Annotated in this window: 60 protein-coding genes and 6 pseudogenes (3 of these 66 only partly in view); 21 read left to right on the forward strand and 45 right to left on the reverse strand. The window is 34.3% G+C overall.

Features of this window, described 5'->3' with window-relative positions; genetic code table 11:
* Positions 1 to 10, reverse strand: partial view of a DinB family protein gene (locus JFL43_RS02980; RefSeq protein WP_234447579.1) — the beginning only. Its footprint begins 524 nt before the window's first position; only the first 10 of its 534 coding nucleotides appear in the window; the start codon lies at positions 8 to 10; its stop codon lies off the left edge, out of view.
* Positions 1 to 457, reverse strand: a pseudogene (locus tag JFL43_RS02985) (AraC family transcriptional regulator); its annotated part reaches 11 nt to the left of the window's first position; the annotation flags it as partial. The gene JFL43_RS02980 and the pseudogene JFL43_RS02985, both read right to left, overlap by 21 nt.
* A gap of 519 nt (positions 458 to 976) precedes the next feature.
* Complete coding sequence (locus JFL43_RS02990; protein ID WP_200747863.1) at positions 977 to 1,219, reverse strand: hypothetical protein; 243 nt, start codon at positions 1,217 to 1,219, stop codon at positions 977 to 979.
* A gap of 35 nt (positions 1,220 to 1,254) precedes the next feature.
* The gene (locus tag JFL43_RS02995; protein ID WP_200747864.1) at positions 1,255 to 1,587 is read right to left on the reverse strand and encodes an ABC-2 transporter permease; all 333 of its coding nucleotides are present in this window, start codon (positions 1,585 to 1,587) and stop codon (positions 1,255 to 1,257) included.
* A 20-nt stretch (positions 1,588 to 1,607) separates the two neighbouring features.
* Complete coding sequence (locus JFL43_RS03000; RefSeq protein ID WP_200747865.1) at positions 1,608 to 2,231, reverse strand: ABC-2 transporter permease; 624 nt, start codon at positions 2,229 to 2,231, stop codon at positions 1,608 to 1,610.
* A complete protein-coding gene (locus JFL43_RS03005; RefSeq protein WP_234447568.1) occupies positions 2,228 to 2,965 on the reverse strand; it encodes an ABC transporter ATP-binding protein in 738 nt (245 codons plus the stop codon). The genes JFL43_RS03000 and JFL43_RS03005 overlap by 4 nt, the downstream gene beginning before the upstream one ends.
* Positions 2,955 to 3,101, reverse strand: a complete 147-nt coding sequence (locus tag JFL43_RS03010; protein WP_200747866.1) for a hypothetical protein — start codon at positions 3,099 to 3,101, stop codon at positions 2,955 to 2,957. Before JFL43_RS03010 ends, JFL43_RS03005 begins: the two co-directional genes overlap by 11 nt.
* Positions 3,102 to 3,328: 227 nt before the next feature.
* Between JFL43_RS03010 and JFL43_RS03015 the strand changes: the two genes are divergently transcribed.
* Positions 3,329 to 4,375, forward strand: coding sequence for an Ig-like domain-containing protein (locus JFL43_RS03015; protein WP_234447569.1), 1,047 nt, complete (start codon positions 3,329 to 3,331; stop codon positions 4,373 to 4,375).
* 188 nt (positions 4,376 to 4,563) lie between these two features.
* On the opposite strand, the gene JFL43_RS03020 is transcribed toward JFL43_RS03015, so the two are convergent.
* From JFL43_RS03020 to JFL43_RS03040, 5 genes are all read right to left on the reverse strand, one after another.
* A complete protein-coding gene (locus JFL43_RS03020; protein ID WP_157813026.1) occupies positions 4,564 to 4,749 on the reverse strand; it encodes a hypothetical protein in 186 nt (61 codons plus the stop codon).
* 194 nt (positions 4,750 to 4,943) lie between these two features.
* Positions 4,944 to 5,138, reverse strand: coding sequence for a hypothetical protein (locus JFL43_RS03025; protein ID WP_200747867.1), 195 nt, complete (start codon positions 5,136 to 5,138; stop codon positions 4,944 to 4,946).
* Between the two features lie 173 nt (positions 5,139 to 5,311).
* Entirely contained in the window at positions 5,312 to 8,080 is a 2,769-nt protein-coding gene (locus tag JFL43_RS03030; protein WP_200747868.1) for a binary toxin-like calcium binding domain-containing protein, read from the reverse strand.
* A 200-nt stretch (positions 8,081 to 8,280) separates the two neighbouring features.
* Complete coding sequence (locus JFL43_RS03035; protein WP_200747869.1) at positions 8,281 to 8,799, reverse strand: N-acetylmuramoyl-L-alanine amidase; 519 nt, start codon at positions 8,797 to 8,799, stop codon at positions 8,281 to 8,283.
* A 169-nt stretch (positions 8,800 to 8,968) separates the two neighbouring features.
* Positions 8,969 to 9,628, reverse strand: a complete 660-nt coding sequence (locus JFL43_RS03040; RefSeq protein ID WP_200747870.1) for a hypothetical protein — start codon at positions 9,626 to 9,628, stop codon at positions 8,969 to 8,971.
* 99 nt (positions 9,629 to 9,727) lie between these two features.
* Here JFL43_RS03040 and JFL43_RS23365 point away from each other — a divergent pair, with 99 nt between their 5' ends.
* Together JFL43_RS23365 and JFL43_RS03050 are read left to right on the forward strand one after the other, a co-directional pair.
* Entirely contained in the window at positions 9,728 to 10,120 is a 393-nt protein-coding gene (locus JFL43_RS23365) for a transposase (protein ID WP_200747996.1), read from the forward strand.
* A 299-nt stretch (positions 10,121 to 10,419) separates the two neighbouring features.
* Positions 10,420 to 11,268 carry an MBL fold metallo-hydrolase gene (locus tag JFL43_RS03050; protein WP_200747871.1) on the forward strand — a complete coding sequence of 283 codons (849 nt, stop codon included), beginning with the start codon at positions 10,420 to 10,422 and terminating at the stop codon, positions 11,266 to 11,268.
* 563 nt (positions 11,269 to 11,831) lie between these two features.
* Here JFL43_RS03050 and JFL43_RS03055 read toward each other — a convergent pair.
* Positions 11,832 to 12,380: pseudogene (locus tag JFL43_RS03055) on the reverse strand (IS4 family transposase); the annotation flags it as partial.
* A gap of 6 nt (positions 12,381 to 12,386) precedes the next feature.
* Positions 12,387 to 12,518 (reverse strand): hypothetical protein, encoded by a 132-nt coding sequence (locus JFL43_RS22970; protein ID WP_267907744.1) that lies wholly within the window; start codon positions 12,516 to 12,518, stop codon positions 12,387 to 12,389.
* A gap of 178 nt (positions 12,519 to 12,696) precedes the next feature.
* Between JFL43_RS22970 and JFL43_RS03060 the strand changes: the two genes are divergently transcribed.
* Complete coding sequence (locus JFL43_RS03060) at positions 12,697 to 13,140, forward strand: carboxymuconolactone decarboxylase family protein (protein WP_200747872.1); 444 nt, start codon at positions 12,697 to 12,699, stop codon at positions 13,138 to 13,140.
* Between the two features lie 73 nt (positions 13,141 to 13,213).
* Here JFL43_RS03060 and ssb read toward each other — a convergent pair.
* The 6 genes and pseudogenes from ssb to JFL43_RS03090 form a co-directional block, all read right to left on the reverse strand.
* Positions 13,214 to 13,631 (reverse strand): annotated as a pseudogene (ssb, locus tag JFL43_RS03065) (single-stranded DNA-binding protein).
* A 6-nt stretch (positions 13,632 to 13,637) separates the two neighbouring features.
* Complete coding sequence (locus JFL43_RS03070; RefSeq protein ID WP_100797437.1) at positions 13,638 to 13,814, reverse strand: sporulation protein Cse60; 177 nt, start codon at positions 13,812 to 13,814, stop codon at positions 13,638 to 13,640.
* Between the two features lie 181 nt (positions 13,815 to 13,995).
* Positions 13,996 to 14,151, reverse strand: coding sequence for a hypothetical protein (locus JFL43_RS03075; RefSeq protein ID WP_157813028.1), 156 nt, complete (start codon positions 14,149 to 14,151; stop codon positions 13,996 to 13,998).
* Positions 14,152 to 14,511: 360 nt separating this feature from the next.
* A complete protein-coding gene (locus JFL43_RS03080) occupies positions 14,512 to 14,955 on the reverse strand; it encodes a GNAT family N-acetyltransferase (RefSeq protein WP_200747873.1) in 444 nt (147 codons plus the stop codon).
* Positions 14,956 to 15,060: 105 nt separating this feature from the next.
* Positions 15,061 to 15,270 carry a hypothetical protein gene (locus tag JFL43_RS03085; RefSeq protein WP_200747874.1) on the reverse strand — a complete coding sequence of 70 codons (210 nt, stop codon included), beginning with the start codon at positions 15,268 to 15,270 and terminating at the stop codon, positions 15,061 to 15,063.
* Positions 15,271 to 15,328: 58 nt separating this feature from the next.
* Positions 15,329 to 15,694 carry a helix-turn-helix transcriptional regulator gene (locus JFL43_RS03090; RefSeq protein WP_200747875.1) on the reverse strand — a complete coding sequence of 122 codons (366 nt, stop codon included), beginning with the start codon at positions 15,692 to 15,694 and terminating at the stop codon, positions 15,329 to 15,331.
* A gap of 41 nt (positions 15,695 to 15,735) precedes the next feature.
* Between JFL43_RS03090 and JFL43_RS03095 the strand changes: the two genes are divergently transcribed.
* From JFL43_RS03095 to JFL43_RS03110, 3 genes and pseudogenes are all read left to right on the forward strand, one after another.
* Positions 15,736 to 16,272 carry a hypothetical protein gene (locus JFL43_RS03095; protein WP_200747876.1) on the forward strand — a complete coding sequence of 179 codons (537 nt, stop codon included), beginning with the start codon at positions 15,736 to 15,738 and terminating at the stop codon, positions 16,270 to 16,272.
* A gap of 9 nt (positions 16,273 to 16,281) precedes the next feature.
* Positions 16,282 to 16,503: pseudogene (locus tag JFL43_RS03100) on the forward strand (transposase); the annotation flags it as partial.
* 525 nt (positions 16,504 to 17,028) lie between these two features.
* Positions 17,029 to 17,118: pseudogene (locus tag JFL43_RS03110) on the forward strand (IS3 family transposase); the annotation flags it as partial.
* Between the two features lie 264 nt (positions 17,119 to 17,382).
* Here JFL43_RS03110 and JFL43_RS03115 read toward each other — a convergent pair.
* The 5 genes from JFL43_RS03115 to JFL43_RS03135 all read right to left on the reverse strand — a co-directional run bounded on the left by JFL43_RS03115 (position 17,383) and on the right by JFL43_RS03135 (position 22,447).
* Positions 17,383 to 18,426, reverse strand: a complete 1,044-nt coding sequence (locus JFL43_RS03115) for a DUF418 domain-containing protein (RefSeq protein WP_200747878.1) — start codon at positions 18,424 to 18,426, stop codon at positions 17,383 to 17,385.
* 828 nt (positions 18,427 to 19,254) lie between these two features.
* Positions 19,255 to 19,431: a hypothetical protein gene (locus JFL43_RS03120; protein ID WP_200747879.1), complete on the reverse strand. Its 177-nt coding sequence runs from the start codon at positions 19,429 to 19,431 to the stop codon at positions 19,255 to 19,257.
* 83 nt (positions 19,432 to 19,514) lie between these two features.
* Complete coding sequence (locus tag JFL43_RS03125; protein WP_200747880.1) at positions 19,515 to 20,387, reverse strand: type II toxin-antitoxin system SpoIISA family toxin; 873 nt, start codon at positions 20,385 to 20,387, stop codon at positions 19,515 to 19,517.
* 595 nt (positions 20,388 to 20,982) lie between these two features.
* Positions 20,983 to 21,912, reverse strand: coding sequence for an aminoglycoside phosphotransferase family protein (locus JFL43_RS03130; protein WP_200747881.1), 930 nt, complete (start codon positions 21,910 to 21,912; stop codon positions 20,983 to 20,985).
* A 328-nt stretch (positions 21,913 to 22,240) separates the two neighbouring features.
* Positions 22,241 to 22,447: a hypothetical protein gene (locus JFL43_RS03135; protein ID WP_200747882.1), complete on the reverse strand. Its 207-nt coding sequence runs from the start codon at positions 22,445 to 22,447 to the stop codon at positions 22,241 to 22,243.
* Positions 22,448 to 23,701: 1,254 nt separating this feature from the next.
* Here JFL43_RS03135 and JFL43_RS03140 point away from each other — a divergent pair.
* Together JFL43_RS03140 and JFL43_RS03145 are read left to right on the forward strand one after the other, a co-directional pair.
* Entirely contained in the window at positions 23,702 to 24,907 is a 1,206-nt protein-coding gene (locus JFL43_RS03140) for a quaternary amine ABC transporter ATP-binding protein (RefSeq protein WP_200747883.1), read from the forward strand.
* A 3-nt stretch (positions 24,908 to 24,910) separates the two neighbouring features.
* Positions 24,911 to 26,638 carry a glycine betaine ABC transporter substrate-binding protein gene (locus JFL43_RS03145; RefSeq protein WP_200747884.1) on the forward strand — a complete coding sequence of 576 codons (1,728 nt, stop codon included), beginning with the start codon at positions 24,911 to 24,913 and terminating at the stop codon, positions 26,636 to 26,638.
* 1,071 nt (positions 26,639 to 27,709) lie between these two features.
* On the opposite strand, the gene JFL43_RS03150 is transcribed toward JFL43_RS03145, so the two are convergent.
* From JFL43_RS03150 to JFL43_RS03160, 3 genes are all read right to left on the reverse strand, one after another.
* Complete coding sequence (locus tag JFL43_RS03150; RefSeq protein ID WP_200747885.1) at positions 27,710 to 29,146, reverse strand: aldehyde dehydrogenase family protein; 1,437 nt, start codon at positions 29,144 to 29,146, stop codon at positions 27,710 to 27,712.
* Positions 29,147 to 29,483: 337 nt separating this feature from the next.
* A complete protein-coding gene (locus JFL43_RS03155) occupies positions 29,484 to 30,269 on the reverse strand; it encodes an enoyl-CoA hydratase/isomerase family protein (protein ID WP_200747886.1) in 786 nt (261 codons plus the stop codon).
* A gap of 3 nt (positions 30,270 to 30,272) precedes the next feature.
* Positions 30,273 to 30,422: a hypothetical protein gene (locus JFL43_RS03160; protein ID WP_200747887.1), complete on the reverse strand. Its 150-nt coding sequence runs from the start codon at positions 30,420 to 30,422 to the stop codon at positions 30,273 to 30,275.
* A 302-nt stretch (positions 30,423 to 30,724) separates the two neighbouring features.
* Between JFL43_RS03160 and JFL43_RS03165 the strand changes: the two genes are divergently transcribed.
* Positions 30,725 to 32,329 (forward strand): ABC-F family ATP-binding cassette domain-containing protein, encoded by a 1,605-nt coding sequence (locus JFL43_RS03165; RefSeq protein WP_100797453.1) that lies wholly within the window; start codon positions 30,725 to 30,727, stop codon positions 32,327 to 32,329.
* A gap of 333 nt (positions 32,330 to 32,662) precedes the next feature.
* On the opposite strand, the gene JFL43_RS03170 is transcribed toward JFL43_RS03165, so the two are convergent.
* The 6 genes from JFL43_RS03170 to JFL43_RS03195 form a co-directional block, all read right to left on the reverse strand.
* Positions 32,663 to 33,778 carry an RNA-guided endonuclease InsQ/TnpB family protein gene (locus tag JFL43_RS03170; RefSeq protein WP_200747888.1) on the reverse strand — a complete coding sequence of 372 codons (1,116 nt, stop codon included), beginning with the start codon at positions 33,776 to 33,778 and terminating at the stop codon, positions 32,663 to 32,665.
* The gene (locus tag JFL43_RS03175) at positions 33,762 to 34,379 is read right to left on the reverse strand and encodes an IS607 family transposase (RefSeq protein ID WP_200747889.1); all 618 of its coding nucleotides are present in this window, start codon (positions 34,377 to 34,379) and stop codon (positions 33,762 to 33,764) included. The genes JFL43_RS03170 and JFL43_RS03175 overlap by 17 nt, the downstream gene beginning before the upstream one ends.
* Positions 34,380 to 34,535: 156 nt before the next feature.
* Positions 34,536 to 34,712 carry a hypothetical protein gene (locus JFL43_RS03180; RefSeq protein ID WP_200747890.1) on the reverse strand — a complete coding sequence of 59 codons (177 nt, stop codon included), beginning with the start codon at positions 34,710 to 34,712 and terminating at the stop codon, positions 34,536 to 34,538.
* Between the two features lie 232 nt (positions 34,713 to 34,944).
* Positions 34,945 to 35,274, reverse strand: coding sequence for a hypothetical protein (locus JFL43_RS03185; protein ID WP_100797454.1), 330 nt, complete (start codon positions 35,272 to 35,274; stop codon positions 34,945 to 34,947).
* Between the two features lie 90 nt (positions 35,275 to 35,364).
* A complete protein-coding gene (locus tag JFL43_RS03190; RefSeq protein ID WP_200747891.1) occupies positions 35,365 to 36,135 on the reverse strand; it encodes a DUF4097 family beta strand repeat-containing protein in 771 nt (256 codons plus the stop codon).
* Between the two features lie 208 nt (positions 36,136 to 36,343).
* On the reverse strand, positions 36,344 to 36,757 hold the full coding sequence (locus tag JFL43_RS03195; protein ID WP_200747892.1) for a MarR family winged helix-turn-helix transcriptional regulator: 414 nt from the start codon (positions 36,755 to 36,757) through the stop codon (positions 36,344 to 36,346).
* A gap of 437 nt (positions 36,758 to 37,194) precedes the next feature.
* On the opposite strand from JFL43_RS03195, the gene JFL43_RS03200 reads away from it, so the two are divergent.
* Positions 37,195 to 37,563 carry a VOC family protein gene (locus JFL43_RS03200; protein WP_100797457.1) on the forward strand — a complete coding sequence of 123 codons (369 nt, stop codon included), beginning with the start codon at positions 37,195 to 37,197 and terminating at the stop codon, positions 37,561 to 37,563.
* 254 nt (positions 37,564 to 37,817) lie between these two features.
* On the forward strand, positions 37,818 to 38,309 hold the full coding sequence (locus tag JFL43_RS03205; protein WP_100797458.1) for a hypothetical protein: 492 nt from the start codon (positions 37,818 to 37,820) through the stop codon (positions 38,307 to 38,309).
* Between the two features lie 171 nt (positions 38,310 to 38,480).
* Here the strand turns inward: JFL43_RS03205 and JFL43_RS03210 are convergent, their stop codons facing one another.
* The 3 genes from JFL43_RS03210 to JFL43_RS03220 form a co-directional block, all read right to left on the reverse strand.
* Positions 38,481 to 38,657, reverse strand: coding sequence for a hypothetical protein (locus JFL43_RS03210; RefSeq protein WP_200747893.1), 177 nt, complete (start codon positions 38,655 to 38,657; stop codon positions 38,481 to 38,483).
* 431 nt (positions 38,658 to 39,088) lie between these two features.
* Entirely contained in the window at positions 39,089 to 39,550 is a 462-nt protein-coding gene (locus JFL43_RS03215; protein ID WP_200747997.1) for a GNAT family N-acetyltransferase, read from the reverse strand.
* A gap of 181 nt (positions 39,551 to 39,731) precedes the next feature.
* Entirely contained in the window at positions 39,732 to 40,346 is a 615-nt protein-coding gene (locus JFL43_RS03220; protein WP_200747894.1) for a TetR/AcrR family transcriptional regulator, read from the reverse strand.
* A gap of 182 nt (positions 40,347 to 40,528) precedes the next feature.
* Between JFL43_RS03220 and kynU the strand changes: the two genes are divergently transcribed.
* The 3 genes from kynU to kynB all read left to right on the forward strand — a co-directional run bounded on the left by kynU (position 40,529) and on the right by kynB (position 43,577).
* On the forward strand, positions 40,529 to 41,806 hold the full coding sequence (gene kynU, locus JFL43_RS03225; RefSeq protein ID WP_200747895.1) for a kynureninase: 1,278 nt from the start codon (positions 40,529 to 40,531) through the stop codon (positions 41,804 to 41,806).
* 214 nt (positions 41,807 to 42,020) lie between these two features.
* Positions 42,021 to 42,875, forward strand: coding sequence for a tryptophan 2,3-dioxygenase (gene kynA, locus JFL43_RS03230; protein WP_200747896.1), 855 nt, complete (start codon positions 42,021 to 42,023; stop codon positions 42,873 to 42,875).
* A 75-nt stretch (positions 42,876 to 42,950) separates the two neighbouring features.
* Complete coding sequence (gene kynB, locus JFL43_RS03235) at positions 42,951 to 43,577, forward strand: arylformamidase (protein ID WP_200747897.1); 627 nt, start codon at positions 42,951 to 42,953, stop codon at positions 43,575 to 43,577.
* Between the two features lie 360 nt (positions 43,578 to 43,937).
* Here the strand turns inward: kynB and JFL43_RS03240 are convergent, their stop codons facing one another.
* The 3 genes from JFL43_RS03240 to JFL43_RS03250 all read right to left on the reverse strand — a co-directional run bounded on the left by JFL43_RS03240 (position 43,938) and on the right by JFL43_RS03250 (position 45,266).
* A complete protein-coding gene (locus JFL43_RS03240; protein WP_100797464.1) occupies positions 43,938 to 44,315 on the reverse strand; it encodes a VOC family protein in 378 nt (125 codons plus the stop codon).
* A gap of 245 nt (positions 44,316 to 44,560) precedes the next feature.
* A complete protein-coding gene (locus tag JFL43_RS03245; RefSeq protein ID WP_100797465.1) occupies positions 44,561 to 44,761 on the reverse strand; it encodes a cold-shock protein in 201 nt (66 codons plus the stop codon).
* A gap of 229 nt (positions 44,762 to 44,990) precedes the next feature.
* Positions 44,991 to 45,266 (reverse strand): DUF1033 family protein, encoded by a 276-nt coding sequence (locus JFL43_RS03250; protein WP_200747898.1) that lies wholly within the window; start codon positions 45,264 to 45,266, stop codon positions 44,991 to 44,993.
* A gap of 116 nt (positions 45,267 to 45,382) precedes the next feature.
* Here JFL43_RS03250 and JFL43_RS03255 point away from each other — a divergent pair, with 116 nt between their 5' ends.
* The 5 genes and pseudogenes from JFL43_RS03255 to JFL43_RS22325 form a co-directional block, all read left to right on the forward strand.
* Positions 45,383 to 47,110: a methyl-accepting chemotaxis protein gene (locus tag JFL43_RS03255; protein ID WP_200747899.1), complete on the forward strand. Its 1,728-nt coding sequence runs from the start codon at positions 45,383 to 45,385 to the stop codon at positions 47,108 to 47,110.
* 71 nt (positions 47,111 to 47,181) lie between these two features.
* On the forward strand, positions 47,182 to 47,463 hold the full coding sequence (locus JFL43_RS03260) for an acylphosphatase (protein WP_100797468.1): 282 nt from the start codon (positions 47,182 to 47,184) through the stop codon (positions 47,461 to 47,463).
* Between the two features lie 85 nt (positions 47,464 to 47,548).
* The gene (locus JFL43_RS03265; protein WP_200747900.1) at positions 47,549 to 48,202 is read left to right on the forward strand and encodes a 5-bromo-4-chloroindolyl phosphate hydrolysis family protein; all 654 of its coding nucleotides are present in this window, start codon (positions 47,549 to 47,551) and stop codon (positions 48,200 to 48,202) included.
* Complete coding sequence (locus JFL43_RS03270; RefSeq protein ID WP_407701930.1) at positions 48,195 to 49,394, forward strand: toxic anion resistance protein; 1,200 nt, start codon at positions 48,195 to 48,197, stop codon at positions 49,392 to 49,394. Before JFL43_RS03265 ends, JFL43_RS03270 begins: the two co-directional genes overlap by 8 nt.
* Before the next feature lie 874 nt (positions 49,395 to 50,268).
* Positions 50,269 to 50,436 (forward strand): annotated as a pseudogene (locus tag JFL43_RS22325) (IS6 family transposase); the annotation flags it as partial.
* A 93-nt stretch (positions 50,437 to 50,529) separates the two neighbouring features.
* On the opposite strand, the gene JFL43_RS03275 reads toward JFL43_RS22325, so the two are convergent.
* The 4 genes from JFL43_RS03275 to JFL43_RS03290 form a co-directional block, all read right to left on the reverse strand.
* The gene (locus JFL43_RS03275) at positions 50,530 to 52,926 is read right to left on the reverse strand and encodes an insecticidal delta-endotoxin Cry8Ea1 family protein (RefSeq protein ID WP_200747901.1); all 2,397 of its coding nucleotides are present in this window, start codon (positions 52,924 to 52,926) and stop codon (positions 50,530 to 50,532) included.
* 754 nt (positions 52,927 to 53,680) lie between these two features.
* Positions 53,681 to 54,880 carry an ABC transporter permease gene (locus JFL43_RS03280; RefSeq protein WP_200747902.1) on the reverse strand — a complete coding sequence of 400 codons (1,200 nt, stop codon included), beginning with the start codon at positions 54,878 to 54,880 and terminating at the stop codon, positions 53,681 to 53,683.
* A 195-nt stretch (positions 54,881 to 55,075) separates the two neighbouring features.
* Positions 55,076 to 55,336, reverse strand: a complete 261-nt coding sequence (locus JFL43_RS03285) for a TetR family transcriptional regulator C-terminal domain-containing protein (RefSeq protein ID WP_200747903.1) — start codon at positions 55,334 to 55,336, stop codon at positions 55,076 to 55,078.
* Between the two features lie 11 nt (positions 55,337 to 55,347).
* On the reverse strand, positions 55,348 to 55,608 hold the full coding sequence (locus tag JFL43_RS03290) for a TetR/AcrR family transcriptional regulator (RefSeq protein ID WP_200747904.1): 261 nt from the start codon (positions 55,606 to 55,608) through the stop codon (positions 55,348 to 55,350).
* An 86-nt stretch (positions 55,609 to 55,694) separates the two neighbouring features.
* On the opposite strand from JFL43_RS03290, the gene JFL43_RS03295 reads away from it, so the two are divergent.
* Entirely contained in the window at positions 55,695 to 56,246 is a 552-nt protein-coding gene (locus JFL43_RS03295; RefSeq protein WP_200747905.1) for a hypothetical protein, read from the forward strand.
* Positions 56,247 to 56,579: 333 nt separating this feature from the next.
* Here JFL43_RS03295 and JFL43_RS03300 read toward each other — a convergent pair whose 3' ends face one another.
* On the reverse strand, positions 56,580 to 57,671 hold the 3' portion of the coding sequence (locus JFL43_RS03300) for a sensor histidine kinase (RefSeq protein ID WP_200747906.1). Its footprint extends 372 nt past the window's final position; only the last 1,092 of its 1,464 coding nucleotides appear in the window; its start codon lies beyond the right edge, outside the window; its stop codon occupies positions 56,580 to 56,582.

The raw sequence follows: 57,671 nt of genomic DNA on the forward strand, positions 1-57,671 counted from the left end.
GAACATACAAATCTACTTTGCATTTCCCCTCAGGATCATCTACTGGATTATTCAGACTAAATTCAAGGCTAATCTTATCATCTGCAACATAGTCACTTTGAGGTAACCAGTCCCCAAAAACGGCTTGATAAGCATTGACTAATTTATCGGGTGTATCATAGAAATGATAGAGAGCATAAAGTCCACCCGCTATTTTTTTAAACTGTACATCAGAATGTTCTTCTTTTTTAAAATCCTCTGGTACGGTGATACATGCGTCATGGCGACATGATTCTGCTGCGACAAATTCAGGATTATCCAGAGACATTCCTATATAATTTTGAGTAGGTGGAAATAGTCCATTTTTCGCTGCCCATTCCCCTAATTTGCCCCAATGATTACTAGGCTCGAAATAACTGCCAATATGCCTGATATATGCTACCTCATAGTCAGGGAGATTCTCAATTAATATATCCATATTCTAATCACTCCTAAAAATTCAACTTAACATTTAATTCTCTATTTTATATAATTATCCTTTTTTCATAAATAAATTCAAATTAGAACTAAATTAGTAAGCTTAGCTCCATCAATTTCCCACATTAAAATGGCTCGATCCAAAAACATGTTTGTAACCAAATCGCTATGGAGTAATATAAGAGTATAGTCGTAAGCATACGAGGATTTTTTTCTATAAAAGGCATGATCTTTTTCCAACATACTACAATTAGAAAAAAGAGTATCATAATAGGTAAATACTCGGGAAACGCTAAAAATAAAGAAAAGTCACCTATGCTAATGATCACTTCGACCAGTATGAAATAGAAAGCTACCATCGCTTGCTGATAATATTGCTGTTTTTTGAATATTATATTATGTAGAAATAGCCGTATTTTTTTCATTGAACACCCCTATAAATAAAGTTAATAAATCCAGAAAACGGTTAATTTATATTTAAATAAAGGGCATTCTCCTCTAATGAGATGCCCCTTATTATTTACAAATCCTTTTTCTCATATAATATAATGCAAATTCGGTATGAAAGATACAGCACTACAAGTGCAATCGCTGGTACAGAAAGAAAGTAAAAGATGGATGGTACCTCTTCTGCTGTTATCAATACGAGTAATAAGTAAAATGCAGAAGCCCCTATCAGGATCATCATAACGACAATGACCCACTGCGCACTTTGGGTACTTTTGTTAATAGCTACTGGTAGGAAAAATACCAGGATAATCATAAATACACCATAGCTTGAAGCAATTATGGAGGTGATTAAAAGGTTGATATCTCTCCGCTCCACATATTTAGGATGAATGCTAATAAAAATGTGCTAATGTGCACTGCTGTAATAATCCAAAAAGCTATAATATAGCGTGATTTAACGTATATTTTACGAGAAATCGGAAATGTATTTGCGAACTTCTGCCAATTCGATTTTTCATCTAAACTGAAGATAATCAAAATGAAATAAATACTCATAAGAGGTAGCCCAAACACGGAAATTGCGAGTGGTCCTTCCTCTAAGGAACCAATTATCATAATGACTAAAAAAGCTGCTACAATAAACCACCAATATTTCCTATTAATATACCAATCCTTCGCCAACAATCCCCTCATAGTATCCCCTAGAATTCCTTTTTCTTATAAATTTGAACCGCGATGATATATGAGATGACCATCATAAGTAACCCAGCTATTGGCACAAAATAAATGATGTTTTCAAGCGTGGTCATTGAAGGCATAGACCAATCAAAACGTTCACCAAAAATAGAAAAAGCTGCACTTGGGATAAGGAAAATACCAACTAAAATAATACGGCCCATATTCGGTCCGAATTTTATAAAAATCGGCAATAATACAGAAAAAAGAACGAAACATAATGTCATGACCGCTAACAGGAAGAGTACATATTCCTTCGCGCTACTAAGTATTGTATTATCCCCTAAGAAAATAAGTGGCAATGAGAGAATCAAGCCAATACCGGTGAAAATCACAGCTAATATATATTTGCCTAAAATATGCTGATGCAATTTCACTGGTATTGTGTTCGCGAATCGACCCCAATTTGACATTTCTTCATATGTTAAGACGGTAATTACTTGCATCACTATAAAAACGATAAAAAACATACTGAGAAATGTCCCGTTATTAAACATAAAACTGACTATTAAGAAAATCCCCAACATAACAAGCATCAATTTTAGTTGCTTTTGTACTATCATTAAATCTTTTTGAATGAGTGCAATCATCTATTAGTAACCTCCTTCACTGTAAATAACATAATTTCCTCAATTGTTGGTTTTTCAAGGGTAAAGAATTCATTCACTTCAGTACGTTTCACAAGTGCCTCGACACTATATGTATTTCTACGAATACCTTTAATAGCAGTAGGTGGAATAGCTTGTAACTCCTGATCATCTCCTCTGAAAATGCCATACTCTTCTAGTAATAAATCCTTCTCTTCACTAAATTGAATTTTACCTTGATGAATAAACGTAATATAGTCAGCGATTTTTTCTAAATCCGACGTAATATGGGATGAAAATAAAATACTATGTGACTCATCTTGCATAAAATCTAGGAAGAGATCTAAAATTTCTTCGCGAATAATTGGATCTAAGCCGCTTGTTGGTTCATCTAATATTAATAATTTGGGATGATGAGCTAATGCAACTGCAAGCGACAATTTCATGCGCATCCCACGAGACAGTTCCTTCATTGTTTTCTTTTGTGGTACTTGGAATTTTTCTAATAGCTCAAAATAGTAAGTTGAATCCCATTTTTTATATAGTTTTTTCATAAAGTTATTAATTTGAGATGGATTTAACGGTTCTGGAAACTGTATATCGTCAAAGACTACCCCGATTTCTTCTTTAACTTCTATCTCTGCTTCCTTCATTTGTTTACCAAAAATTCGAATGTCACCAGCATCTCTTTGCAGTATATTTAAAATGCATTTAATTGTCGTTGTCTTATTTAACAAAACAATAAGCTCGAAACGATTCAGTTGTCATTTTAACGATTTTCACACGCCTTTTAGTTATCTCTCCACCCTTCGACATATACATTAAATCAATGAGCTGATTACGCTGCCTAGCTTTTAATAACTGTTCTTTCACGATGTTCACTCCTTTTTTACCCATCATAGAACAAACATTCTTATTTTAGCAATAAAAAAATAACCAAGCTCACGAATGAGTATCTGGTCTTTGTCGTTAAGTATATAAAATTTTTACTATGAGAAAAACTTAGTAAGTTAAAAAGCTATCAAAACGGCCTGTTTTTTATTATATATTTATTATGTACAATATACTAAAATAGGAATTATAAGGGAGATGAATTTTACATGAAAAAAATAATGTTACTATTTTTATTAAGTCTACCATTTTATATTTTCTCTGGTACCGCACAAGCAGAGACTACAGTTTCTGAAAATTTAATTCCAAAAATGACATCAGATACTGCACCATCTGGTAAAGTAACAAGCAGCTCTAAAGTATTAGAACCATTTTTAGCTTTTGATGGAGTACCACACTATTCAGTTAGTAACACCTTTAAAGCTTGGGGAACGCATACACAAACGGGTTGGCTTGGATATGAATTTGATACACCAAAGATTTTAACTAAGTACATTTTATATTATGGGAATCACCAAAGTAGTAATCCTGGTTATATGACTAATTTACCAAATTCTTGGACTTTTGAAGGATCTAACGATGGGGTTAATTGGACAAAGCTTGATAGTGTTAGTAATTATGCTATATGGCAAGATGGGGAAAATGTTTTTGAAATAGATAATAAGCAACCATTTACGCATTTTAGAATTAATATTACCAAAAATAATGGAAGTACAAGCAATGTAGTTAACCTTACTATTCATGAATTAGAACTTTGGGGATATAACGCTACTATTGAACCTAACGCTGAAACAATCTCATTAGATAAATACAAATTAGAATTAGTTGAAGGAAACCACGATAAACTTACAGCAACTGTATTACCTGAAAACATCGCAAATAAAAAAATCATTTGGACAAGCAGTGATGAATCAATTACGACTGTTGACCAAGATGGAAATGTAATAGCTCTTCGTGAAGGAGAAGCAATTATTACTGCAAAGGTAGAAAACACAGATCTAGTAGCTATTTGTACAGTTATCGTCAAGAAACTAAATAATGAATATTCAAGTGCTATTCTAAGTATCACTTTAGTGAATGGCATAACAAAAGAATATGATGTGACTAATAAAGTTTTAAATAATTACTTAAATTGGTTTGAAAATGCCCAGGGTACTTCAACATTCAAATTTTCAAAAACACTTTCGCCTTATAAAAAAGTAACGGAATATATAGTACATGACAAAATTACCTCATTTGAAGTTAGAGAATATTAAGATAAAGAACGAGTGTCCATAATTTCCCGAAGTTTTAAAATCAGACTTTGGTGTAACTGTATAAAATATAAAAGACCAGGACTCATCTATATTGTGAGTACCTGGTCTCTATTATACAGAACACTTGTTCTCATCACGAATAAAAAAGAACCAGGTAGCTATTAATTGCCATCTGGTTGAACTGTGTATTAATTTTCTACCGTGACAACCCGCTCTATGCTAGTTAGATTTATGCGACGACAATCTTCCAACTTAATATATTCTCGGCCTGATGATGATTCCGCTAATACATCTAAGTTAGTTTCAAATTCTATATCTATTCCGTGAAGATAAATAATCCATACACTATATTGTTTGGATACTGGTCTAAGCATGTTACCACCTCCTATTACCGATTAATTTCCACATAATTAGACAAGTTCCTTTAATTATCGTTCGACATTTCAAAGGAAAATAAAAAATCTGTCGCCAATTATGGTGACAGAACAAACGATAATTATATAATTTTAGATGAAACCTCGCATTAGAGCGTTCGAGAGCTTAATACAAGTCCCTACCTTGAAGTATATCAGTAAACTATGGTTGGACGTTCGCTCACAACTAAACCTTGTACATGAACTCGATTATAACCATATCCTTCAGGTACATGGATAAATTCCGCATCAGGGACAGGTAATGGCTTAACCTCTCGAATATCTGTATCCGTTTCGAAATTCATTTTCTCGCCATTTTTAAACGTCACTTCCACATAATATTTCTTCATCTCCACTCCTCCTTTTGACAATTAATTTCCACGTAAGTTAATAATCACCTTCATAAATCGTTCGACATTTTGAGACAAGTATTGGTACTGAAAATATAGCATTCTTTCATTATGTAAAGAAGTAAATAAAAAAGTCTCAAAAACAAAAGCTTTTGAGACTTAAAAACACTAAATTATGGATAAGTTATTGAAAATTGAATATTAACATGATCATCTCCGGCGTCAGGGCCATAAAATTCAACAGTCGTATCAGCTGGTCCAATATTTACTGGTTTATTAGGATCTGCGAGAACATCATCTTTACTTGTACTATCATCTTCTTTTACATCTCCATAAAAAGTATAATTACCAGTACCAGGTGCATAAAACTCTAAGTTCGTTATAGACGCTTGTTCTTGACTAGAACCATCTGATTTGCTCCAAATAGTAACTTCATTGGCTTTTTGGATGTCTAAGTCTGTAGAATAAAATTTAATCCAACCATAAGGCTCTATTTCATTACCTGGATCCCCGTTCTCATAAAAATTTATAGTTCCATTCATAATAAGTCTTTGCCAACCTTTTGTATTTACATCTTGTTGGTTATACCATAAAGCTACTATAGATTTAACTGTTGGGTCATTCTTATATATAGCATTAATTTGAATGCGAGAAGTAACATCAAATGTTCTTCCACCATATTCCGTAAAGTTTATTTTTTGTATTCCATCCTCTGATGTTTCATAACGTACTCCTGTTCCCCAACTTTTACCATCAACTACAAGTTCGTAATCACATACATATTCAGGATCAAGTTTTAAATACACAGCACTCACCTGGTCACCACTTGTTTGCCAATGGTCAACAGAATGTGCTTTTTGTACGATTTGTTCCGTTATATCACTTGTTAATGTTTCAAATTTTGTGATTGTAATGTCATCAAAATAAATATCACCATTGTTTGAACTGACACAAATTTGATCAGCTATAGTTGCATTATCAAGAACGGTAAATTCAAAATCTATTCTTTGCCAATCCGAATCTAGTTGAACATCACAAGTTTTTTTCTTACTATTTGTTGAACACATCATTCCTATTTCTACTGTTGGATTTGTATCTAAAGATTTTGCATACATGCTTAGAACGTATTTTCCGTATGGGTCTAATAGTGTTTGTAATGTTCCATCAGCATTAGTTCCTTGTAAACAACCTCCTTCTATTCCGATATTGTCTTGATGTGTTGCACCTGTCCATGTAATTCCGTTACTTGTAACACTGGCAGAACCATTACAATCAAAGCTAATGCATGGTGTTTTGATTAAAACCTTCATTCCTTGTTTTAATAGCAAATCGAACATTGTCTTATCTGGATTTTGTTCTAGTTGGCTCTCAAAATCATCGGCTGTCTGTTGATCGTAAATAAGTTGTACGAGTTCTTCACAAATTGGAATGTCCTTAAAAAACAGTTTATCTCCATCATTTGTAGCTAAGAAAGCGACTTGTATTGCATCCCTAAAATTAATCTCTGGTGTACAGTCAAGTGAATCATTATAATTTTTTGCCGCTACTTTTCTTTCTAACACTTCATTTCCTGTATCTAATATTAGGCAAGCTGTAGATGCTTCGATTTGCGTGAAATATTTATCCCAAGTTGTATCAGCATCATCTACATTTCCACTAATTTGAGTGGTTTCTATGAGGATTTTTTCACCAGATTGCAGTTTCTGTAAACTGTCATAATGAATTGTAAAATCCTTTCCTGGCTCTACCTCGGTTAAAGCCATAGGATGTAGGGATTCGTCCGGATAAGTTGCGCCTGGAGAAAGCGAATTACCAATATTGTTAGGAAGAGCTGTAATTGTTACAATTGTTTCATCGTCTATGATGAAATTATTTGTTGGTGATACCTGATAGATAGGAGCTGTACCAGTATTAAAATACCTTACATTGGCATTTAAATACGCAGATTGTCCCGTGTTAATATTGACTTGCTCACCGGTACTTTCTCCAGTTGTTTGTGTTGTTGAAGATGTGTGCGAATAGCCTAGCGTAATCTTACCAACAAATTTTTTCCCATCTGCACCAGCTTCTGCGCTAGTATTTTCCGTATTTGATTCTGTTTTACTAGAAGAGGTTGAATTTTCTTTAGACGTTGTAAAATTTTCATTCTCCGATATAATAAGTTTCTCCATGCTAACTCCAACTTGTGGATAGGCTGCTACTAATGGATTTCTAGCTTCTAAGGAAGTGGCACGATCCATGTTTCCTGTGACTTTTTCTAGATCAGTATATGGATCTCCTACCGTACTAGCTTGCTTTGGGTTGGATACATACTTTGTATACTTTCCTTCATAATCAGTACTCCACTGAACAACATTTGTACCGTCAAACGTATAGCCATTGATTTCCCAATCGTCTAATATCCCATCTTGATCTGAATCAGTAGTATCATCAGCTACATCACCAAATAAACTAGTTTGTGGGTAAAATTCTGTGTTTTTAAAGTCTGGTGATAATAAACAATCTTCAGGAATGATCTCTATCTTATCAGAATAAGCCCAACGTAGTTCGCAAGTTACTGCATTATTTGTATCTTTCTCAAAACGACTTTCAATACGAATTGGATATACTTTATTTCTTTCTAATTTTACTTTTATTCCCGTTTCAATGATTTCATTATCAATTTGGATTAACATCTCATGATTAGAAGAAGTGGAAAACACATACTCATCTGTTTGCTCTGGTTTAATAAATCCTAGCCATCTAGCAGATTGAATCTTTTCATTTTGTATATTAGATAACGATGACATTTGAGTTTTATCTAAAGACAGATTACTGTTCCTTTTTTGTGTTATTAACAATAGGTCATTGAATTGGGCTCCTTTAAAATAAAAACCGATTAAACCATAGTGTGAGAAACTACCTGTGTGCTTATTTTCTTTTACTTTCATTTCTAACTTCATTTCTTCACTCCTCGTAGATAAAATGACGTACAAAAATATGTTAGCACAAGGATGTGGCAGAAAATGTAACACCATGGAATTTGAGTAGGTTATTTTATTAGAATGTACATCATTTTTATACACAAACCCCCTTATATTACAGGTTATACTTTTTCAATGAATTACTTTTAGACTTACCAAAGTTTACGTCATGATAGGTATTACAAGCTTTTTTGATTCGGTAAAGGCCAGTGCCTTTTTTTGTAGTATTCCTCTGTGTTGGTTGCTGGCTTAGTTTGTTTTGATACAGTTGTTACTTCTTTCTTTTTGTAACAAAGATGCTCCGCAAGAACTTCAGCAATGCCTTGGTATATTTCTTCAAACTTATCGTTATAAATTTCTGCGACAGCTACATTGCCCACGAAACAAACCTCAATTAAAATAGCCGGCTTACAAGTGCTATTCAAGAAATACAAATCTTTTCTCTCTTTTGGTCCACGGTCTTTTAATCCACTGATACTCGCAATTTTAGAGCTAACCTTTGCAGATAATGCTTTTGCATCGTAGTAAAGGCATACTACACCGCGCGGATCATTTGTTTTACATGCAGCATTAAAGTGGACACTGATATCAAGAGAAAGCTCTTTACAGTTATGGTACTTACCGATAGTGGTTAAATTTTGATTTTGAGTTGTAGATGAGTCGTCGTGGAATTTACAACCACTTCCGTCATAATCCATTGGACGCTCTTAATAATTTCTTTAGATTGTTAATCATATAAAGGTAAATCTAACATTTTGCCATAAAAAATAACGCTAGCAATTACGCTGCGTTTACTGGGCCAACTTTTCTAAGCCTTCATCTTCTAGAATTTCTTTTACATTTGTATTTTTTTAGTGTAATTAAAAGTTAATTTACTTTTTCACTTGCCAAGTTATAAACATGAATCTCAACTTTTACGTCATCAGAAATTAAATCCTCTATTTCTTTAGTAAATATCTTCCTTACTTCTTTTTCAATTTTTTTGCCTCTACTGTAATTTGTGGAATCATCAATCATTAAACTTGTTACGATATTTATACTTACAAAATCTGGCTCAGTTTCTTTCTGTATTATTTGTACTTCTGAATATCCTTTAGTTTTAAGCCCTTTTTTAACTTTTTCAATGTTTAAAGACTTAAAATAATCATTTCTTTCTGGGGTAGATGATATTGCCTTTACAAGACGGATAGGATAATCTTTATATTTTGTGTTTCGTGTCAACTCTTTAACAATTCCCTTAATTTTTTTTTCATTTTCGTCTACATACTGTTGTCTTCCATCTATACTAATAGTAATCGTATCTTCGCTAATACCGACTAATCTTATAATTGAAATATGCTCGCTCTCTAATTTAGCAGCTATATCCGTAGGAAGTCTATCCAAACCTTCTTTCTCCCATAAATCACCTTCTTCTACCCAAGAGTTATTTATTGATGCTTCAACATGATCTTGATAACGCTGAGTAAACCATGATCCTCCACATAATAAACAAAGAAGTAAACCAATTGGTATCTTCTTTTTTTCCATAAAAATCCCTCCCTTGATTCGTTTTAAAAAGCTAAATTCCCCTTCTTTTTTATATAGTATGCCCTTTTCAAACAAAATATTTATACGTAATCCCACTTTATTCATAGAAAACCAGAAAAAAGCGTAAGTTACAATAAAAGAGTCAAGATTAATTTTGACGGTGGTCATCTTTCATCAGATTCGGGACTTCTTTTATACAAAGAATTTGATGAGGAGCTCGGTATTACGAAAACAGTTAAAGAGAAAATTCACGTGTCAGATAACGCCTCTCATCACACCCATTTTAATTATGATGTCATCATGCAAAAAGTATACCAACATTTGGCTGGCTATCATACGGACAACGCAGCCGATGATTTACAAGTGGAACCAACCATGTTGCACATTTTTTCAAAAGAACGATTGGCTTCTCAACCCACCATATCAAAGATAAAGCCCTCACTTGGCTTCACCTGTTGTACGCGATCAAATAGGGATTATATCGTCTCCTGAAATTGACCAATCGTAACTTCGTCTGCCTTGGAGTTTAAACGGGACCAAACGAAGGGCTTTCATCCTTTATTTTTAATCGTTGGGGTGACAGGCGATCGTAAATAATATTCTGAATACTCTTTTAAAAAATACTCCACATTATATAAAATATGTTATACTTTTACTTAGTAAAAAAGGAGGTACAAGTCCAATGGTAAAAAAATAAAATGGGAAAATCTTAAATTATTTTATCAATTTTAGAATAAACATGTAGATTTTCTCTTCCATAGAATTAATATATAGAATAGAGGAGATATAACATGTTAAATAAATTAAGTGATACTATTTATTATTTATCTAATCAAGATGATAGGGAACGACCAACATTAGGATTGGTATGTGGGGACCAATATAGTCTAATAATAGATTCTGGTAATTCTACTCAGCATGCTAAAGATTTTTTACTAGAAATCGAAAAGCTAAATGTACCACCTGTTAAATATATGGTTATTACACATGCTCATTGGGATCACTTCCTTGGTATGAATGAATTTGATGCAACTGTTATAGTTAATAGTCAAACCAGCGAAAAGATACAAGAATGGCAAAACTATACGTTTGATGATAGTTCACTCCAAAAGTATGTGAATACTAATCAGATGAGTGCTATGTGTATGAAGATTATACAAGCTGATATGCCAAACAGGAATAGTTTTAAATTGAACTCACCAGATGTAATTTTTGAAAATACATTAACTATTGATTTAGGAAAAAAAGTTTGCATACTTGAAAGAATCAAAAGCACTCATTCTGATGATTCTACAATCGTTTATATTCCTGATGAAAAAGTTGTTTTTTTAGGTGATTGTGCATATGGTACAACCACAAATTCATTATTTCATTACAAGCAATCGTTGTTATTGCCTATGATTGAAGACATTCAAAAATATAATGCTGAAATGTTCTTACTTGGTCATGAATCTATCTGCGATTCAGAAGAAATGAATATTTATTGGAAAGAGTTAACAACAGCAAGTCAAGTTGTAAAATGTACATCACTAGAAAATGCAACAAAGCGCTTTATGGCAGTTAATAAAAGGGACCCTAATGATAATGAACTATTTTTCATAAAAGCATTTGTGAATGACCATATTATTCAATCACAATAATTCTATAGAATACATCAATCAAATATAAACAGTTGCCATCTCATCACAATTGACATGAGGTGGCTTTTAATTAGTCAATAATTGCTTTGACGTATTATTCTTCAATCGGTCCAGTACCATTATTAGCAAACGGATCTTGCGTTGGCTGTTGCGGCTGCCCATGAGAAAACTATTGGTTCTGACCACCATGTTGTATCTGGTTTTAATTTACAGTTAGTGCAATTCAAATAACAAGGTTCGGCCCAATTGAATACAATTCACTGATTCCAAATGACTCATGTACACTTATATAACTGTTTAGGAATAGCTTTCTTATTAATTTCAACCTTTTTAAGAAACCTGACAGTTCAAGAGTTAAATAAGATTTGCAAAGCAGTACAACTTTCGCATGTTTTTTGTAGTTCATCACGCCATACCCATTATTATGTTTATCTTTGAACTTTTCTAAATCTACTTTCATTTCAGACTTTCTTAAGCTCTTTGGAATATCTTCAGCTGCTTCCTCAGCAATCTTTTTCGCAAAATAAGTAGAGATTTGATTGTAAAAATATGAAACACCTTTAAAATTTTTTAATGTTGAGATGCTGCTTGATCCATTTGAAAAACAGTTCAATTGCCCAGCGTGATTTGTATATGTCTGAGATTTCATCAGGCTCAAAATCGAAGCGATTCGTAATTAAACAAAGGATATTCCCCTTTGAATCCTTCGCTTTGAGTAAGCGGAAATAGTTCTCTGCTCGATTTTGTACGGTGCCAATCAACACCATTTGATCCGACCAAACAGCAGAATCTGCAGGGATTTTAAAATCATAAATGTCCCGGATAACCGCATTCTTTATTAATCTCGTAAGGAAAAAGAAACCCTCATCGGTCATGCGATCGAAACGTTCAAAATCCAGGTAGCCACGGTCGAAAACGTACATGCATTCTCGGTCATCTACCCTGACTTCGAGCTGATTGCGATCATGTTCTTTCGCTGTGGTGAGTACCGTTTTTTCGGGGTAAGACGTTCCTTTTTCCATGAACACCAGGCGTAAGGGAAGCTTAACGTCCGCTTTTATTTTACGAAATTCAGCCCATTGATGGTTCGTTAAATTGAGGGGCAAGGAGCTAAACCCCTACCCCACTGTTCGGTTATATTCCTCTGTCAAACGCTCATCACAAACATTTTCGTAAACACCACGAGGATACTTTCCAAAAACTTCGAGCGTATCAATCATTCCTTCACGTCCGACGTGCGTTAGTTCCAAATCATCTCACCTCAGTAACCGTTTTGTTGACATTGCTTATTGATCTCGTACTTTTTCCAGAAGGCTTGTTACAACTTAAATTCCAATTAATTTGAATGTCTTACAATCTAATTAATAGTGAAAATATTCATATAAAGTTATAATTGTCGTATCTTAAAAATCAAAGGAGTTTTGTCTTATGAGTCAAAGAGTTCCCTATTATACTGTTGCACCTGATGGGCTGAAAATCATGATGGATATGGAGAAGTACACAAAAAAATGTACTATTAATCGAACTACTAGAGAACTTATTAAAATTAGAGTTTCTCAAATTAACGGTTGTGCTTTTTGTATAGATACTCATACATCCGATGCTCGTAAGATGGGTGAAACCGAACAACGAATTTATTGTTTAAATGCTTGGAATGAATGTACTTTTTATACACTTGAAGAAAAAGTTGCTCTAGAACTATCTGAACATATTACTTTAATTCCTACTAAAAGAGTTCCTGAAGATCTGTATAAGCGAGTACGTGAACTGTATAACGATAGAGAATACGTTGACCTTGTGCTAATCATCAATCAAATCAACAGTTGGAATAGAATTTCTATTGCAATGGGAAATATAGCAACCGAAAAATAATCCCTCTCAACGAGCACCTTAAGGTGTTCGTTTTTTCCTTTTACTTCGCATCATTCTTCAACTAAGCCTTATCTTAGAAAGGTAAATCAGATTCATCAACATCTATCGGCCCACCATTATTAGCAAAAGGATCATCATTCGTTCGTGTTTGCGGTTGTGTATTCTGTCCATATTGTCCCTGTGGTGCATTTTGCTGTTGCGGTTGAGTTATTTGTATTACTTTGTCCGTTTGAGCTGTCCTGTGCCCCTCTAGGTTCTAAAAACTGAACGCTATCTGCAACAACCTCAGTTATATATACACGTTTACCATCTTGGCCTTCATAGCTACCTGTTTGAATAAGGCCTTCAATCCCTGCAAGACTGCGCTTCTTCAAGAAGTTTGCTGTATTCTCGGCCTGTTTTCTCCAAACAACGATATTAATAAAGTCTGCTTGATGCTCACCTTCAGTACTTTTAAAAAAAGCCACACGGTTAATGTGACTTTTGATTATTATAAATCAAGCTTTATAAATAACGATGGCCATAAATGAACCTACAGCACAACTTTGGTTACCTGCACCAGCTAGTTTAATATCCACCAATTGACTTTCCTTGATGTTTTCACTTAAGAATTCATTTAATTTTTCTTCCATGGTAGATTCATCAGAAGTTTTAATTTCTTTAGTTTTCAGCATTTTGAAACACCTTCCAATCTAAATCTTATATCGAAAGGACATGCTATGTATTTAAGCCTAGCTCTAAAGTATTTCACCCTCAAACAAACGAACATCCTCCAATAAGGGGAAATCAGCATAAGACGTTCGCTTATGTCAAAGTAAAAAAGCACCCCGGAGGATGCTGAGTGTTTCGTTGTAATTAAGATCTAATTGGGCAGTTACCTTTATTATCACACTTCGGCGGAGGACTACCACCACCACCTTGTTCATTCATTGCGCTTGCACCTCCAGCAAATGATAAACTCAAAACTAGTAGAGCGCCAGCGATAGAAAGCATTGACTTCTTCTTTTTCATTAATATCACCTCCACCCAATTATTTTTTACCACATTTGTTATATTCTAGTTAATTTGTCAAAACCCTTTTTATTATTTTAAATAATTGATATTTCACCCTCAAACAAACGAACATCCTCCAATAAGAGGAAATCAGCATAGGATGTTCGCTTATGTCAAAGTAAAAAAGCACCACGATGAGTGCTTTATCCAAGAATGCCGTGAAATCTAACGGCACCTTTAACTTACATTTTTTTGCTAAAAAGGTAAAAAAATATCTAAACAAGATTGAAACAGCAAGCGTTATCTTCGACGTTTCCCATTAATTTTGTATCCTAGTCAGGCGCTTTAACTTTTTCAAGAATCGCATCAACACCTCTTTTAGACAGTTTTGATCAATTGAGTATTTCCCACAACTTCAAACCCTAATCTTGTGTAATAGTTAAACACTCTCTTATTGGAAGGATTTGTTTCTAATTGAAGAGCTACGATATTATCCATTTTCTCTATACAATTAAGAAAATAAGCACCTATCCCTTTACTTCTAGACTCTTCTTTAACGTAAAGCTCATCTATGAATAGAATGTTTCCACCATACTCGTTACTCCAAAAGTAAACCAGTATTGAATATCCAATAATTTCATTGTTGTTTAATAAAATTATAATCCGAACCTTTTGTGGATTTTTTTTACACTCGTCAATAGTAGAGTTTACTTTCGTGCGGTTCATCAGTTGACCTTCAAGATCTTCGCTGTAGAGGGAACTTGCCATTTCAAAAATTTCATTATAGTCAGCATCCAAATAATCCCTTAACTTTATATCCATCACTTTATCACCCCCCATCTTAATTTTATAGAGAACGTAATTTTGTAGCCATCATACATATCTGATAAAACTAATAATTTTACAGACATATAAAAAGCCACACCGTCAAGATGTGACCGCCATAAATAAATAGTAAGATAGTATTAGGAATAGTATCAACGATACCGGCCCTGCAATTTTATTCGGAACAAGAAGAATCATAAATATGTATTTCAATATCAACACAAGGATAAGTGGTATCCCTAGGACAATAAATAGTTGAAACTCTAACCCATTTAATACACTGTTATCAAAGTTCGAATCAATTATTTTCACAAAGCACCTCCAGCATAATTATTTCATGCAGAGATAACGTTCACTATAATAAATACAATTATTTACAATATTTATTTGTACATTCCATTTTTGCTGAGTATAAGTTGTCGTTCCTTAAGATCATTATGATACTTAATGGGCGCCTTTTATTTTTAAGAATTCTTAAAAATAAAACTATATTTTGATGTAACATCTCGTCAATAATGCTGTTTCGGATATTTTGAATACTTGTATGACTTAACCCCATATGTCTTCCAATCCATCTCATCGAAAGACCTTCAGGAATCAAAAACAATACTTCAGCTTCACGATCTGTTTGAATATCATCGACTACTTGCTGTACTGAACAAATATTCTCTTCATACTTAGCGATACGCTTTTTGCTTGTACAGCGACTTATGTGATAAAAAATTGCATAACCCATTTCCAAATGTCGTATAATTTGGTGAGGAGTGTGATTTTATTTTGCTAATAAGTATGAAAAAAAAAGATATTGATTTAATAACATGTTCTGATCTTAGTCAAAAATGCTTTGAACCACTTATTGATTTTTATAAAAGAGGAGTCTCAAAAGAAACTAATTTCACTCAATTCAAAGAACAATTTTACAAACAACTATCTGAAGGTCAAAGAGCATTATTTATGTTTTATGTTTATTACAATCACACAAGTAAATCACTTATTGAATTTTATTGGTGGAATGCCTATTATATGGCTCAACCCAAAAGTTGGTTAGCACTCAAAGCCAGCGCTAGGTATTTTAAGGATGAATCCATGCTTTTACTTCTTGAAAAGATTGAACTAGTACTTAAACAACATAATCATCCTAATACATTAGAAGCCTTTACTGTCACACGTGAGGAACTAGGCAAAAACAAAGAACTTCAAGCTTCTATCAGACCTCTCCATATCATATTTGAAAATACATCTCCACTAACTATTAGAAAAATAAATGACTTCATTGAAAAAAATATACATGAATTTGTTGAAATTGGGGACTAGATTTTATTACTTCATCTAAAGGCGATTCATGTTGTATCGGACGTTGACTTGGTTGAACGTTCTCGATATGGCATGTCCTTTAAATATTTCTTAGATTTGGCGCCAGAAGATGACGTCATTGATTCAAGCTCTCTCACAAAATTTCGCCGGCTGCGTCTAAAAGATGTCGGTTTATTAGACTTGTTAATTGGAAAAACGGTTGAAAAGAAACTCATTAAAAGTAATACCATAAACCACTTCTCTTTCCCTTTTGTTGTAATACTCTTATATGGTACAATTTACTATATTCGGATGATATATGTAAGTTCATTTAATAAAGGAGAAATTTATATGAAATTAATAGCAGGTACTATTTCTTTATGCTTTTCATTTTGCCTTTTCATTTTTTTGAGTTTATTAAAAAATTTTTCTTCCGGTGCTTATACAGTAGACTATCAAGCTTTCCCAATCATACTCACGCTGCTATCTATTATATTTTTTTGGTTAGAGATGAAAGAGAAATCAACTAAAAATTAAAAAGAGTAGTAATACTGACTGGCGTAGGGAACTTGTTGAACAACTCTAGTTAAAAACAAAAAGGAGTAGCATTCGCGTATTTTCATTTGGTCTCTTAGCATTAGCAATGTTTGGCTATATGAATGTAGTATCTTTTTTTAGTCTCGCAGGGCTTTATTTAATATGCCAAGCTTACTGGGGATATCAATTCATAATGAATACTACGAAAATGTAGAAAAATGAATATTTGTTAAAAGGTCTATTCATTATTACAATTACAAACGAATTAAGGCAAAACTAAAAGGCTTGAGCCCGGTACAATACCGTGCTCAAACCAAAACAGCTGCTTAAAATATCTGTCTAACTTTTTGGGTTGACTACATACTCCAATCCAAGTCTCTTCTTTACTTCATTCACTTTTATTTCGAAAAGCAACTTTTGAATAGTGTAATTCATTATAAGCTTCTCGAGTTCTTACAGTGACTTCATGAAATATTCATAAGTATTTCTAGTATCTTCTAACCCTTTCAGTAGTTGCATACCTAACATACTCTTAACATCTCTTAGATCTTTTTAATTCTTTATCTATGAAAGTACGTTTAGTGTGCACCTTTATTATTTTGTCACACTCTTCTTCCCATATGTCATAAATCGCCACACTTTTTCCAATGGTCCCATAGGAAAGAACTTGAACCAGACAATACTAAAAATTATTTGAATAACATAAATCAATATTGCGATATAGACAACATCCTTTGGCGAAACAACCTCGAGACCTATAAGTGAAATGATTGTCGTTCCTATAATGCTCTGTGCAATATAATTTGTAAATGCCATTTGACCGACGCGTGCAATTGGTCTTAGTAATTTCACAACAAGTTTATTTTCTAACAATAAAAATAATGTTGATAAATAAAACAATGTTGCTGGGATTGCTCCTAATTCAATAATGAATTTCACATTATGATCCCCACTTTGTAAAGCATTCCAAATCCATATAGAGAAAACAATGAACAATACACATGTACCAATTTGTATCCATCTAATCTGTTTGGATAATCTTTTTATCTGTACAAACCAATTTGCTTTAGCGGTTAAAAAACCTGCTAAAAACATGATAAAGATTAGTATTAAATCATTAGAAAAGAAATCTAAGATAGGGGCGATTAATTTGATAGATGGCAAGAAAATCTTCACTATCAAAGAAACTATGTAAATAGTTACAGAACCAACAAGCCACTTTTTAAGTGTGGAAACCTTTGTGCGATAAAAAGGAATTAGAATTAATCCAACAATTGAGTATATTGGTAGAATTGTGCCCCAAAAAATAAACATATGAATAACTCCAAGAAGTAAGAGGGCTAGTAAACGTCTTGCCATTCTCCATCTAGGTTTATCTCCACGACTTTCCGCTCTTGAAGTAAAAATATATAGGCCTGCTCCAAATAGGAAAGAAAAAATAGAAAAGAACTTTTTTTCCACTAGTATTGTTATCAATGTACTAATGATTCCATTAATGCCACTATAGTCTGGTAAGGGGTCTCCTTCTATAATAACGTTAAACGCTGCTACATTAATAAGCAGTATGCCAAAAAGAGCAAGTCCGCGAATAATGTCCAATGAGATAATTCTTTCTTTTTGTGAAATGGATGGATTCATTGTATTTCTCCTTTGAAATTTATTTATTTCTGCATATTTGTCAGTATAATTTACCAACCTTACATTATATTAATGCCAACCTTACAGAAACCTTAAAACAATAATGAAAACTAGCACAACTCCACAATTATCCAATGATTTAGGTTTTAAAGTAAGACTATGTAAATCCCGATTTTTGAATTCAAAAAGAAAGGAACCACTTACTCCAGCTGCCAACTGAAAAAGTAAGAGATTCCTATCGAATCAAACATATGCTTGTAAAAGTCAATGCATCGAACATGATTTCCTATTAATCGAATCAATATTCAGTACCGGCAAAGTACCAATGAAAGAAAGTAGGATTAGATGATCATTTATGGATTTAATACAACACGGAACTCATCACGCAACACCCTATAAGTCATGCAAAATTAAATTATCAGGAAGCACACTATCAAGAGGCATTAAATATTTCCATGCTTGAGATCGCGTTTTACATCACGTAACTGTGTTGACAATCATTGGCATCTCGTCTCGAAGGAAGGATCATTTAGCGAAAGTGTACAATTGGCGTGTATTTTCACACAGTTTCAAACTAACTATTTTGTAAATAAATTACTTTTTTCGAGAGCAGCCGTAGCCAATGGTCATTTTCCTTTTGGACAGCAAATGTGATGTTCTTGGCAATGCATGGACGTTTATTCGGATTTCGTTGGGGCGTCCAGCTTGATACTATTTTTTCTTTCATAGCACACCTTCACCTCTTTTTTTGACTTCTTATAGGATATGCAGATTCTGAAAAATTAGCCAAAAAAAAGAGAAGGCATTATTTCTCACCTTCTCTAGCTCTTATAAGGATCTTTGAATGACCGCACGATCTTCTGCTTTCATGCGTCCGATGGAACGAGTCATATTAACTGTTGTTGGTCGTTTGTTTGGATTTCTTGGAGGCACATTTATACCATGTCGGGAAGTACTTTTAGTCTCCTCAAGCTTTACTTGTTTTTTTGGGGTATTGACTGACATCTCTTCCACACTCCTTTTCTTCTGTTTTCATCATAACATATGTGGATTAACGTTTCCATTTCCCTTAGTTTCTTGGACTATAATTAAACTACTTCTTCAGCTTCGTCTCGTTCACTTGGCTCGGATGCGAGCTCATTTTCATTCAATAATAACCACGTATCCAGTGTGTAGAGCATATTCAATAGAAGAGAAGCATCAGCACCGGTTACTTCTCCATCTTTTTTGCTGGATATGACAAAGAGGAGGTTAAAATACTCACCAAAATAAGGAAACAATACATAGGTACCTTCTTTGCCGATTATCTCTATATTTTCTCCATCCTTCAAGGTATTAATCACCATTCGTTTCCTCATACCGACCCCACGAATGCTAAAATTGTGGTCTTCTCGAATTTTTTCATAAGCATTCTTGATATTTGACACAAACACGCTGTTATCATTAGAAGATTCCACATAATACGAGTATAGGTCCAATCCAAATGAGGATGTGAACGTTTTTAAATACAACAAAACAAATTCCTCGTACTTATCAAAGCTGAAATCAAATTCATCAACCTGCCATGGTGCCAACGATTTTGGCATCGTTTCATTGACTTTAATCAATTTCTCGCTCAATTCAATGAAGGTGCCGCGGTTTTTATTGATGGTTTGTACCAATTCCTCTTGCTTTAATTCATTCGACATAAACTTCGTGATGTCTGGAGTCTGGTATACAAACAAATCAATGATAATCACACCAAATACAAGTGCAACCAATCCTTTAATTTCACTGACCGGGAATGCTCCAAAAACCCACAGAAAAAATCCCATGATAACAATTGAACTGTAGTAAATTTTTCGAATTCCCATACGATGTTTTAAGTAAAATTCACGATTCCATATGTACATGCCGACACTACAAGCTATTTCCACAAGCAATAACGATAGAATAAGTACGGTATACCATTTAACTTCCAATCAAACCCCTCCAGACACCCTATTATACTACATATTTTCCATTTATTTAATAATTAGTTTTGTAGTTTTTGGATATGAGAGAGTAGATTTTTGGAGGAGGAATTTTTGACATATTGATTATCAAACAAAAATACTCAAACTGGGCTAGATGATTTCACCTAACAATCGGAGAAACATCACTAAGTATAGGATCAGGTTGAAGATACTGAACTATTTATACGTTCAATAAAGAACAATTATTCATTTGAACTGAATATCGCCTAGTCTAATTTTAAAAATATATTACTTAATACCGTTTATAATAGCTCCAGAACGCACCTTTAAGGTATTTTTAAATCGCTTTTTGAAAGCCAATCAACATTTTTAAAAGTAACTAAAACTGGCAATCGTTCTTTATCTTTTCTATATAAAAGCCCAAATATTTATTAGTTTCTTATAAAGTTTGATTAAAACACGCTTTTAATACATTCAAAAGGACCCTTCTTTTATAAAAAAGTTTGATCATATCTGTGCATCTTTATTCCGGCTAAGCGCCCTTTAAATGAAGATCTTTCTTACATATCCATGCAGTACTGATACTCGAGAATAACCCTCTTTAACAAAATAATGCGTGTGGTTCATACCATACGGGCTTTAGTATTTCAAAATCTTTATGGTCTTCCAACATATTATGTAATCGTTCAATCATTTCATCTAGTTCGCCAGGTGCAAACCGTAACGACCAAATTACTGATGAAAAGACAACCATAGCAGCATAGATAGAATATAGCATCCAAAAATCTTCTAGGATATCGTCATTAAAATAGCCTTTGATTTGACCAATTGCAAATGGGACACTCGATTCTCTTTGTAGTAGACCTACTTTTACAAAGTCGTGAAGTGGGTCCCCCCAATCAAAGTTATCGAAGTCAATTACCCCTGCATACTTTCTGTTATTCACAATGATGTTTTCTAAGTGAAAGTCATCGTGCTGAAATTGATTGGGGCGTTCTTTTAAAAAATGCTTATTTTCTTCAATAAAATTTATAATTTTATCGTCATTTTTAATTTTTATCCCGCAAGATTTATACGCTTCAAGGTAGCGATAATGCTTTTTCATCGCTCGCTCATACCAAGGTTTTAATGACGAAGATGCCTCAAGTAAATGCATCCTAGATAGTTGTATTCCAGCTTCTATTCCAATCTTGTATTGTTCTTTTTCGGTAAGATTTTGTAGTGTCTCTTTCACATCAACACCATCAATATATGAATAAATACTATAGGAAGCGTTTAATTCATCAAGAGCACCTATATCAATTGGCTGCGGACATTGAACATTATAATATTGCATCTTTTTCAGTATTTGAAACTCAGTTTTTTTCTTTTCATACCCTTTCATATCTCCTATCCGTAATAAATACTTTCTATCATCAAAATAAACTACATATTTTTCATCTGAAGAGTACCCTTTCGATAACTTTTCAATTCTATTAGCCCTTTGTAAAAGAACTAAATTTTTTTGAAGAGTTTGAAGAACTTCCCTCATAGTCCACCTCCATTATTTCTCTTTTTCATCATTAAATTTGAGCTTTTTTACTCCACAATCCTGCCATTTATCTTAATAACAATTATTTCAAACTTCTATCATTTTCACATTGATTAATATCGCTTAAGTTGAGTATGTAGCCGGCTATACCAGAACCGCTCACTCTTGTAACTTACTTCTACCTATCTTCCATATTTCCTGCTTAATTTTCACTCCTCTTTCATTTCAACTATTTTTCCAATTACATTACATATTTGATACAAAAATAAAAAGGGGTTGTTGTTTACGCTAATGAGCGCTTGCAACCCCTCTTGTACCAATCAATTTATTAGTCTCCACCATCGCAAGAAGATCCTGAATCAGAGGAACCCGAACTGGACGATGAACTGCCACAAGAATCTGATGAATCACTAAAAGTTGAAGCAAAGAATCCTAGATTTGTTACATCATTATTGCTTCTAGCCCTAGATGAACCCGCTCCTCCCTTTTGGCGATTACTTTTATTTTCCTTACTTTTTTTGTTGAATGGCCACATATGAAACACCCCTTTTTTAATTAGTTCACTCTAACGCAATCAAACTAGTTTTACTCTCTAGCATATGGTCCTGTAATAGAAATTTTCAAGATTGTTTCTGTGATTTCTTCTAGCGTATGCTTATTTTGATTTTCCAACCACGCGTGAATCACTTCGAAAAAAGCACCGTCGTATATGGAATCAGTATATCCCAAGGAACAATGGTGATAAATTCAGATTCTTAGGCTGCAACTAGCCCTTCTTCGACAAATGATTTTATAATATGCTTGAATTCACTCGCAAATTTCGTCTTGCAATATTTCACCAAAAAAATCCATAATAGTCATTATTATCAACAATATACTTAAAGACTACCATAGTATTCGGCAAATTGCCTGAGCACATCTTAAATACCATTCTTTCCTCAATTACAAATTTATCCACCAGTTCATTAATGGATGAGTAATGATTTTAAAAATCTTTTGGCGATTTCAAAATATTGTATCGGCTGCATTTAGTATTAATTCCATTGTCCAACCATAATTTCAAAACTCTAGTTGATAACGAACGGCTATCAAAAAGCGTTTTGCTTACCGCAGTTTCATCATTTTGTTTTCCATTTTTATTGAAAATTAAATTACATAAAAGGTAATAATTTGAATATATTTTCACCAACTTTTGCACATCATATTCTCTTATAGATAAAGTAAATCTCCTTTTAAATACCTTTTCTTTATTCTACTTTTATCCAAAATTTTAAATAGGTCAATAGTTGTGTTTTACAAAAAATAATCCTCTCATATTTCAAGGAGAAAATATCATGATAAAAAAGACAAAAACCTTTATATATTAGTACTTTCAGTATAAAAAGGAGAAATGCAATCTAGTGAAAATTCTACTATATCTATTAGTTCCAAACACGGACATCATTTGATATGAGTGATAGAAAACGATATAGTAATAAAGTAAACACTCTTTTTTACCCTTAAAAAAATCCCTGATTTGATGTTGTTTTTCCTCTTTTTTCTTTATCCTCTTCACTAAAAAATATCAGCATTTGGTAAAAATTAGAGCTAAGCAAGCAGAAATAAATCTATGAATTTCCATCTCCACTATCAATAAATTGGAAATTCAAGTAAGAAGGATTGAATTAGTCATCTTCGCACATGATAAATCAATAACTTTCTTTTTACTTTTAGAGATAATTACTTTCCTGAATAGCTATTTCATGACTGCTTCTGTTTTCAAAAGAAAATTTAAGAACGAGGTGTTTAAATGGATCCATTTGTAGAAGTAAGAAACGTATCAAAGATTTTTGGTAAGTCTCCCAAAGCAGCACTGGAGCTTTTAGAATTAGGTCGTTCTAAAAAAGAAATTTTGAAAGAGACTGGACAAACTTTAGGCGTAAATAAGGTGAACTTTAGTATTTATCCTGGAGAAATCTTCGTTATTATGGGTTTGTCTGGAAGTGGTAAATCTACGTTAATCCGTATGTTTAACCGTCTGATTGCCCCAACGATCGGCGAGATCTTAATTGACAATGAAGATATCGTCAAAATGAGCGCTGCCCGTCTAAGAGAAGTAAGACAAAAGAAAATTAGTATGGTATTTCAAAACTTTGCCCTTTTCCCCCACAAAACAATTTTAGAAAACACAGAATTTGGTCTAGAAATCAAAAAAACCCCTAATAATGAACGTCGTGAAAAAGCAATGAGCGCACTTGAAGTCGTTGGACTAAAAGGTTATGAGCATCAATTGCCTTCGCAACTAAGTGGTGGTATGCAGCAAAGGGTTGGTCTTGCTCGTGCACTTGCTAGCGACACAGATATCTTGTTAATGGACGAAGCATTTAGTGCACTTGACCCACTTATTCGCAAAGATATGCAAGATGAATTGCTAGAGATTCAAGAAAACTTCAAAAAAACAATTATCTTTATCACCCATGATTTAGACGAAGCGTTAAGAATTGGCGATCGCATCGCTTTGATGAAGGATGGTAGTATTATCCAACTTGGTTCTCCGGAACAAATCATGATGAGTCCCGCGAATGAGTTTGTTGAGAAATTTGTAGAAGATGTCGATTTATCTAAAGTATTAACAGCTTCTCACATTATGAAACGACCAGAGAAAATTGGTATCGATAGAGGGCCAAGGGTCGCACTTGAAATTATGCGGAAAGAAGGTTATTCAAGTATTTTCGTGGTGGATCGTAAGCAAAAACTTTTAGGCGCAATATCCGCTGAACAAGCACGTCAGGCGATAGATCAAAACTTATTGATTTCTGATGTCATGACAACCGATGTACCAACCGTGCCAGTAGATGCGCTCCTTGTAGACTTAATGGATGTTATGGCAACATCTAATCTTCCAATATCGGTGATTGATGAAGAACACAGAATAAAAGGAATTGTTATTCGCGGAGCTGTCATAGGTGCTCTAGCTGGTAACAAAGATTATTTGAACGTATTGGAGAGTGATTAATCAATGAATATGTCAAAGCTTCCATTAGGTGATTGGGTCGATTCTTTAGTTGATTGGATCACAGTTACATTTGCTGCATTATTTTCATTTTTTACAAATGTCATTGATGGACTATTAAATATAATTGTTGAAGTATTAAGCGTTGGTCCCCCTGTAGTATTAATCATCGTATTAGCCTTGTTAGTTGGCTATACGAGTAGATGGCCGCTAGGGATATTTACAGTAATAAGCTTGTTACTAGTTGATAATCTAGGTTATTGGGAATCGACGATACAAACACTTGCAATCGTTTTAGTATCCGGTTTCTTCATTATTTTATTAGGTATTCCAATTGGTATATGGTGTGCTCAAAATAAAACGGTACAAAAAATTGTTACACCTATTTTAGACTTTATGCAGACAATGCCTGCATTCGTTTATTTAATTCCGTCGATTTTATTTTTCGGGATTGGTGTTGTACCAGGGATTGTGGCATCATTTATATTCGCGATTGCACCGGCAATCCGGATGACCAATCTCGGTATTCAAGAAGTGCCAAAAGATCTTATTGAAGCGTCAGATGCTTTCGGCTCAACTTCTAGTCAAAAGTTATTGAAAGTTCAATTACCACTAGCTACACCGACCATTTTAGCAGGGGTCAACCAAAGTATTATGCTTGCCCTTTCTATGGTTGTTACGGCATCATTAGTTGGTGCGCCTGGACTTGGTGCGGACGTTTATCGTGCAGTCAGTCAAATAAATGTTGGACAAGGTTTTGAAGCCGGATTATCGATTGTCTTCATTGCCATCATTTTAGACCGCATTACACAAAACATTCGTAAACCAGCGTATGAACGTTTCGTTAGTCGAAAAATCGTCTTATCCATTGTCGCGATACTGATAGTAGTGGCAGCGCTATTTAATGTCTTCACAAAAGAAGACGCTGTAAAAGGAACGGGTTCTGAGATTGGCGCCCAAACCGATTATAAAATTATCGGAATCGAACCAGGTGCTGGATTGATGGCGCAGGCGAAAAATGCAATGAAAGATTATAAATTAGAAAATTGGACGCTTGTTGAAGGTTCATCTGCAGCGATGGTTGCTGAATTGAAAAAAGCGTATGCAAAGAAAGAACCGATTATTATTACAGGTTGGTCTCCTCACTGGATGTTCGCTTCCTTTGATTTAAAATATCTCGATGATCCAAATAAAGTATTTGGCGGTGCAGAAGGTATTAATACAATCGTTCGAAAAGGACTAAAAGATGATGCTCCAGGTGCTTATAAAATCCTTGATCAATTTTCTTGGGACACAAGCGATATGGAGAAAGTGATGGTAGATATTTCAGGTGGGACGAACCCAACTGAAGCTGCTGAAAAATGGATTAAAGCAAACACAGATAAAATAGCTAAGTGGACAAACGGAGCACAAGCGGGTAAAGGGGAAGAAATCAAACTTGTTTATGTCGCTTGGGACACTGAAATAGCTAGTACAAATGTGATTGCTAAAGTACTTGAGCAAAATGGCTACAAAGTAACACTCAGTCAAGTTGAAGTAGGACCGATGTTTGCAGGTGTTGCGAATGGTAGTGTTGATGCAATGGTTGCAGCATGGCTCCCAAGTACGCATAAAGATTATTATGCATCTTACAAAAAAGATCTCGTTGATTTAGGACCAAACCTTGAAGGAACGAAAAATGGTATTGTTGTACCTAAGTATGTAGATATTGATTCGATTGAAGATTTAAAATAGAAGAAACTAGGCTACCTAAAGTAAATCTTTAGGTAGCCCTCTTTTATTTCCAAATAGGCAATTTCAAAAAAATAACTGTCGAAAGCAGCTTTAATAGCTAATATAAGGACTGTGGTTGACGTACTATAAATTGCACTGCTTTTAGTCGTTTAAAGGGGAATTATGTATGACCTTCTTCAACTTATGATGCAAATTACTGGAAAACGAACTACAATTAGAGTTATAGTTTTTTGGTATAACCTGTAAATGTTTGTATTTTAAAATAAAATTGTGTAGGGGGAGGAAATTTGGATATTTCCAATTTACAAATAGAGACTGAAAGATTGATTATACGTCCCTTTAAAAAACAACTGCAAAGTAAATCTGCCGTTGTTTTTCCTATTTATAATATCCTTTTAGTCAAAAATCTCCTCTTTTTAATCCTAACCTGGATACCTATTTAAACTTCAATTTGAAAGTGAAAACGATATTTGTTGTAAACTTAAGCTCGGCAGTTCTTTCCATAGGAAATTTTCTATCATTACTTTCCTATGAACATTGCTTAAGTGATAAGTCATTTTTTCTGTATCTAACCAACATCCATTAATTATTAACTTCTTCTTTTCTTCCCTCCCTAATAATGCCAAACTCCTCTTATATACTGGTTCCATTAATTTATTTTGGTCATGATCAATTAAAAACAACACACTTCCCTTACTGCTATTCGATTATAACAATAAACCGACCCTCGACTTGTTCCTCTTTCGTGTAATGCTCTAGATCTAGAATTGTATTTACAATTTGCTTTATTTGTTCCATTGGTAATCCGATCGCAAGTGCCATAAACTTATCAACAAGTGCATCGCTTGAAATAGCCTATGCGACTTACGGAGCTGCTACTGCTCCAGCAGTTTCAAATGCATAATTGACGCCATCATACGTATACTTTTTGACTTGTTCTATAACATCAGCATCCTTTTAGTTAAAGACGGTTGTATCTCCCAGTTCTTTTTGCTTGAACTAGCTTTTTTTCATTAATATCAATCGTAATCACTTCGCAAGCACCTGCCGCAATAGTTAGCAACGTCCCCTTCACGTTAAGATATTGATACCGATAAATTTTAAATCTGTCATACCTTCAATTGAATATTGAATGCCTTCCTTTCCAATTCCACTTTTCTTCACACCGCCATATGGAATGTGGTCATAGCGCTTGACAGATACTTCGTTGATCCATATGCCGCCTGTTTCTAATTGATCTGCGACACGAAATGCACGATTAATATTATTCGTAAAGACACCTGCCTGTAAGCCGTATTCTGAATCATTCGCCCATTTTATGACATCCTCTTCCCTTGTAAATGGCATAATAGAAATAATAGGTGCAAATACTTCCTCACAAACTACTTTCATATCAAATCGGACATGATCAATAATAGTTGCTTGCATCATTGTCCCTTGGCGCTCCCCACCAGTCCGCACAATCGCTCCTTCTGCAACTGCTTCGTGTACCCAATCTTCTGCACGTTTTGCCGCTTCTTCTGTAATCATCGGTCCAATTTCGGTTGAATCATCAAGTGGATCACCCATTTTCAACTTAGATACTTTATCTACTATCTTTTTTAAAAAGGTTTTATAGATTGCTTGATGCACAAAAATACGTTGTGCAGATACACACGCCTGTCCTGCAAATGTGAAGCCTCCCATTGTAATGGCACTGACTGCATGATCGATATCTGCATCCTCAAAAACGATATTAGGTGCATTCGAACCAAGCTCAAGCGTAACTTTTTTCCCTTTTGCCATCTCTTGAATTTTCCAGCCAACGGTACTACTACCCGTGAACGTCACCTTTTTCACATGTGGATGTGTCACTAATGTTTCCACTAATTGTTCTCCGGGCCCATTTAATAAATTAAAAGCACCCTTTGGTAAACCAGCTTGTTCAAACAGTTTATATAATTTTATCGCGGATAATGGCGTTTTCTCTGCTGGTTTTAATACAATTGTATTTCCTGCTGCAATAGCAGGGGCCACTTTATGAAGTGACATATTTAACGGAAAATTGAACGGTGTAATTGCTGCGACCACTCCGATCGGTACCCGCTTGGCTATACCTATCTGCCCTTCACCACCCAATGCATTATCTAAGACAATTTGTTCCCCGTTTAAATTTTTGGCCCCTTCAGAAGCAAAACGTAATACTTGAATAGCTCGGGATACTTCACCTCTTGCTTCAACAATCGGCTTGCCGGCTTCTAAAGCTAATGTCGTCGCAAAATCTGTTGCTTGTACTTCTAGTAAATCCGCGGCTCGTCGCAAAATCGCACTGCGTTCATGTGCTGGCATAGATTTCATTTTTTGATGGTATATTTCATGAGCCACTTTAACGGCAAGTTCCACATCGCTTGTCGTAGCGCAGCTAACTATACCAATTAGCTCATTATTATAAGGATTACGTACTCCAATTTCTTCACGAAAATCTCCTTTAATTTCTACACCTCGAATAAACGAACAATATTCAATCATCTATTAATCCTCCTTTGTTCTTGATAAAAAAACCCTAAGACAAATGGGGCCTTAGGGTTGTTGTAGATTTACTCGTAATAGCCTCCAGTAGATTTAATAAATGAGTTAAACTGATTTGCATCATGACCAAACCAAATGGTCAAATCATTCCGTTCGGCTGAGCTGCTAAAAAGCCTGCATCTATTATGACTTTCACTAATTAGGTTGGATATGCTTATTGCTCATCAATCTCGCGCAATTACGTATCCGGAGATGCTTTACAAACGGCACGTACACTTTGACGCAGTTCTTCTAAAAACACCACTTGTTCAACTACTAATATCATCGTAATTCCCCCTCACTTTCCTGCAAAATTTGGTGCCCTTTTTTCATTAAATGCACGCACTCCTTCAAGACGATCCTCTGAATTAACTGCAAGGTTATAAATCTCTATTTCTCGTTTTCGAGCATCACTATTCGATAACGCTCCTAAAGTATTTGCGCAAATCTTACAACCTTGCACCCCCAAAGGAGCATTTTTCGCGATTTTATTTGCAAGCTTAAGAGCTGTTTGGAACAATTCTTCAGGTGGGACGACTGCATTAAGTAGACCAGCATCATTTGCTTCTTCTACTCCAAAGATTTCACCCGTAAACAACCATTGTTTCGCTTTATGTAATGGCACTCGTTTCGGTAAAAGACGAGAACCACCACATCCAGGCATAATGCCTCGAGTTACTTCTGGTAAGCCAAATTTCGCTGTTTTTGCTGCAACGAGGAAATCACAATTGAGTGCTAATTCAAAACCACCCGCCAAAGCATAGCCATTAACTACGGCAATTGTTGGCTGTGGTAGATCCTCAAGCGCATAAAACATCTGCTCAAATAATTCATGCTGTGCTTTCCAGGTCTCCTCAGAAAGCCCTTTAAGTTCCTTTAAATCTGCTCCTGAGCAAAATGCTTCACTGTTCGAAGAAGTTAAAAGTACAACTCTAATAGATGGATCAGTTGACACGACTTTTAAAAGTGACAACATATATTCAGCCATTTTCGTATTAAAAGCATTGAGCATTTTCGGTCGATTTAAAGTCACGTTTAAAATCTGTCCATTGTCTCCTACTATTTCTGTTAATATGGCATTCATAAGTTACACCCCTTCATTTACTAAATTCGATGCACGAGTCACTTCACGAGTTGCAGATGTATCCAGTGCTTTAGCAATATCAGTTAATGTAAAGTCATAGGCTAGCATGTCATCAAATGGGTAAACTTCACGTTTGTCAGGCTCTGTCATCACCACGACTTTCCCTTTCTTAGTAATTCCACCTTTACATTGATTTAGCATTTTATTAATTGTATTTCTATGAGATTAGAAAAATGAGTATAACCTAAAGATTAATTATTTTTCTAAATCAATATATTTTTAAATGGTGAATAGCCTTTCACACTATTTTCTTTGCCTACTAGCTATGAAATCTAACGGTTTTCACTTAAACGAAAACAACAAACGTAAATTTATACACTTTTAAAGCATTAATTACTGTCTTGCTCAGCGTTCCATGATATAATAGAGGCATTGTGAAAAAAGGAGGAACTTACATGATTCAAGTAAGTAATGTAGGTCTTCGCTATGGCGACCGTAAATTATTTGACGACGTAAATATTAAATTCACACCAGGTAACTGTTACGGCCTAATCGGAGCAAACGGTGCTGGTAAATCGACATTTTTAAAAATTTTATCTGGTGATATCGAGGCACAAGATGGCCACGTATCTATGGGCAAAGACGAACGCCTTTCTGTATTAAAGCAAAATCACTTCGAATACGATGAATTTAACGTATTAGATACAGTTGTTATGGGGAACAAACGTCTTTGGGAAGTAAAAGCAGAAAAAGACGCAATCTACGCAAAAGAAGAATTTTCTGATGAAGACGGTATGCGTGCTGCTGAATTAGAAGGTGAATTTGCTGACCTAAATGGTTGGGAAGCTGAATCTGAAGCGGCAACATTATTAAACGGTTTAGGGATTGGCGACGATCTTCACTATATGCTAATGGCTGACCTAGAAGGTTCTGACAAAGTCAAAGTCTTATTAGCACAAGCCCTATTCGGTAAGCCTGACGTTCTTTTACTAGATGAGCCTACCAACCACCTTGACTTAAAAGCAATCCAATGGTTAGAAGAATTTTTAATTAACTTTGAAAATACGGTTATTGTTGTATCCCATGACCGTCACTTCTTAAACAAAGTATGTACACATATTGCTGACCTTGATTTCTCTAAAATCCAATTATACGTTGGTAACTATGACTTCTGGTATGAGTCTAGCCAATTAGCACAAAAAATGATGTCAGACCAAAACAAGAAAAAAGAAGAGAAGATTAAAGAGCTACAAGCATTCGTTGCTCGTTTCTCTGCGAACGCTTCTAAATCAAGCCAAGCCACTTCTCGTAAAAAAATGTTGGATAAAATCGAGCTTGATGATATTAAACCATCTAGCCGTAAATATCCATTCATTAACTTCCAAACAGGTCGTGAAATCGGTAATGACGTGTTAACTGTTGATGGCCTAACAGCAAGTCACGAAGGCGAAACTCTGTTTAAAGACATTCGCTTCTCAATGAACAAGGAAGACAAAATCATTTTAATAGGTAGTCCGCAGGCTAAAACTGCTCTTCTTGACATATTAATGGAAGAAAAAGAAGCAGATGCGGGTACAGTTAAATGGGGTGTTACTACATCTCAAAGCTACTTCGAAAACGATCACGATAAATTCTTCGGAGGCACAGAGAAATCATTAGTGGATTGGTTACGCCAATATTCCCCAGATGACGAAACAGAAAGCTTCTTACGTGGATTCTTAGGTCGTATGCTATTCTCTGGTGAAGAAGTGAAGAAATCTCCTTCTGTGTTATCAGGGGGCGAAAAAGTTCGTTGTATGCTGTCTAAAATGATGCTTGCCACTGCAAACGTTATTTTACTTGATGAGCCTACCAACCACCTTGACCTTGAGTCAATCCAAGCACTAAATGAAGGCTTAATTCGCTTCAAAGGTGCTATGATCTTCACATCTCATGACCATCAGTTCATCCAAACAATTGCTAACCGCGTAATTGAAATCCGTGAAGACGGTTCAATTTTAGATAAGCAATTAACGTATGATGAATTTTTAGAGTGGAAAGACAAAGAAAAGTTAAAATAATAAAATTGTTACTTAGCAAAGCTTGTTTTACAGCTTCTAAGTACTTCTAATTTCCCCATACTCCCCTATTGAACTTCAGGGAGTATGGGGATTCTTTATGCCAAGAATTATATATTATTTAAAATAAAAATACTGGTACCAGCATGAATAGCTTCCTCATTAATCCTTACTCCGTTGCCAAAATCCTATAAATATATATAAGCATTGTTTTCTTCCCTGTTCTGCGTGTCCGATTTCGCCGAAGCTACTTTCGTTTGATGTGACACTCCAAGGGCTTAAATTCGGACACAACGAATCCTACATATTAGCAGTATCTTCTACGTGATTAATCTGCTAATTTTTATAGTTAGCTAAATTCAAAGTAGCATTTAGGTCTCTATCTATTTCTAATCCACATTCGCAGGAATAAAGTCTATCAGATAACTTTAGGTCTGATTTAATATCTCCACAATTTGAGCACATCTTAGATGATGGATAAAAACGACTAACCTGCATAAATTCAATTCCGTTTTTCTCACACTTGTATTTCATTTGACGGATAAATTCATACCATTTTTGCTTTTGGATTGCTTTCGATAAATGACGATTTTTCATCATTCCAGATACATTCAAATCCTCCATAACAACTTTACAAGGTTTGGTTTTCACAATTGTATTTGTTGTTTGGTGAATATAGTTGTCTCGAATGCTTGTTAACCGTCGATGTAGGTGCCGTATCTGCTTTTCGATTTTTATAAGGTTGCTTGTTTTGACAAAACGGTTTCCCTCCTTATTCATCTCATATTTACGAGAAGCTCTTCTCTGCAACCTACGAAGTTGTTTCTCGGTCTTACGTACTGCTTGTGTTTTATTAATATTTTTAAAGACTTTTCCATCAGAGCATATTGCTAAATCTTTTACTCCTAAGTCAATACCAACGACTACATCTGTCAACTCGGGTTTCACAACCTCTTGTTCAATACCCACAGTCAAATACCAATACTTTCCGTCAAACCCCACTCTAGGATTCATATACTTGATATCTATAGATAATTGTTCTGAGGTCTTTACCCAACCAATCTTTTCGATTAGGACTAACTTGTTTGGCTTGGATTTTAACTTTAGATTGTCGTTATAGAAAGATGGTTTGGATTTCTTTCTACTTTTAAACCTTGGCTTATCAGCTAATCCCTTGAAAAACTTCTTATAGGCGTCACAGGCATCTTTAACTGCCTGTTTTGCTACGTTGTTGGACACTTCACCCAACCAAATAAAGTCATCCTGCTTTTTAATTTGTGTGATTTCTTTGCGCAAGTCATTATCAGAAATGAATTTATTTCCCTTCTTGTGATTCTCTTCTTGTCTAGCTAAAGACCAGTTATATACCCACCTAGCTGTTCCCGTAGACTTCCAAAGTGCAGACTCTTGTTCAGGAGTTGGTCGAAGTCTAATTCTATTCGTGAGAATCATATTTGATTAACTCCTCAATCATCTTCTTTGCTTTGTGCGCTCGTCTGCCCTGCAACTTACAGCTAAAGACTGTGACAATTTGAATCAAATCTTCCACCAACTCTTGGTCTTCGATTTTGGGTGTGCTATCTATTATTTGAATATTTGTTCCGTATTTCGCAAATAGACTATCTAGTAACTCGTATCCAAATCTCAGTAATCTATCTTTGTACATGACAACTACGGTTTCAACTTGATAGGCAAGCACTTTGTCGATTAATATGTTTAACCCCTTTTTATTATAGTTAATCCCACTGCCTACATCCGTTATAATTTCAAAGGGTTTACCTTGTTGAATCAAATAGGTTTTCATATTCTCAACTTGTCTTTCCAAATCATCTTTTTGTTTACTAGATGATACTCGACAATAGCCTATTACTAATCTTTCTTTCTCTTGCTCATACAAACCTAAGTACATATCTAGTTGTTGTTGCGAGTAGTAGCGGTGACCAGACGGAGTAGTGTAACTAGGCTTCAATTTGTCTGTTTTATCCCAATTTCTTAATGTTTGTATTGTGATACCAATTTCTTCTGCAAACTGTCCTATGCTGTATGTTTTCATTTTAATCACCCCTATATTTTACTATATAGGATAACCATACCATATTTAAATGCTTATTTATGGGTTTTTATAGATTATATCCAACTGTTATTATCCCCCTCCGCATTGAATTAGGCTAAAATTAAAAGCCACATCTAATTGATGTGGCTTAAAGCATCACTCTTCAATACTGACAATTTCGGATATATGAGTGATTGCAATGGTCGTAAAATCATCTAAATCCAAGTAATCAAAATTTTCTACCGTCCCACTTAAATAGTTTTCATAAAATTCGTCAGGAGATTCATCAACAACGTATGTATTCCCATTCCCCATAATGATCAGTGATTTCATATCTCTTCCTCCTCACAACGATATTAGTAAATTATATGCAAGTAATTGTAAGTTTCATGCAATATTTTAAAACTATCAATAATTTTCCTTATTCCAATTATTAAATGGAAGATGATTCAAGTCTGACCCTCAAGTAAATAAACACCCACCAATAGGGAGGAACCAACATTGGATATTTACTTGTATCAGAGTAATATAAAAAGCACCCTAAAGGATGCTTTTCTGCCAATAATTATTTTGATTCTAGCTCTTTTATTGATTGTTTTATTACACGTAAAACTTCTTGATAATATTTCTCGTTATTATTACAGTGTCGAATATTTTTTTCTAACGTAACTATTTCAACATCAATTTCTTCAATCATATGCTGAATAATAGTCATTGCCATTCCACTGTCTGTTTTTTCTGAGGAAATGCTTAAAACACTTTTTCTTTCTAATAAATCACTTTTTCTCAGTAATGATTTCTCTGTTTCTTCGTAGTAGTGCTGAATACTAGCTTCAATTTCCTCAACCAACGCAAGTCTAGATACTCTTCTTGGTAATTCTTTTAATTCAGTCAATATTTTCACCCCTACAACCATTATAAATTGGGAGGACTTGTAAGTATGTAGTGAGTTTTTGATAAAAACCACAAGTATTGTATGATTTTTTTAATTAATTATTATATTGCCTACTGAAACAGATATATTTAACTCCTTATCCCCTTTTGTGCCATTAATAATTTTCTGCCCTGCGCCTCGCTTTATTTTATTTTCACTTGATAATATATTATTTTCTGTAATGAGCTTTCCATTACTAGTTGAAATATTTAACCCTACCTTATTACTTTTCAATCCATTAGGTAGTGTTATCTTTACATTGCCATTTGACAAATTAATATTGTTCTTACCCTTTATATCAGAAAAATTCAAGCTATTTAGACTACCAATTCGGTTCTTTATATTAACCTCTCCATCAACTGCCCCTATATTCATTGAACCATTCTTTGCTTCTATATTTAATGATTCCCCTTTAAAAGAATCTACGTTTATATTACCTACACTTGAACTAAGGCTTAATCGGTTAACTTCACTTAAATTTTTAACATCTATGTTTCCATTTCGTGTTTTAATTTGTACATGTTCTAGTATTCTAGGCGGTAAATTTAATACCAATTCCCCTCTTTTTGTTACAATGTTTATCCACTTAGCCTTTACCTTTATAATCGCTCGATCTTTCTCATAAACTATATCTATTTTCGAATTTCCGAATAATGATTTCTGACTTGTATACTCTATATTCATTTTGGAATCACCACTAACGGCAACGATATTCGAAACATCCGCATCAACAAGTATCTTATCTACATTTTCTAATTCACTCTTATATCCAACATTCTTTTTACCCGAATTAAGTGCAATGAGAGATCCAGCTATTATCAAAATTATAACCCCAATCATTAATTTTTTTCTTTTGATATTCTTCTCCTCTTTCTATAAATAGTAAAAACACTCTACCTCCCAACCGAATTTATTTTAATTACTAAAATATATAAATTATACAATATATATTTATTATAATATATACAAATGATAATTACTGTCAATTTTTTTCATAAAAAAAAACAGATTTTTTTATCTGTTTTTTTGTTCAATATTCATTTTTTTTAAATAGTTTATTTATTTCCATAAACATACTCGATATGCTCTCTATTTTTTCCTTTGAGAATTTCGAAAAGATTGCTTCGACCCTTTCCTCTCCCTTTTTAGTAAGTGAAACTCTTACGACTCTTCTATCATCTTTAATCCTTATTCTTTCTACATAATCTAATTTTTCAAGTTTATCGCACATATTCGTGGCTGCACCAGGAGTTAACATAAATGCTTCAGATATCTCAGTAATTTTCATATGTCTATATAATTTTAGTCTTAGTAATAAAAGCACTAAATTTTCTGAGAGGTTTTCATCATGAGTTAGTATTTTCATAAACTCATTTGATTTATTTTGAATGATAAACATTTCTTCCATAAGATTATGTATAACATCTTCTAAAGACTTTTCCATCCTAATCATCCCTTAAGTCATTTTAGTAATTAAAATATTAAACGAGTAAATAATCTAAAAACTATATATATTATACTAGTTCTAGCAATAATAATCTATTTTTTAATGAATATGTATAGGAATTGTTTTCGATAATGGATAGATTACATTACGTTAGGCAGACCTTATCATCTGCCATCGTTTTTTAGTATTAACTTTTAGGGTGTTTGTTTTCGTTGCGTTTTTTTCCTCTCGATAGTATCAGAATCTTTATAAAAAATTATTTACAAATTCATGATCCTCATTTGTTTTAAACTTTCTTCCCCTTCCCTTCTTCTTAAATACATTATCCGAATTTAACATAAGAATTACTTATGCGTTTCTATAATTATAATAATATTCCCTTATGATTTATTTTGAGATAAAATGGAATAAGAAAGATCAAAGGGGGATTTACAATGTCATTTGTATTCAAACAAATTGCTCATATTCAACTAGCTGCTCCTAAAAATTCCGAAGTATTGGCGAAAAAATTTTTTGGTGAAATTCTAGGCTTTCGAGAAATAGAGAAACCAGAAAAATTAAGAAAAAGAGGCGGAGTTTGGTTTGAATTTGGACACTATCAAATTCACATTGGGATTGAAGAACCATTTGCTCCAGCTAAAAAGGCACATCCAGCTTTTCAAGTGGAGAATATAGAAGCATTGAAACTACATTTAGCGAAAAATGAAGTTAGTTTTATTATTGATGAAGATTTGCCCGGAGCAAATAGAATTTATATAAGTGACCCGTTTGGTAACCGAATCGAAATTTTAGAGTGGATTTGACAAAAGTAGTTTAGATATCGATGTAAACAAAATAGCCTTAATTTTAATTATTCCATAACCTATATCATAGTAATCTTTAAAATCGTAGAGCACTTTTTGAAACAAGATGATTCAAAACATGCTCTTTATTTGCCCTATTGAATTATTATCGATATTAAGACTGCCATTTTCCAACTAATGAAGCAGGATTACGGAATAAGGGATATAATTAATCTAGGCTTAACTTGTAGACCATTGATAAAGGAGACATTCCATTGTTTAATTTCTTAAACAGAACAATATTAATAAAAGATGATTTAAAAGGTATAGCTAAATTAATGTATGAGGATGTCTCTGACGATGCTTGGGATAAAGAGAATCTTACTAAAAGAAATTTAAATTTCACTAATGAAAGCATTCGATATATTGATATGTATACAGAAAGATTAATGAATACTGAAATGGGTTCTGTACTGTTGAATGAGCATTTTGATAATTTCGTGTTTCGAATAGGTGCATATATTGGTGAAGTTATTAAAAATAGTATCAAGCAGGACTTTTTCTGGTATGAGTTTGATTCTGTTTACAATTATTCTTCCAAACTTGATGGAGTATATAATAGCATCGAAACACAAAGCGTTCTTTATTCAAAAAAGAAGGATGTAGTTATACTACCTCTTTTCGTTGTATCGCAATTCTTGGAAGGAAACTCCACATATAATAGTTTTCTAAAGTATGTAGAAGAAATGATTAAGCAGAATTCTTAAGTAATACCATTAATGAATACACCATTTTTTATCATTTCCAAAATGAAAAGAAAGATACTTATAGCAAGGTTTCATAAATTGTTAAGCAAGAAAATTCCGATTCCATTATTAAACTAACTGGGTGCTTTTGAAAAGAGTTGTACCTAATTTATAGATCAACTCTATACAAAGCTAGTGTTTATCAAACATTTCCTTTTGTTTTTTTAGCTTTGAAATCATTTCAAGGATTAATAAGAATACTATAATACTGCATGCTGATAAAAACGTTGATAATGAAATGACTTTAAATAGCTTTAATACGACCAAAACAGCCAAGAGAAATATTCGCCAGATGAATAATCTGTTCAAATATTCCACCTCCTTAATTTTTGGTGAATAACAAGTAGTTTATTTCATCTATTATATGTGTTAATGCCAAAATTATCATCAATATCCTTTATATCACATTATTTATGCATTAAATTTCCGAGTTCTTATTGAATTATTTGTTTCATGAACAAGGAATAAACAACTTTCAATCGCAAACATTTTTAAACTTTGTTCATCTGTATCAAACGCAATCTTTCGAAGAAATTAAACCGTATATGGAAAAGTCCCTTTGTTCGTTCTTTGCCTGTTTTTAAGAAATAATGGGTAAAACTACGAGCCTTTGAGATTTCACGGATAATATCAACTACTTTCATTCAATCGAACAAAAATTCTTACCTCTATTACAGAATTTTTGTTCTAAAAATTCAAATAACAACAGTCTTGATTAACATAGCCAACAATAAAAACAATTATTTTATAGGAAGATACATAACATCTTCTTCTCCATATACTTCACCAGTTGGAATAAAGCCAAATTTAGTATATAAATCACGCGCATTTTTGTTATCTTTATATACTGTTAGACGAATTTCTTCACAAATTTGAAATCGATTGACGATCCACTCAGTCATTGCAATAAGTGCTGCTTTACCATATCCTTGTCGTTGACACCTGTCATCAATAATGAATCCATTGATCCAATACATATTCGTCGTATTTTCTTCATATGCATGCATGATGAAGCCTACCATTCGCTCATTGTCATAAATGGCAAAAGGGATATATTCAACTTGATCTCCATCTGGTTTTATATATACTTTAGCTAGAGATACTGCAACTGATGGAACAAAATTCGTCTGCCCATTTTCAACACTTAACTTCAGTGCTTCTTCCCAATTTTCTCTCGTTACGGGTTTTAATTGTACTTTTATATAAATCACCTCTATGTCAATTAAATTAATAGTCATTTGCATTGTCACTACTTCTTATATCCACAATATACAAATTGAGTAACAACAATCCATATCAATTCAATGAATTTCCTCTATTTAATTACATTGTTATAAAACTGGATTATTTTTCGAACTACCAAATATAGCATCATTAATATAATTACAAATACAAACCTTCGAAGTAAACTGACGTGATGGTTTGAGCAATTTCTTCGATAGAACGTTGATGATCGTTACGGACAATTTCCCAAAGATACATTTCATTTGTGAAAAACCACCCTTTTGCTACAAGCTCATGGTTTAGTTCAGCTCTTGCCAGTCCATTTTGCTGTGCATAGGCGACGTCCTTTGAAATTCGCTGAATGAACTTCATCCGAATTGCTTTCCATTTATCTGATATAACCGTTGAAATTCCAATAGCCTGTTCAAAAACTTGCATCATATTACGCTCAGCCTCTGCCATTTTTAAAAAAGCATTTGCTTGTTTGTTTATGGTATGTTTTGCTTCACCTTTTGATTTTGGAAAGAAAGAGGTTTCGGCAATTTCATAAAATTGCTCCATGATATTCTCCATTAATACAATTAAAAGATCCTCTTTTCCCTTAAAATGAACATAGGCAGTTCCATAACCGATGTTTGCCTTTTTGATCATTTGAGAAATAACCGCAGCTTGAAAACCTTCTTCAAGAAAAATTTCCTTTGCAACTCCTAATAACTTTTGACGTGTCATAATTGAGCGCAAGTGTCGTTTATCCCCTACTTTACCATTATCCATTCCTATTCCTCCCCTTATCCTCTAGCATAAATCAAATCTTCCAAAATAAAAAACATTTGTTGGAAAAAATCTTTAAGTAATTTAATATTAATAATTTTCTGATTTAACTTATTGACATTGTGTCATATTCTTTGGTACGATTCTTCTGGAATATTCAGACAAATTAATTTAGGAGGATCCTTATGGTTTCAAAATACACTTTGGATTACGCAAAACAACTGGATGAGAAAGATATCCTTAAAAGTTTTCGAGAAGAGTTTTATTTAAAGCCAGATGCCATCTATATGGATGGAAACTCATTGGGACTTCTTTCGAAAAGAGCTGAACGCACTCTTTTGGAATCTTTAGAGGATTGGAAAAAATACGGGATTGATGGATGGACTCAAGGGAATCACCCATGGTTTTACATGGCAGAGAAATTGGCCGAGAAGATTGCACAATTAGTTGGCGCATCTCACGAGGAAGTTATTGTAACAGGGTCTACAACTGTAAATCTGCATCAACTTGTAGCTACTTTTTATAAGCCGGAAGGAATACGCACAAAAATACTAGCAGATGAACTAACTTTTCCGACTGATATTTATGCTCTTCAAAGTCAACTGTCTATACATGGATACGACCCACAAACCAATCTTATTCGTGTGAAAAGTCGCAATGGCCGATTTCTTGATGAGGATGACATTATCGAAGCAATGACCGATGACATCGCTCTGATCATCTTACCAACAGTCCTGTATCGCAGTGGTCAAATTTTGGATATGAAACGCTTAACTGAAGAAGCACATAAAAGAGGAATCGTGATCGGATTTGACGGATGTCATTCTATTGGTGCAATCCCGCATTTATTCAGTGAATGGGGTGTTGACTTTGCGTATTGGTGCAATTATAAACATTTAAATGGCGGTCCTGGCGCTGTTGGGGGCTTATATGTAAATCGAAAACATTTTGGAACGATGCCTGGATTGGCTGGATGGTTCGGGTCAAGAAAAGATAAACAATTCGATTTGGAGCATACATTAACACCAGCTGAATCTGCTGGAGCGTATCAAATTGGAACACCTCATGTTTTAAGTTGTGCACCCTTGATTGGGTCTTTAGATATTTTTATAGAAGCTGGAATCGAAAATATTCGAGAAAAATCTCTAAAAATCAATCAATATTTAATAGATTTAGTGGAATTAAAGTTGGAAAATATGGGATTTTTCATTGGAACTCCTAGAGAAGACATACGTCGCGGAGGTCATGTGAGCCTTGAGCATATAGAAGCTGCACGCATTTGTAAGGCATTGAAAGAAAACGGTGTCATTCCGGATTTCCGAGCACCAAACATCATCCGTCTTGCTCCAGTTGCACTATACACTTCCTACGCAGAAGTTTGGAAAGTGGTACAAATACTCAAGAATATCATGGCTGAAAAAAAATATGAAAAATTCAAGAATGAACGAGAAGTCATTGCATAACGTAATATCCACCAAATGATAGTTTACAAATTTCTAAATCATGCTTCAAATCGGGATTCCTCGGTTACTATTTTTACTTGTCGCCTATTTTGTTTCGAAAAGAAGAAATGATAATCATTGTAGCGGCAGATTCTCTGGATGTGAAGAAAAAATAGAATATAATAATGGAATAAATAGTATGAGCGATTTATATGAAAAGTGAGGGGATTGCATAATGAAAAATAAGGATAACAATGAACAAACAATAACTGGGCTTGAGAAAGAAATTCAAACCGATTTTCAAAAATCGATGTCTTACGGAGATTATCTCCACCTTGATAAGATTTTATCTAGTCAGCATAGACTTTCCAACCATCACGATGAAATGCTTTTCATCATTATCCATCAAGCAAGTGAGTTATGGATGAAGCTCATTTTACATGAGTTGGCAGCTGCTACTGAGTGTATACGCCAAAATAAGCTGGAACCCTCGTTTAAAATGTTGTCGCGTGTTTCGAGAATTCAGCAGCAATTGATTCAGTCATGGAGTGTCCTTTCGACTTTGACACCTTCTGAATACATGGAATTTAGGGATAAACTGGGTCAATCTTCTGGATTCCAATCTTATCAAAATCGTTTGATTGAATTTGCATTAGGAAACAAAAATGTCCATATGCTATCAGTCTATCAACATCAGACAGAACTATCTGAGCAAATGCTCCAGGCCCTTCATGAGCCAAGTATTTATGACGCCGCTATTAATGCCCTTGTGGCACGTGGATTACCTATTGACCAAGAAGCTATTAGCAGGGATTTTTCACAAATATATGAACCAAATACCAGTGTGGAAGAGGCATGGCTGACAGTCTACCGCGATGTCGAGCAATATTGGGACTTATATGAGTTGGCCGAGAAGTTAGTAGACATAGGCAATCAACAGCAATTATGGCGTTTTAATCATGTAAGTACAGTAGAAAGAATTATTGGTCATAAACAAGGAACTGGTGGATCATCAGGTGTTACGTATTTAAAAAGAGTACTGGACCAACACTTCTTCCCAGAACTATGGAGTCTAAGAACAAAGCTATAAGAAGAAATAAAGTAGGTTTTTCTTATAAAAGAGCGGCAAAGAAAATAATAGCCAAAAGAGATGGAGGTAAGATGCATGGGTATATGGATTGATATTTCACAACGTCTTGATGAAAACGTTGCAGTATGGCCTGGAGATACACCATTCTCATACAAAGTCAATTGGAGTAAAGTAGAGAGTGGATCTGTCAATGTAGGTCAAATCAATATGAGTTTACACACTGGTACTCATATTGATGCACCCTTTCATTTTGATAACGATGGAAAAAGAGTAATTGATCTGGATCTCGATTTATATATAGGGAATGCAACAGTTATCCATTTACCGAACAAAACTAGCATTGGCGTAAATGAATTATCCAATCTAGATCTACAAGGCGTGACGCGACTGTTAATCCGCACAGATGCATGGAAGAATCGAAGCGTGTTTCCACAAACCATTCCTCATATCCAACCAGAATTAGCGGCATATCTTTCAGAACTGGGTGTTCGTCTTATTGGCCTTGATTTACCTTCAGTAGATCCACTTGATAGTAAAGAATTGTCTGCTCATCATGAACTTGCCGGTCATAAAATTCACATTTTAGAGGGGCTTGTATTAGACGAGATTGGACCAGGAAATTATGAGTTGGCAGCCCTCCCACTTCCATTGGTTGAAGCAGATGGAAGTCCGATACGTGCTGTATTGAAAAAGTTACCCTAAAAAGAAATAGGACTTGAAATGTATGTATTGAGTTAAAATCTTTCATAAGAACGAGCCGGGTCACGAAATTGATTTGGCTTGTTTAAATTATTTTGGTCCATTAAATACTGATAACTCGAACATTCGTTTAAGCTCTTTAATTGCAAATCTTGAATTAACTAGTCCATCAGTAAAGGTAAATAGATTACATAATTCAATGTTTTAAAAAGAAAAAATACATATTAGCCATCACTAATATGTGTTTTTCTTCTTTATGGATTATTAGAAGGGGAGATTTATCGCTTCCATTAACAATAATTCGGATGATGTGATTAAATCGCAATTCCAGACTACTAGTTTTGTCATCGACAAGATTCCACATTATGAATTATTTTGTTCAATAATAGCAAAGTAATTATCTTCAATATCCGCAAAGTTAAATACTTTACCATGAGGTAATTCAACGATTGCTCCTACTTTTACGCCTTTTTCTTGTAAATTTTGATAGTCTTTTTCAAGATCATTTGAATAAAGCAAAACAGATGGTGTACCTAAATGCAATTCCGGACTTATATTAGCTATAAATTCTTTATCATGCAGAACAAAGCTAGTTTCGCTATCCACTGTTGGTGCTAGCTCAACCGATAAAGGTTCCTTACTTTTTTGTCGAACGACAAAATTCAATTTATCCTCCCAAAAAGTTGCAACCGCTTCAACATCCTTCACGTATAACATAACTTGTCCAATCTTTTTAATCATCTCACTACCTCCTTATTTTATAAAAATAGTATAGCATCTTTTTTATCTATACAATAATTCGGGGCCATTTTTCGCGATTAGGTACAATCATCCCTTATCTTTAACATAGGACAATACACTCTTAGCTATTGCGCAAACAAAAAAAGCTCAATTACCTTTTATAGTAATTGAACTGTATGAATATAATTTTTATTAGAGAGAGCAAAAAGGAATATCCAAAAGATACTCCTTTTTAATAGCTAAGATTAAAGTTTTGTAACGTTAGCTGCTTGTGGTCCGCGGTTACCTTCAACAACTTCAAATTCAACTTTTTGACCTTCGTCAAGAGTTTTGAAGCCGTCACCTTGGATAGCGCTGAAGTGTACGAATACGTCGTTTTCGCCTTCAACTTCTACAAAACCGAAGCCTTTTTCTGAGTTAAACCATTTTACTGTACCTTGTTTCATGTGAGAAAACCTCCAAAAAATTAAATGTAGACAATATGTAATTAATGACCGAAATCAAAAATTCACATATTACATAAAGTACCGACCTACCGCCGATCACTTTTTGTAATATGTGAATGCTAGTTGCGGTTAATCAATTTCAATTGTTAATATTAGTATACGCACGCACAAAAGTTTTGTCAACGAAAGTTCATAATTTTTTGGAAAATTTTATTATTTCTCACATTTTTTATTCACTAACCCAAATGATCCCGTGGTATGTTTGGATATCCTCATCACATGCTTCACAAAACCCAATTTCATCATCCGACCAAAATGCCCAGAAGTGTTCTTTCTTATTTGCATCATGCTCATACTTTTCTTTGAAATCTTGCAATGTTTCAACTAAATATCGCTCAGCTTCTTCTTTAACTTGAAACGTATTTTCTTCTACAATACACTCTTCCCAACCTTCAAATTGCCACCAGGGTTCATAATCTGCCTTCATATAAATTATTTTATACATATTTTCAAATCCTTTTTAATATATTCTATTAAACCAGTCTTTTATATCTATCTTACCTCTATTAAGTGTGATAAAATTACTATAAAAATACTACAATTTTACACAGGGGGATTCGGATGTTTGCTACTATTAGACCCAAATTAGAAATGGCTCAGCTACTTCAACGAGGAACTGACATAAACACAATTGGGAGATTTAAGGATACTCTAGCTTTTAATAATTTCCATAAAAAAGATGAAGACAACTTAAAAGAACTTCATGCAAAGTTAATGGAATGCACACCTTCTATGCGCGACATTTTCACAGAATACTTAGGGGAAATTGCGCCAAATAAACATAACCCTATTTCCGAAAAATATATCGAACAATACTTAAATTCATTCTTTTTAGATCCTCGAGACGATAAATACGTTGATCAAACAGTTCGTTTCTTTTATCTATTTAGACATCATAAATTCGAACCAGGTAAAACGATTGTTATGTTTAATCAATTCGCATTTTATGTGACTACTCATATATTGTATAACTTTGGTTATAAACCTGCCAAAGCATTCGACTTGATGCGTTCATTTCAAGCTGCAGTGAACATCGACCAAGAGCTATTATTTGAGGTAGCAACTGAAAGAATGATCGAACATGCAGTCAGCGAAGTTTCTTCACTAATGGATACAAACTCTCAAATCAATTATATGAAAGATCTTATTTATAGTTTAGACCGTCAAAATGAAGAAATCCAATCATCCACTGCGGCAACTGAACAAATCACTGCTTCCATAAGCGAAGTTGCTAAAACATCTACTCGTATTTCTGAAAAAACAGCTGACTCTGTAGAATATGCAACAAATAGTAAAAATACCATTGACTTAGCGCTAAGTGAAATCTTTAAAACAGAAGAAACTTTTACATCAATCGTTGAATCTTTCGGTGAATTACAAAAGCGTGTCAATGATATCGAAAATGTTGTTACACTAATTAAAGAAATTGCTGACCAAACAAATTTACTTGCGCTAAACGCTTCCATTGAAGCTGCTCGCGCGGGTGAACACGGTAAAGGCTTTGCTGTTGTTGCACAAGAAGTACGCAAACTAGCTGAAAACACAGTATCAGCTTTAGGCGAAGTTTCTTCAAATGTGCATCACCTAAAAAGTTACTCAAGCAATGTCGCAGCATCCATTTCCCATACAACAACTATTATTAAAGATGCAACAAGTGAAGCCAAAGACTCTCTTCCTCTACTTTCTTCAATCGTTGAAGCAATCGAAGAAATTAATGTGGATGTGACAAATACAGCAGCAATCTCTCAACAACAAGCTGCGGCAATAGATGAAGTTTCTCATCGTATGGTGCAAATTTCAGATTTACAAGATAATATTCGTGATTTGGGCCACTCTACATCTGCTGGTATCCACCAACTAGGTGCTGAAATTAATCATTTCCGCTTAAGCATCGTTGAAAGTAATAATGTACAACTTTCAAGTAACGCCCTATTGCAATTATCTAAAGCGGATCATATTATTTGGAAATGGCGCGTCTACAATATGTTCCTTGGATTAGAAAAAATCGATGAAAAAGAAGTATCTTCGCATAAAGATTGCCGACTGGGTAAATGGTACTCCTCAGACAAAGCACGTGAAAAATTCGGACAAGAAAGAGCTTATATCGAGTTAGATACACATCATCAAAAAGTTCACGAAGCCGCTAAAAGAGCAGCTATGTCCTATAATGCAGGTCGTGTAACTGACGCTGAATTTGCTCTAAAAGAGGTAGAAGACTCCTCTCAAAAAGTACTACATTATATTAATGAACTACTTGAAAAATTGGAAAAAGAGCGTGCCATACTGTAAGATTACAGTAGGAGTGCCGATATCAAAACGATTGTCGGCTTTCTACTCATTATGTTACAGGAGGCGAGCGGATGAATAAGCGAGCGCATATCATCTTTAACGGCAACGTTCAAAATCACGGATATCGATTTTTCATTAAACAAAAAGCCATTGAAATCGGTTTAAAAGGGACATGCTTTCTAAATGAGCTTGAGCAAATTGAAGTCGACATTGAAGGCACCATTGAGCAAATCGACCAATTCCTTCAATTCGTCCAACGCGGTGTCAATCCACAAACGGAAAAGAATAGTTTTCGCGTTGAGTTACATAATGATTTAAAGGGTTATACTTCTATGGAGTCGGATATTGTCTAAACCGACTCTTTTTTGTACGGAAAAGCGAAACTTTCTGATGGCTCATTCGTACCTAATATAAGAGCGTTTGAAGGAGGGATTTATAATGCTCAATGTCGGACACTTTCTAGCAAGATATGCAATCACGATACCTTTCACTTTTATTATGTCATTAGTTTATTTATTCGGTTTTGATCTTAACTTTCTTGAAAGCTCGGGCTTAACCATCATTACTTTTTTCGCTACAGCCTATATCATAAAAGGATACCAATTCAGAAAACGTCTAAAAATAGTGGGCTTAACGCGCTCCGAGTATCGTCATATTAAAGAACAAATGACGCATGCTCAAACAAGAATAAAAAGCTTAAATAGACACTACACAAAAGTTCGCTCTGTCGCGGCCTTCAAACAACTATTTGAAATGAATCGTTTAGCAAAACGCATCTTCCAAATCGTACGTACGAATCCAAAGAAATTTTACCAAGCAGAAGATTTCTTCTATGCCCATCTGGAATCAGCGTCTGAGTTAACAGAGAAATATGCGTTGCTTTCCACGCAACCGATTAAAGACACAGATGTCCATATTGCACTACAGCAAACACGTGAAACGTTAGAAGACTTGAATCATTCAATGCAAGACGATTTACGCTCCGTCTTAGCATCTGATATAGAAGAGTTAAAAATGGAGCTCGATTTCGCTCAAATTTCAACACAAAAAAACAAACCTTTACTTGCCCGAGAGGAGAATTCACTTGACTAATAACCCTTCTTCACCTGAACCAGCAAAAACAATGGACGATCTATTAAGCAATCCATTTGAAATGCAACCAGAGCTAGCGAAAGCACCAGCCGAATCCCATACTGAAGATACGCCTGTTAAACAAATGGACCGCCTATCTGATGAGGATAAAAAGAAAGCCGAACAACTTGCGGCACAAATTCCTGTCGGCAATTATGAATCCATTTTAACTTACGGTGCCAATGCACAAAATGAACTTTCTCGCTTTTCACATCAAATGCTTGATCATGTACAACGTAAAGACATCGGCCCTGTTGGTGATGTTCTAAAAGATTTAATGGATAAGCTATCTGAAATTGACCCTGAAGAGCTATCCCAAGGAAAAAAATCTGGACTGCGTAAACTTTTCAGCAAAATATCACGTCCAATTCAAGAGATGATGACAAAATACCAAAAGCTCAGCACCCAAATTGATCGCATTGGCATTCAATTAGAACATTCTAAACGTGGACTCGTAGAAGATGTGCATATGCTTGATAAATTGTATGAGCAAAACAAATTGTATTTCGAAGCATTAAACATTTATATTGCCGCAGCAGAATTAAAACGCGACGATATTACAGCAAAACTTTTGCCAGAATTACGCCATAAAGCAGAACTTGCTAATGACCAAATGCTCGTACAGGAAGTAAATGATATGGCACAATTCGTGGATCGCCTTGAAAAACGTATTTATGACTTACAGTTATCCCGTCAAATTACGATTCAATCAGCACCACAAATTCGTATGATCCAACAAACAAACCAAACTTTGGCAGAGAAAATTCAGGCATCAATCATGACAGCTATTCCATTATGGAAAAACCAAATCGCCATCGCCCTTACATTGAACAACCAACGGAAAGCAGTAGAAGCACAAAAACAAGTAACGAAAACAACAAATGACTTGCTACTAAAAAACTCTGAAATGCTAAAAGTGAACACAATCGAGACAGCCAAAGAAAACGAACGTGGTCTCATCGAAATCGATACTTTGAAGAAAACACAAGAAAACCTTCTTCAAACAATCGAAGAAACACTACAAATTCAAGCAGACGGCCGTCAAAAACGAAAAGCTGCAGAAATCGAAATCGCTCGCATGGAAGGCGAACTAAAACAACGTTTATTAGCTATCCATACGCAGCAACAGAATAATAATCGTACGAATTACTAAAGTATCAAAAAGAGCTCAATTCTTTTATTAGAATTGGGCCCTTTTCTCAATTTCACTATAAGCTTTTGCATAAACAATCATTGTAATAAATGTCGATAATAAATAAACTATTGTGAGAATTTGTATATAAAGATTACATAAAGTTGTTAGGATTCACCTTGATTACATTAATGTTTTTCCAAATCAAAGAATTTTTTTCAGATTAGTAGTCCCAAACTGTAATACCTCAGTATCTGTACCTCCGAAATAGATTCTATTATTTATTCATCTTCGTTACTATAATTCATATCTATTGATTATCAGTAATCATTTAACTTCCAAAAAGGGAATACCATAATTTATTATCCAAAAGTAAATGAATCTCCTGTTTTTTCATTGAGTTATTACTGCTAAAGCTCCTAAATTTATTGAGTTTATTGAACACTATCTCCATTTCATATGTATGTCTACCACTGTTTACCAGATAAACTTCCTTTACCTAAAATTTATTTATTTTGCGCTTTTTATCCATTAATACATCTCCTTAGAATATATAAATTTTCATATACATTTAGGATATGTAAGCCTACCTACGGGACTGTCAATAATTCTGTTTAAATGACAATCCAACCTTCTCTTGTAGATCATCACTTTTGAATTTTTAAGTACTTTTGTTCGAAGGAATGATTTTGATTTTGAGGAAGGGGCACCCCTTCCTCAAAACCAAAATTTCGCGCTGCGCGTTCCTCGGGCTTATTCTTGTGATTCAAACATCGCTTCGAGTTTTCACGTGCCTGATTGAAACCGATATGACAACGTGTCGCGAATTTCTGATTATAATCTTCAAACTACGACACTAAAGATGTCATGATGTTAGATGGATTAGGCCTATTAAAAACGAGCCCGTTCCATGTTGGGATTGAAATCGTTTCGAACGTCCACCTATATTTTGAGTGGTATCGAAGCTATGCAAATGGTTAAAAAAGATCAATCTCATCAGCGAGCAAAGTCTTCCCAAAATGAGGTTGAATTCAATCATAAGTTGTTCGAAGTAGCTGCTTAATCCCAAAGTTAACAGGATATTACCATTCTATGTTTCTATTTTATTATTTTTGCACCACCCAAATTATCAATCTTTATTCAAACTCCACATCATCTACTTTTTTGCACCGATAACTTTAACATCATCAAATAACACCCTGGATGTTCCACCTGATGTTAGAATCCCAACATGAGTTCTACCAAGATTACGTTTTGTAATAAAATCTAGTTTCAGTTCTCGATAGCCTGCTCCTCCCTTAAGTTCAACTGTTTTTTTTATTCTCTCTCCTGCTGCATTATCTGTAAATATAGTTACATTTTGTAACTTATTTTTATCAGTGGACTCTAATTTTACTTTCATACTCAAGGTATATTTGGAGTTTGATGCTACTTGATTTTCAATATATGTCCAAGTATCTCCATTTGATTCAATCCTACCAGCTTTACCTGTCACACCTCCATCTACAATACCACCTATGTTTGTCCAAGTTAACCGTTGTTTGTCAAAATTATCTTGGGCTATAACTTCATCTTTTTCTACAGGTTCTAGTTCAATATGATCTAAGGAAAATTTCCCTTTTGTATTTTCAATTTTCAAGTCGTTTGTTCCCCATTTTAGCTTAACAGTCGGTCCTTCTATAATCTTATAATAACCATATTCACCTTTAACAGTGTCTGCGGCATGTCCTGTAGTAGGGATAGTAGTCTCCCCTACAGCGCTACCATTGTGTGAAAGCCTAATCGTAGAGGTTTCGTTAGCCGCAACCCTATATCTAATTTTATATTCTTGCTCTTTATAAGTAGTTACGCTATACCCTAAATAAGAGTTAGTAGTATCTGTCTTCATTGCCTTTTGCTGTGCATGTATAGGTTCAACTTGTGGTTTAAAATTACTCATTCCTCTAGAATACATCTCAGCTGGGATTGAAGTGATCATATTTGTCATCAATTCGGTTCCGAGTGTAAGACGTTTGTCGGCAAATCCAAATACTACTGCATCAATTCCATCAAATCCAGATTGAGTGCTTCTATTAAATGCGTGAACAAGAGAAATCATTTGATTAGGAAATTCAAAAGTAGATACCTTCTCCTTTCCAGCTCCAGAGATGGATGTACCAAATCGAGGGTACGTCTTCCCGTTATCATGGGTAATGGTCAAATGAAAAGGAGTAATTTCTGATCCCATCGTAACTTTAGTTAAAGGATTACTATAGGCATGAATCTTGTCTCTTAAAATTCCTCCATTCGTATTTCCAACCCATCCAGGAGTAGAATAATTACTCCCACCAACCACACGATTGGAGTACCAAGGTCGAATGGCATCAATACGATCAAAATCTCGTATGTCGAGCTCCATCAGGCCACCTTTATATTCTTGAGATGCTAAGATATTATTAATATCTTGCCATGTTCTTTCTTTTGGTTGGACTTTCCCTCCAATATCTGAATAAATTTGCCTAGAATTATTCAGCATAGCTCCTCTTGAATATGCACTAGGATCGGTAGATGGAAACAAGGCTACAAAGTCTAGAACACTTAATGTATATTCCCTTACATATTCATTAATATGATTCCATCTATCCGTATTCCTATATTTTTCTTGGGTATTAATCTGTTCAGCTTCTTTTTTTCTTTTCTCCAAGCCATCGTTATATACTCTCATAGCATAATCAGTATATTCTCGAATAAGTTGTTTCTGTTGATCCTTATACCCTTCCAATTGATTTTTATCCATTCCCCACTCTTCTGCATTTAAAATAATATCTCTCAGTAATAATAGATGAGCATTTGCAGCTTGCACAAAGATCGGAGCTGTTATTTGTTGATACACAGAATCTGTTGACTTTTCAGGCGTTTGAATAACTTTGATAAATCCTTTGAACTCTCGATCTGCTGCCCGAGCAGCCTCGATTACTGGTGTTCCAGGCTCTTCAACTCTTGCAAAACTATTTCTACTGTCATTATATATTTGCAAAACTCGTTGATAGTCTTCTAGATATGACGTAGCACGACTAAAATTAGCCCCCATAAGATAGCTATGATAATCAGTTATTTTACTATCTATATTTGTCTTAATGTATTCTTCTAATTGTTTCCACATATCAGTTTGGTTGCTACTTGTAGCTGGCATAAATACATCCCAAATGCTTGCTAATAGACTAGCTGGTGGCGGTAATAAAGATAAACCTGTTGTCATCATGCCTTTTAGAAAAGCCAGAGTACCCGAACCCGCATCTTTCTTTTGCTGGATATCCGTTAATAGAGGTCTCCACTGATTATTATTAAATGCATTTATAAACTGATCTAACGTTACTCCTTTATAAGGGTTGTCAAACCAAGCTTTCGAATCCCATAAAGGATTATTAGGATCACCATTTTTTATTTGATTTTCTTTGGAATCTTCTTTTTGTTCAGTTTCTGCAAATACCGTGTTAGCAGTTGGAATGTATGCTCCAGTAAATACACTTGCAGCTACTGTCATTGATAATATTTTTTTATATTTCTTTTTCATAAGATTTCCTCCTCCTTATAAAACTATCATTTTACGTTTTGTGTAGAAGCGAACAAGAGCAAATGATTAAAACCTTTACCGTTTTGGTATTCCAAATTTGTCTGGTGAGGTTCCTATGCATAAGAATCATTAGGTACAATAACCCAGTTATTAGAACTGTGAAGAAGTGCACTATTGCTACCTTTTTGCAAAGCATGTTTAGTGCCCTCTTACATTAATTTTTATGGTCTAAACATTCACTTAACTTCTATGGAATACACTATCTGTACAATTAATTTTGCACTTTTCATCCATACCTCCTTTCTTCTAATTAATTATAAAGGTAAAATGAAGAGCAATAATTTCAATATTAATAGAATCAATTTCATAAATCGTATTTTTTAGAAAACAGACTACTCCCATAGTGCAAAATCTATTTTTAAAAATTATTCTACGTTTGGTTGTTCACGTAAAGCTTGGTTGGTACAATCGACTGCTAGTAAATACATGTGATGAAAGCAAAAGTAAACGAACGTGGTCTCTTCGAAATCGAGTCATTATAGAAAACACAAGAAAACCTTCTTCAAACAATCGAAGAAACTTTGCAAATCCCACTCTATTCATACTTAACAACAAAATAATAACCGTATCCATTACTAAAATAGAAAAAGAGCTCAATTCTTTTATTGAATTGAGCTCTTTTTTGAACACTTATTTTGATATGCCCAAATAAATTTTAATAATTCTTAAACAATATATTCGATCAAGAATAGTACTAATTGTTGATCGTTTTATTTTGCTTCGTAAATCGGATTGTCATTTCCCCAACAAATATTATAAGAATGAAACACAGAAAAGATGGTGACTGAAAGAAGCTGCTTAACAAGACTATACACGCTTGCAAAACTAGCAATCCACGAAGTAACTTTTGTAGGGCTGTATGATGATTACTTGCTGGCACCGGATAAAAAGTATTCATGCGAATATTTCTAGTTGAAATGAACATATGTTTTAGTTGATAAATGGTCGCAAAAGACAAGGCGCTCACAAGCAACCATACGACAAAAGGTGTAGTCACAAATGCTGCTACAAATGCTGAAACAATCGTCAATCTTGCCCATAAATAAATGGACTCATCCGTACGTAAAAAAGTACGTATCATCAAATAAAGAGACGTATTCTTTTGATCGTAACGTATAAGTCTAGTCACAAAACCTAACCACGCTCTTCGGCTAATATTTTCACGCAAAAACGGGACATCCGTAAAATAATTGACCAAGCGATAAAATCGAGTCATTCGAGCTCTCTCTATCTTTGAAAAATATTCAAAGGGAATAGGTTCTAACATAACTTTTTTTCTCAAATGATATTCAAATAGTTGCAAAATAGCGATAAAAATAATGAATCCTAAAAATTGACCTTCGATTGCAAGTTTTAATGTCATGATAGAAAGTACGATTCGTAGCAAACGATTTATAAAATGATGATCCCCCTGGTACTTCCAGTGGTTTGAGAACTCAATTCGCACATTAACATATTTTAGTATAATTATCGCAGAAAACCCTAACGAAATTTTCCATAATGATGGATTTTCTACTGTTAGTAACAGAGGAATTGCAGCACAATAAATGACAAGTACAGAAATAATTTGAGACCAGTATGTCCATAATATTGCTTTTCTAAAATATGCACCCATCCTAGACTCTAACTGTAAAAAATATACTTGGTCAGGTTCGCGAATTAATGTGGTTGGTCTACTAAATGATAATAACGCTCCACATATAGTGGATACAATCCACTCAGCAGGAAAATCCTGCGTCACTACCTGCAACCATTTACCGTAATAAGAAACTGCAAAACCTAACACAATGATTATGGCGATATAACTTGTAGCAAACACAAATCGCAAATATTTAAATAGTTCTCTCAAATATTGTTTGAACCGTATAGCCCAAATATCTTCTAAATTCTTCATTATGTTCTCCTAAATATAGAATGACCTTTTTACATTGTAGTTAAATTCTAATAGTGTAAAGGAATGATTACAACCTCTTTCAACCATCTACCACATAATCAATTAAAATAAGGGAACATCCTATCATTAGAAGTTCCCTTTCTTATTCCTTTATGCCTTGTTATTTTTATAGCTGTTTTCAGTGACTAGCGATAGCTACTTGAACAACTTATCTAGCTCTCTTTCAATTAAATATCTGATTCTTTCACTATCTACCGGTACAAAACCCATTAAAATATGCAGTGCAAGTCCATCAATAAATGCATGTAAATGGATGATTTCTTCTTCTAACTGTAGCCCATCCTTTAGGAGCTGCGAATCTTGTAAATGATGCATAATCCGTTCTATTATTTGCTTAACACCATCCTCTTTTAGTTCTTTTTTTCGTAACTTATAAGAAACAAATTCAAGCCACACTTGCATTTCTACTAAATTATTTTCTTTGAAGGGAGTGGCTGTAGTTTATGTTCATATATTCTTTCATTTACTTGATTCTCCACAAGATGCATCGCAAATTGGATCAACTTTTCATGTGTTTTGAAATAATATTGAATCGCACCGAGTGAGAGATTCGCCTCCTTTGCAATTGAACGTACCGTTGCCCCTTCTAAACCGTCACGTGCAATAACGTTCCATGTAGCTTTTGCGATAATTGTTTTTCTTTCTTCATGATCTACGATTTTAGGCATATTTTAATTATACTGTTTTGGAATATATTTGTATTTAAATGTATGTTATTATTTTAATACAAATGTATTAAAAAGGAGTGGTGAAAATGATTGTTTGGATTATTACAGCGGAAATCGCTTTCTGGATTGCGATTATGGCTGCTCTTTTTTCTCGCTATATCTTAAAAAAGCTAAAGCTAAGTACTTTTTTGTTCATATTAGTACCCCTTATCGATTTAGCGTTGATCGTTTTTACGATTATGGATCTAAGAAACGGGGCTATTGCTTCGAGTGCTCACGGCATTTCTGCAATCTATATTGGCGTTTCGATTGCTTACGGGAAAACAATGATTACTTGGGCAGACGAAAAATTTCAAGTATGGTTTTTAAAGATTAATTTAAATAAAAAACCCTTAACTGGAGTGGCTAAGGGGATGAAGGAATTGAAATTGTTTGGCCAGCATATAATTGCATACTTATTAGGTAGCTCTATGCTTTGGCTTATGATAACAATTGTTGGCCATCAAGAAGATACAACTGCATTAGAACAAGTATGGAAAATTTGGTCTCTTGTTTTATTAATTGACGGAGTAATTAGCCTTTCCTACATATTGTTTCCAACAAAAAAGAAAACTTTTTTGGCTAACATAGGCCTTTAATGGCACAATATCAAAAATACAGGATTTCATAAAGTTGTACTCTGCTCTATCTATTTTTCAATTTTACAACGATATTGTTTTTTCATTATTTTAAAAACCATATCCTTCACTATACCGGTTACACTTCCCTGCTTGAAAAAGTGTAATCGATATAGTCATTTTTTTCTTCAATAGTTGGTCATCTGCCTACAAGCTCATGTTTCCTTGTGACATCTAATCCCATATCAGTGCGTTTTGGATTATAGTGATGCTCCTATTCCGCAAAAACAGCAATTTTGAAAGCTCGCTTCACAAGTAGATCGTTAATTCAAAAACTAGGATTTAAGAATGTCACTATTGTCCGTCTATCATATTCTTTATGACAATTCTAAAATAAGCTCCCCCTTCTATCCTGTTCTTAGCTAGGATTTCACCATTATGTTTTTTAACTATTGTTTGTGCGATGAATAATCCTAAACCTGAATGACCGTCCTCACTAAATTTCACTGTGTTTTCTCGGTAAAACTTTTCGAAAATTTTAGTTGTATTTTGCCCTGAAAAACCTTTTCCATTATCGGTTATTTCGAAAATAATTTCGTCATTCGTTATAATTGTTTCCCAACTTATTACGCCTTCTACAGGTGTATAGCGGAGACTATTTGCAAAGATATTATCAAGCACCTGGTTTATACGAAAGACATCAATAAAAAGAGGATGCTCATCGGTTTGAAGATTTTTTAAAGCAGTCTTTAATGTAATATCCTTTTTCTCGCTTAGTAAAGTGTATTCTCTTAATTTTGAAGACACGTAATTATTAACATCTGTTTCTTTTATATCTAATTTAAATTCAGGTTGTTCTACTTTTGAGATTTCATTTAACTCATTGATCAGCTTAATAGATCGATGACAACTTGTCATAATTGTCTTTAGATATTGATCTTGGCGCTCAATATTGTAATATTCCATTTCTAACAATCCTTCAGCATGACCTTGGATAATTGTTAAAGGCGTTTTAAGATCATGTGCTACAGCTGCGATCAATTCCTTTCGTTCTCTCTCCATATCCCACTGCTTTTGAAGAGACTCTTTTAGTGCTTCCTTCATTTCTTCAAATGCAAAAACAAGCTGATTAAGTTCTTTTGTACTATTAATATGTGCTAATGAAAAATCCAAATCATGTTTTTCAATTTTATGTGTACCTTCAATAATCTCGTTAAAAGGTCGTTCAATTCTTTCACTGAAACGTTTCCCTACTAGGTATGAAATTAAATGAAAATAAAAGAAAGGCACACAAAATGCACTGATATAGATAAACCATAGTAGGAGCGAATCATTAGGATTCGAAGACATTACAGATAATTTATAGCGGAATCCTATAGCTCCAAGCAAATTTTCCCTGTCATCAAAAATAGGATAATATTTAATAATTTGGTCTTCATCAAATAG

The sequence above is a fragment of the Viridibacillus soli genome (assembly GCF_016612995.1).
GTDB classification, from domain to species: Bacteria; Bacillota; Bacilli; order Bacillales_A; family Planococcaceae; genus Viridibacillus; species Viridibacillus soli.

Coding starts and splice junctions, on each gene's coding strand:
- JFL43_RS02990 (WP_200747863.1), bottom strand. CDS start 1,219: ATGATTATCCTGGTATTTTTCCTACCAGTAGCTATTAACAAAAGTACC.
- JFL43_RS03000 (WP_200747865.1), bottom strand. CDS start 2,231: ATGATTGCACTCATTCAAAAAGATTTAATGATAGTACAAAAGCAACTA.
- JFL43_RS03015 (WP_234447569.1), top strand. CDS start 3,329: ATGAAAAAAATAATGTTACTATTTTTATTAAGTCTACCATTTTATATT.
- JFL43_RS03020 (WP_157813026.1), bottom strand. CDS start 4,749: ATGCTTAGACCAGTATCCAAACAATATAGTGTATGGATTATTTATCTT.
- JFL43_RS03025 (WP_200747867.1), bottom strand. CDS start 5,138: ATGAAGAAATATTATGTGGAAGTGACGTTTAAAAATGGCGAGAAAATG.
- JFL43_RS03030 (WP_200747868.1), bottom strand. CDS start 8,080: ATGAAGTTAGAAATGAAAGTAAAAGAAAATAAGCACACAGGTAGTTTC.
- JFL43_RS03035 (WP_200747869.1), bottom strand. CDS start 8,799: ATGGATTATGACGGAAGTGGTTGTAAATTCCACGACGACTCATCTACA.
- JFL43_RS03040 (WP_200747870.1), bottom strand. CDS start 9,628: ATGGAAAAAAAGAAGATACCAATTGGTTTACTTCTTTGTTTATTATGT.
- JFL43_RS03050 (WP_200747871.1), top strand. CDS start 10,420: ATGTTAAATAAATTAAGTGATACTATTTATTATTTATCTAATCAAGAT.
- JFL43_RS03060 (WP_200747872.1), top strand. CDS start 12,697: ATGAGTCAAAGAGTTCCCTATTATACTGTTGCACCTGATGGGCTGAAA.
- JFL43_RS03070 (WP_100797437.1), bottom strand. CDS start 13,814: ATGCTGAAAACTAAAGAAATTAAAACTTCTGATGAATCTACCATGGAA.
- JFL43_RS03075 (WP_157813028.1), bottom strand. CDS start 14,151: ATGAAAAAGAAGAAGTCAATGCTTTCTATCGCTGGCGCTCTACTAGTT.
- JFL43_RS03080 (WP_200747873.1), bottom strand. CDS start 14,955: ATGGATATAAAGTTAAGGGATTATTTGGATGCTGACTATAATGAAATT.
- JFL43_RS03090 (WP_200747875.1), bottom strand. CDS start 15,694: ATGGGTTATGCAATTTTTTATCACATAAGTCGCTGTACAAGCAAAAAG.
- JFL43_RS03115 (WP_200747878.1), bottom strand. CDS start 18,426: ATGAATCCATCCATTTCACAAAAAGAAAGAATTATCTCATTGGACATT.
- JFL43_RS03120 (WP_200747879.1), bottom strand. CDS start 19,431: ATGTCAGTCAATACCCCAAAAAAACAAGTAAAGCTTGAGGAGACTAAA.
- JFL43_RS03130 (WP_200747881.1), bottom strand. CDS start 21,912: ATGAGGGAAGTTCTTCAAACTCTTCAAAAAAATTTAGTTCTTTTACAA.
- JFL43_RS03135 (WP_200747882.1), bottom strand. CDS start 22,447: ATGTGGCCATTCAACAAAAAAAGTAAGGAAAATAAAAGTAATCGCCAA.
- JFL43_RS03140 (WP_200747883.1), top strand. CDS start 23,702: ATGGATCCATTTGTAGAAGTAAGAAACGTATCAAAGATTTTTGGTAAG.
- JFL43_RS03145 (WP_200747884.1), top strand. CDS start 24,911: ATGAATATGTCAAAGCTTCCATTAGGTGATTGGGTCGATTCTTTAGTT.
- JFL43_RS03150 (WP_200747885.1), bottom strand. CDS start 29,146: ATGATTGAATATTGTTCGTTTATTCGAGGTGTAGAAATTAAAGGAGAT.
- JFL43_RS03155 (WP_200747886.1), bottom strand. CDS start 30,269: ATGAATGCCATATTAACAGAAATAGTAGGAGACAATGGACAGATTTTA.
- JFL43_RS03165 (WP_100797453.1), top strand. CDS start 30,725: ATGATTCAAGTAAGTAATGTAGGTCTTCGCTATGGCGACCGTAAATTA.
- JFL43_RS03170 (WP_200747888.1), bottom strand. CDS start 33,778: ATGATTCTCACGAATAGAATTAGACTTCGACCAACTCCTGAACAAGAG.
- JFL43_RS03175 (WP_200747889.1), bottom strand. CDS start 34,379: ATGAAAACATACAGCATAGGACAGTTTGCAGAAGAAATTGGTATCACA.
- JFL43_RS03180 (WP_200747890.1), bottom strand. CDS start 34,712: ATGAAATCACTGATCATTATGGGGAATGGGAATACATACGTTGTTGAT.
- JFL43_RS03195 (WP_200747892.1), bottom strand. CDS start 36,757: ATGGAAAAGTCTTTAGAAGATGTTATACATAATCTTATGGAAGAAATG.
- JFL43_RS03200 (WP_100797457.1), top strand. CDS start 37,195: ATGTCATTTGTATTCAAACAAATTGCTCATATTCAACTAGCTGCTCCT.
- JFL43_RS03220 (WP_200747894.1), bottom strand. CDS start 40,346: ATGGATAATGGTAAAGTAGGGGATAAACGACACTTGCGCTCAATTATG.
- kynU (WP_200747895.1), top strand. CDS start 40,529: ATGGTTTCAAAATACACTTTGGATTACGCAAAACAACTGGATGAGAAA.
- kynA (WP_200747896.1), top strand. CDS start 42,021: ATGAAAAATAAGGATAACAATGAACAAACAATAACTGGGCTTGAGAAA.
- kynB (WP_200747897.1), top strand. CDS start 42,951: ATGGGTATATGGATTGATATTTCACAACGTCTTGATGAAAACGTTGCA.
- JFL43_RS03240 (WP_100797464.1), bottom strand. CDS start 44,315: ATGATTAAAAAGATTGGACAAGTTATGTTATACGTGAAGGATGTTGAA.
- JFL43_RS03245 (WP_100797465.1), bottom strand. CDS start 44,761: ATGAAACAAGGTACAGTAAAATGGTTTAACTCAGAAAAAGGCTTCGGT.
- JFL43_RS03250 (WP_200747898.1), bottom strand. CDS start 45,266: ATGTATAAAATAATTTATATGAAGGCAGATTATGAACCCTGGTGGCAA.
- JFL43_RS03255 (WP_200747899.1), top strand. CDS start 45,383: ATGTTTGCTACTATTAGACCCAAATTAGAAATGGCTCAGCTACTTCAA.
- JFL43_RS03260 (WP_100797468.1), top strand. CDS start 47,182: ATGAATAAGCGAGCGCATATCATCTTTAACGGCAACGTTCAAAATCAC.
- JFL43_RS03265 (WP_200747900.1), top strand. CDS start 47,549: ATGCTCAATGTCGGACACTTTCTAGCAAGATATGCAATCACGATACCT.
- JFL43_RS03275 (WP_200747901.1), bottom strand. CDS start 52,926: ATGAAAAAGAAATATAAAAAAATATTATCAATGACAGTAGCTGCAAGT.
- JFL43_RS03280 (WP_200747902.1), bottom strand. CDS start 54,880: ATGAAGAATTTAGAAGATATTTGGGCTATACGGTTCAAACAATATTTG.
- JFL43_RS03290 (WP_200747904.1), bottom strand. CDS start 55,608: ATGCCTAAAATCGTAGATCATGAAGAAAGAAAAACAATTATCGCAAAA.
- JFL43_RS03295 (WP_200747905.1), top strand. CDS start 55,695: ATGATTGTTTGGATTATTACAGCGGAAATCGCTTTCTGGATTGCGATT.